The 53,580-nt window shown below is 66.3% G+C and carries 60 protein-coding genes, 1 tRNA gene and 1 other RNA gene (2 of these 62 running past the window's edge); 36 read left to right on the top strand and 26 right to left on the bottom strand.

Annotated elements, in window-relative coordinates; genetic code table 11:
• A protein-coding gene (gene lgt, locus HWY37_RS27290) for a prolipoprotein diacylglyceryl transferase (RefSeq protein WP_175209968.1) crosses the window boundary here: on the top strand, positions 1-292 show its end. 497 nt of this gene lie to the left of the window's left edge; 292 of the gene's 789 nt are visible here — the last part of the coding sequence; its start codon lies off the left edge, out of view; it ends in the stop codon at positions 290-292.
• Here lgt and HWY37_RS27285 read toward each other — a convergent pair.
• From HWY37_RS27285 to HWY37_RS27270, 4 genes are all read right to left on the bottom strand, one after another.
• The gene (locus tag HWY37_RS27285; RefSeq protein WP_175209970.1) at positions 267-1,025 is read right to left on the bottom strand and encodes an SIMPL domain-containing protein; all 759 of its coding nucleotides are present in this window, start codon (positions 1,023-1,025) and stop codon (positions 267-269) included. The genes lgt and HWY37_RS27285 overlap by 26 nt on opposite strands.
• 81 nt (positions 1,026-1,106) lie before the next feature.
• Positions 1,107-1,291: non-coding RNA, 6S RNA (gene ssrS, locus HWY37_RS27280), on the bottom strand.
• 33 nt (positions 1,292-1,324) lie between these two features.
• Positions 1,325-1,636, bottom strand: a complete 312-nt coding sequence (locus HWY37_RS27275) for a cell division protein ZapA (RefSeq protein WP_175209972.1) — start codon at positions 1,634-1,636, stop codon at positions 1,325-1,327.
• Positions 1,636-2,082: a hypothetical protein gene (locus tag HWY37_RS27270; RefSeq protein ID WP_175209974.1), complete on the bottom strand. Its 447-nt coding sequence runs from the start codon at positions 2,080-2,082 to the stop codon at positions 1,636-1,638. Before HWY37_RS27270 ends, HWY37_RS27275 begins: the two co-directional genes overlap by 1 nt.
• A gap of 486 nt (positions 2,083-2,568) precedes the next feature.
• Between HWY37_RS27270 and HWY37_RS27265 the strand changes: the two genes are divergently transcribed.
• The 4 genes from HWY37_RS27265 (at position 2,569) to HWY37_RS27250 (ending at position 7,324) form a co-directional block, all read left to right on the top strand.
• Positions 2,569-3,033 (top strand): tripartite tricarboxylate transporter TctB family protein, encoded by a 465-nt coding sequence (locus HWY37_RS27265; protein WP_175209976.1) that lies wholly within the window; start codon positions 2,569-2,571, stop codon positions 3,031-3,033.
• A 13-nt stretch (positions 3,034-3,046) separates the two neighbouring features.
• Positions 3,047-4,552, top strand: a complete 1,506-nt coding sequence (locus HWY37_RS27260) for a tripartite tricarboxylate transporter permease (protein WP_175209978.1) — start codon at positions 3,047-3,049, stop codon at positions 4,550-4,552.
• A gap of 184 nt (positions 4,553-4,736) precedes the next feature.
• Positions 4,737-6,341, top strand: coding sequence for a gamma-glutamyltransferase family protein (locus HWY37_RS27255; RefSeq protein ID WP_175209980.1), 1,605 nt, complete (start codon positions 4,737-4,739; stop codon positions 6,339-6,341).
• Positions 6,342-6,418: 77 nt separating this feature from the next.
• Positions 6,419-7,324, top strand: a complete 906-nt coding sequence (locus HWY37_RS27250; protein ID WP_175209982.1) for an NAD(P)-dependent oxidoreductase — start codon at positions 6,419-6,421, stop codon at positions 7,322-7,324.
• A gap of 66 nt (positions 7,325-7,390) precedes the next feature.
• On the opposite strand, the gene HWY37_RS27245 is transcribed toward HWY37_RS27250, so the two are convergent.
• Positions 7,391-8,020, bottom strand: a complete 630-nt coding sequence (locus HWY37_RS27245; RefSeq protein ID WP_176090273.1) for an FMN-dependent NADH-azoreductase — start codon at positions 8,018-8,020, stop codon at positions 7,391-7,393.
• A gap of 151 nt (positions 8,021-8,171) precedes the next feature.
• Here HWY37_RS27245 and HWY37_RS27240 point away from each other — a divergent pair, with 151 nt between their 5' ends.
• On the top strand, positions 8,172-9,104 hold the full coding sequence (locus tag HWY37_RS27240) for a LysR family transcriptional regulator (protein ID WP_175209986.1): 933 nt from the start codon (positions 8,172-8,174) through the stop codon (positions 9,102-9,104).
• A 9-nt stretch (positions 9,105-9,113) separates the two neighbouring features.
• Here HWY37_RS27240 and HWY37_RS27235 read toward each other — a convergent pair whose 3' ends face one another.
• The 6 genes from HWY37_RS27235 to HWY37_RS27210 form a co-directional block, all read right to left on the bottom strand.
• Positions 9,114-10,043: a 2-hydroxyacid dehydrogenase gene (locus tag HWY37_RS27235; RefSeq protein ID WP_176090272.1), complete on the bottom strand. Its 930-nt coding sequence runs from the start codon at positions 10,041-10,043 to the stop codon at positions 9,114-9,116.
• A 108-nt stretch (positions 10,044-10,151) separates the two neighbouring features.
• Positions 10,152-11,675 carry a tripartite tricarboxylate transporter permease gene (locus tag HWY37_RS27230; protein WP_175209989.1) on the bottom strand — a complete coding sequence of 508 codons (1,524 nt, stop codon included), beginning with the start codon at positions 11,673-11,675 and terminating at the stop codon, positions 10,152-10,154.
• A gap of 6 nt (positions 11,676-11,681) precedes the next feature.
• Positions 11,682-12,110: a tripartite tricarboxylate transporter TctB family protein gene (locus tag HWY37_RS27225; RefSeq protein ID WP_175210012.1), complete on the bottom strand. Its 429-nt coding sequence runs from the start codon at positions 12,108-12,110 to the stop codon at positions 11,682-11,684.
• A gap of 260 nt (positions 12,111-12,370) precedes the next feature.
• A complete protein-coding gene (locus HWY37_RS27220; protein ID WP_175210014.1) occupies positions 12,371-13,873 on the bottom strand; it encodes a sensor histidine kinase in 1,503 nt (500 codons plus the stop codon).
• A gap of 30 nt (positions 13,874-13,903) precedes the next feature.
• On the bottom strand, positions 13,904-14,590 hold the full coding sequence (locus tag HWY37_RS27215; RefSeq protein ID WP_056327910.1) for a response regulator: 687 nt from the start codon (positions 14,588-14,590) through the stop codon (positions 13,904-13,906).
• Complete coding sequence (locus HWY37_RS27210; RefSeq protein WP_042796390.1) at positions 14,571-15,143, bottom strand: RNA pyrophosphohydrolase; 573 nt, start codon at positions 15,141-15,143, stop codon at positions 14,571-14,573. Before HWY37_RS27210 ends, HWY37_RS27215 begins: the two co-directional genes overlap by 20 nt.
• 65 nt (positions 15,144-15,208) lie before the next feature.
• Here HWY37_RS27210 and HWY37_RS27205 point away from each other — a divergent pair, with 65 nt between their 5' ends.
• From HWY37_RS27205 to HWY37_RS27160, 10 genes are all read left to right on the top strand, one after another.
• Entirely contained in the window at positions 15,209-16,936 is a 1,728-nt protein-coding gene (locus HWY37_RS27205) for a proline--tRNA ligase (protein WP_176090271.1), read from the top strand.
• A gap of 55 nt (positions 16,937-16,991) precedes the next feature.
• Entirely contained in the window at positions 16,992-17,414 is a 423-nt protein-coding gene (gene ybgC, locus HWY37_RS27200; protein ID WP_175209993.1) for a tol-pal system-associated acyl-CoA thioesterase, read from the top strand.
• 2 nt (positions 17,415-17,416) lie between these two features.
• Positions 17,417-18,097 carry a protein TolQ gene (tolQ, locus tag HWY37_RS27195; protein ID WP_042796387.1) on the top strand — a complete coding sequence of 227 codons (681 nt, stop codon included), beginning with the start codon at positions 17,417-17,419 and terminating at the stop codon, positions 18,095-18,097.
• Positions 18,097-18,558: an ExbD/TolR family protein gene (locus HWY37_RS27190; RefSeq protein ID WP_042796386.1), complete on the top strand. Its 462-nt coding sequence runs from the start codon at positions 18,097-18,099 to the stop codon at positions 18,556-18,558. The genes tolQ and HWY37_RS27190 overlap by 1 nt, the downstream gene beginning before the upstream one ends.
• 39 nt (positions 18,559-18,597) lie before the next feature.
• Complete coding sequence (gene tolA, locus HWY37_RS27185) at positions 18,598-19,743, top strand: cell envelope integrity protein TolA (protein ID WP_175209995.1); 1,146 nt, start codon at positions 18,598-18,600, stop codon at positions 19,741-19,743.
• Positions 19,744-19,759: 16 nt separating this feature from the next.
• The gene (gene tolB / locus HWY37_RS27180; protein WP_175210015.1) at positions 19,760-21,082 is read left to right on the top strand and encodes a Tol-Pal system beta propeller repeat protein TolB; all 1,323 of its coding nucleotides are present in this window, start codon (positions 19,760-19,762) and stop codon (positions 21,080-21,082) included.
• 31 nt (positions 21,083-21,113) lie between these two features.
• On the top strand, positions 21,114-21,614 hold the full coding sequence (gene pal / locus HWY37_RS27175; RefSeq protein WP_175209997.1) for a peptidoglycan-associated lipoprotein Pal: 501 nt from the start codon (positions 21,114-21,116) through the stop codon (positions 21,612-21,614).
• Positions 21,615-21,699: 85 nt separating this feature from the next.
• Positions 21,700-22,389, top strand: coding sequence for a tol-pal system protein YbgF (gene ybgF, locus HWY37_RS27170; protein WP_175209999.1), 690 nt, complete (start codon positions 21,700-21,702; stop codon positions 22,387-22,389).
• Positions 22,389-23,432 (top strand): FecCD family ABC transporter permease, encoded by a 1,044-nt coding sequence (locus HWY37_RS27165; RefSeq protein ID WP_176090270.1) that lies wholly within the window; start codon positions 22,389-22,391, stop codon positions 23,430-23,432. Before ybgF ends, HWY37_RS27165 begins: the two co-directional genes overlap by 1 nt.
• Complete coding sequence (locus tag HWY37_RS27160; protein ID WP_176090269.1) at positions 23,429-24,241, top strand: ABC transporter ATP-binding protein; 813 nt, start codon at positions 23,429-23,431, stop codon at positions 24,239-24,241. The genes HWY37_RS27165 and HWY37_RS27160 overlap by 4 nt, the downstream gene beginning before the upstream one ends.
• 22 nt (positions 24,242-24,263) lie before the next feature.
• Here the strand turns inward: HWY37_RS27160 and HWY37_RS27155 are convergent, their stop codons facing one another.
• On the bottom strand, positions 24,264-24,761 hold the full coding sequence (locus tag HWY37_RS27155; RefSeq protein WP_042797546.1) for a YbaK/EbsC family protein: 498 nt from the start codon (positions 24,759-24,761) through the stop codon (positions 24,264-24,266).
• Positions 24,762-24,891: 130 nt separating this feature from the next.
• Between HWY37_RS27155 and HWY37_RS27150 the strand changes: the two genes are divergently transcribed.
• Positions 24,892-25,701 carry an alpha/beta fold hydrolase gene (locus HWY37_RS27150; RefSeq protein ID WP_176090268.1) on the top strand — a complete coding sequence of 270 codons (810 nt, stop codon included), beginning with the start codon at positions 24,892-24,894 and terminating at the stop codon, positions 25,699-25,701.
• Between the two features lie 160 nt (positions 25,702-25,861).
• Here the strand turns inward: HWY37_RS27150 and HWY37_RS27145 are convergent, their stop codons facing one another.
• Complete coding sequence (locus HWY37_RS27145) at positions 25,862-26,332, bottom strand: Lrp/AsnC family transcriptional regulator (RefSeq protein ID WP_175210005.1); 471 nt, start codon at positions 26,330-26,332, stop codon at positions 25,862-25,864.
• A 243-nt stretch (positions 26,333-26,575) separates the two neighbouring features.
• Here HWY37_RS27145 and HWY37_RS27140 point away from each other — a divergent pair, with 243 nt between their 5' ends.
• Positions 26,576-27,532 carry a DMT family transporter gene (locus HWY37_RS27140; protein WP_246302411.1) on the top strand — a complete coding sequence of 319 codons (957 nt, stop codon included), beginning with the start codon at positions 26,576-26,578 and terminating at the stop codon, positions 27,530-27,532.
• A gap of 16 nt (positions 27,533-27,548) precedes the next feature.
• On the opposite strand, the gene fusA is transcribed toward HWY37_RS27140, so the two are convergent.
• The 4 genes from fusA to HWY37_RS27120 form a co-directional block, all read right to left on the bottom strand.
• Positions 27,549-29,660, bottom strand: coding sequence for an elongation factor G (gene fusA, locus HWY37_RS27135; RefSeq protein ID WP_176090267.1), 2,112 nt, complete (start codon positions 29,658-29,660; stop codon positions 27,549-27,551).
• Between the two features lie 272 nt (positions 29,661-29,932).
• Positions 29,933-30,397: a universal stress protein gene (locus HWY37_RS27130; protein ID WP_175210008.1), complete on the bottom strand. Its 465-nt coding sequence runs from the start codon at positions 30,395-30,397 to the stop codon at positions 29,933-29,935.
• Between the two features lie 103 nt (positions 30,398-30,500).
• Complete coding sequence (locus HWY37_RS27125; RefSeq protein ID WP_042796377.1) at positions 30,501-30,845, bottom strand: protein tyrosine phosphatase family protein; 345 nt, start codon at positions 30,843-30,845, stop codon at positions 30,501-30,503.
• A gap of 41 nt (positions 30,846-30,886) precedes the next feature.
• Positions 30,887-32,299 (bottom strand): aminotransferase-like domain-containing protein, encoded by a 1,413-nt coding sequence (locus HWY37_RS27120; protein WP_176090279.1) that lies wholly within the window; start codon positions 32,297-32,299, stop codon positions 30,887-30,889.
• 188 nt (positions 32,300-32,487) lie between these two features.
• Here HWY37_RS27120 and HWY37_RS27115 point away from each other — a divergent pair, with 188 nt between their 5' ends.
• Entirely contained in the window at positions 32,488-33,132 is a 645-nt protein-coding gene (locus HWY37_RS27115; RefSeq protein WP_175210634.1) for a LysE family translocator, read from the top strand.
• Positions 33,133-33,140: 8 nt separating this feature from the next.
• Here HWY37_RS27115 and HWY37_RS27110 read toward each other — a convergent pair whose 3' ends face one another.
• Both HWY37_RS27110 and HWY37_RS27105 read right to left on the bottom strand, forming a co-directional pair.
• Positions 33,141-33,833: an LrgB family protein gene (locus HWY37_RS27110; RefSeq protein WP_176090266.1), complete on the bottom strand. Its 693-nt coding sequence runs from the start codon at positions 33,831-33,833 to the stop codon at positions 33,141-33,143.
• Complete coding sequence (locus tag HWY37_RS27105; protein ID WP_175210638.1) at positions 33,823-34,227, bottom strand: CidA/LrgA family protein; 405 nt, start codon at positions 34,225-34,227, stop codon at positions 33,823-33,825. The genes HWY37_RS27110 and HWY37_RS27105 overlap by 11 nt, the downstream gene beginning before the upstream one ends.
• A 97-nt stretch (positions 34,228-34,324) precedes the next feature.
• Here HWY37_RS27105 and HWY37_RS27100 point away from each other — a divergent pair, with 97 nt between their 5' ends.
• From HWY37_RS27100 to HWY37_RS27060, 9 genes are all read left to right on the top strand, one after another.
• A complete protein-coding gene (locus tag HWY37_RS27100; RefSeq protein ID WP_176090265.1) occupies positions 34,325-35,212 on the top strand; it encodes a LysR family transcriptional regulator in 888 nt (295 codons plus the stop codon).
• Between the two features lie 38 nt (positions 35,213-35,250).
• Positions 35,251-36,150, top strand: coding sequence for an alpha/beta hydrolase (locus HWY37_RS27095; protein WP_176090264.1), 900 nt, complete (start codon positions 35,251-35,253; stop codon positions 36,148-36,150).
• A gap of 292 nt (positions 36,151-36,442) precedes the next feature.
• Positions 36,443-37,354, top strand: coding sequence for a dihydrodipicolinate synthase family protein (locus HWY37_RS27090; RefSeq protein ID WP_175161276.1), 912 nt, complete (start codon positions 36,443-36,445; stop codon positions 37,352-37,354).
• A gap of 89 nt (positions 37,355-37,443) precedes the next feature.
• Positions 37,444-38,199 carry an ABC transporter ATP-binding protein gene (locus HWY37_RS27085; protein WP_373418249.1) on the top strand — a complete coding sequence of 252 codons (756 nt, stop codon included), beginning with the start codon at positions 37,444-37,446 and terminating at the stop codon, positions 38,197-38,199.
• Positions 38,192-38,908, top strand: a complete 717-nt coding sequence (locus tag HWY37_RS27080; protein ID WP_175210645.1) for an ABC transporter ATP-binding protein — start codon at positions 38,192-38,194, stop codon at positions 38,906-38,908. The genes HWY37_RS27085 and HWY37_RS27080 overlap by 8 nt, the downstream gene beginning before the upstream one ends.
• 58 nt (positions 38,909-38,966) lie before the next feature.
• Positions 38,967-40,172, top strand: coding sequence for an ABC transporter substrate-binding protein (locus HWY37_RS27075; RefSeq protein WP_176090263.1), 1,206 nt, complete (start codon positions 38,967-38,969; stop codon positions 40,170-40,172).
• Positions 40,173-40,281: 109 nt separating this feature from the next.
• Positions 40,282-41,184 (top strand): branched-chain amino acid ABC transporter permease, encoded by a 903-nt coding sequence (locus tag HWY37_RS27070; protein ID WP_176090262.1) that lies wholly within the window; start codon positions 40,282-40,284, stop codon positions 41,182-41,184.
• Between the two features lies 1 nt (position 41,185).
• Positions 41,186-42,151, top strand: a complete 966-nt coding sequence (locus HWY37_RS27065; protein WP_176090261.1) for a branched-chain amino acid ABC transporter permease — start codon at positions 41,186-41,188, stop codon at positions 42,149-42,151.
• Positions 42,151-42,801 carry a GntR family transcriptional regulator gene (locus HWY37_RS27060; RefSeq protein ID WP_176090260.1) on the top strand — a complete coding sequence of 217 codons (651 nt, stop codon included), beginning with the start codon at positions 42,151-42,153 and terminating at the stop codon, positions 42,799-42,801. The genes HWY37_RS27065 and HWY37_RS27060 overlap by 1 nt, the downstream gene beginning before the upstream one ends.
• On the opposite strand, the gene HWY37_RS27055 is transcribed toward HWY37_RS27060, so the two are convergent.
• Positions 42,776-43,258: a multidrug/biocide efflux PACE transporter gene (locus HWY37_RS27055; protein ID WP_175210655.1), complete on the bottom strand. Its 483-nt coding sequence runs from the start codon at positions 43,256-43,258 to the stop codon at positions 42,776-42,778. The two genes, HWY37_RS27060 and HWY37_RS27055, sit on opposite strands and share 26 nt — an antisense overlap.
• A 112-nt stretch (positions 43,259-43,370) precedes the next feature.
• Here HWY37_RS27055 and HWY37_RS27050 point away from each other — a divergent pair, with 112 nt between their 5' ends.
• On the top strand, positions 43,371-44,234 hold the full coding sequence (locus HWY37_RS27050; RefSeq protein ID WP_175210657.1) for a LysR family transcriptional regulator: 864 nt from the start codon (positions 43,371-43,373) through the stop codon (positions 44,232-44,234).
• A 38-nt stretch (positions 44,235-44,272) separates the two neighbouring features.
• Here HWY37_RS27050 and HWY37_RS27045 read toward each other — a convergent pair whose 3' ends face one another.
• A complete protein-coding gene (locus HWY37_RS27045) occupies positions 44,273-45,127 on the bottom strand; it encodes a ChbG/HpnK family deacetylase (RefSeq protein WP_176090259.1) in 855 nt (284 codons plus the stop codon).
• A gap of 39 nt (positions 45,128-45,166) precedes the next feature.
• Between HWY37_RS27045 and HWY37_RS27040 the strand changes: the two genes are divergently transcribed.
• Positions 45,167-45,562: a GtrA family protein gene (locus HWY37_RS27040; RefSeq protein WP_176090258.1), complete on the top strand. Its 396-nt coding sequence runs from the start codon at positions 45,167-45,169 to the stop codon at positions 45,560-45,562.
• Here HWY37_RS27040 and HWY37_RS27035 read toward each other — a convergent pair.
• Complete coding sequence (locus HWY37_RS27035) at positions 45,522-47,102, bottom strand: ArnT family glycosyltransferase (protein WP_176090257.1); 1,581 nt, start codon at positions 47,100-47,102, stop codon at positions 45,522-45,524. The genes HWY37_RS27040 and HWY37_RS27035 overlap by 41 nt on opposite strands.
• Before the next feature lies 1 nt (position 47,103).
• Positions 47,104-48,156 (bottom strand): glycosyltransferase family 2 protein, encoded by a 1,053-nt coding sequence (locus HWY37_RS27030; protein WP_176090256.1) that lies wholly within the window; start codon positions 48,154-48,156, stop codon positions 47,104-47,106.
• Between the two features lie 261 nt (positions 48,157-48,417).
• On the opposite strand from HWY37_RS27030, the gene HWY37_RS27025 reads away from it, so the two are divergent.
• The 5 genes from HWY37_RS27025 (at position 48,418) to HWY37_RS27005 (ending at position 52,584) form a co-directional block, all read left to right on the top strand.
• Complete coding sequence (locus HWY37_RS27025; protein WP_175210691.1) at positions 48,418-48,924, top strand: GNAT family N-acetyltransferase; 507 nt, start codon at positions 48,418-48,420, stop codon at positions 48,922-48,924.
• Positions 48,925-49,107: 183 nt separating this feature from the next.
• Complete coding sequence (gene gltS / locus HWY37_RS27020) at positions 49,108-50,316, top strand: sodium/glutamate symporter (RefSeq protein ID WP_175210668.1); 1,209 nt, start codon at positions 49,108-49,110, stop codon at positions 50,314-50,316.
• The gene (locus HWY37_RS27015) at positions 50,313-51,815 is read left to right on the top strand and encodes a TAXI family TRAP transporter solute-binding subunit (protein WP_176090255.1); all 1,503 of its coding nucleotides are present in this window, start codon (positions 50,313-50,315) and stop codon (positions 51,813-51,815) included. The genes gltS and HWY37_RS27015 overlap by 4 nt, the downstream gene beginning before the upstream one ends.
• Before the next feature lie 42 nt (positions 51,816-51,857).
• Positions 51,858-52,124, top strand: a complete 267-nt coding sequence (locus HWY37_RS27010; RefSeq protein ID WP_175210672.1) for a hypothetical protein — start codon at positions 51,858-51,860, stop codon at positions 52,122-52,124.
• Between the two features lie 4 nt (positions 52,125-52,128).
• On the top strand, positions 52,129-52,584 hold the full coding sequence (locus HWY37_RS27005) for a YaiI/YqxD family protein (RefSeq protein ID WP_176090254.1): 456 nt from the start codon (positions 52,129-52,131) through the stop codon (positions 52,582-52,584).
• Between the two features lie 24 nt (positions 52,585-52,608).
• On the opposite strand, the gene HWY37_RS27000 is transcribed toward HWY37_RS27005, so the two are convergent.
• Complete coding sequence (locus HWY37_RS27000) at positions 52,609-52,776, bottom strand: hypothetical protein (protein ID WP_175210676.1); 168 nt, start codon at positions 52,774-52,776, stop codon at positions 52,609-52,611.
• Positions 52,777-52,968: 192 nt separating this feature from the next.
• On the opposite strand from HWY37_RS27000, the gene HWY37_RS26995 reads away from it, so the two are divergent.
• Complete coding sequence (locus HWY37_RS26995; protein ID WP_175210678.1) at positions 52,969-53,127, top strand: hypothetical protein; 159 nt, start codon at positions 52,969-52,971, stop codon at positions 53,125-53,127.
• Here the strand turns inward: HWY37_RS26995 and HWY37_RS26990 are convergent.
• A tRNA-Val gene (locus HWY37_RS26990) sits at positions 53,098-53,172 on the bottom strand. The two genes, HWY37_RS26995 and HWY37_RS26990, sit on opposite strands and share 30 nt — an antisense overlap.
• Before the next feature lie 60 nt (positions 53,173-53,232).
• On the bottom strand, positions 53,233-53,580 hold the 3' end of the coding sequence (gene dnaQ / locus HWY37_RS26985; RefSeq protein WP_175210680.1) for a DNA polymerase III subunit epsilon. The gene runs 375 nt beyond the window's last position; the window shows 348 of its 723 coding nt (coding positions 376-723); its start codon lies off the right edge, out of view; its stop codon occupies positions 53,233-53,235.

Below are 53,580 nucleotides of genomic sequence, written 5' to 3'. Positions count from 1 at the left end.
CGATGGCTTGCCGCGCCACCCGTCGCAGCTCTACGAGCTGGGCCTGGAAGGCATCGTGCTGTTCGCGCTGCTATGGTGGTTTTCCAGCAAGCCGCGCCCGCTGGGCCAGGTGAGCGGGCTGTTCCTGATGGGTTACGGCGCCTTCCGCTTCCTGGTGGAGTTCACCCGCGAGCCGGACAATTTCCTGGGACTGCTCGCGGGCGGGCTGAGCATGGGACAGTGGCTGTCCCTGCCGATGGTCGCGCTGGGCGCCATCATCTTCAGCCTTACTGCAAGACGATCGTCCCGTTGACCGCGATGCTGACCGTGACGTTGCCCGCTTCGAGCGGAACGTCCGGGCTGTAGCCGCCGGAAGCATCCTTGGCCATGGCCGCCGCGCCCATCATGCGCGGCATCGGCACCGGGCCGCCGGAGCCGCCCAGTTCAAGCTTGGACAGGCGGTAGCCCGAAAAACCGAAGGCGTTGGCCGCAGCCAGCGCGCGGTCCTTGAAGGCTTGGGCGGCTTCCTTGAGCAACTTGCGCTCTTCGGCCTCGCGCGCTTCGCGCGACAGCAGGAAACTGATGTTGGAGATGGCGGTCTTGTCGGACAGCTTGGACGCCAGCGCCGCGGCCGCCTCGAAGTCCTTGGACTCCAGAATCACTTCGCCCTGGCCGCGCCAGGAGCCGATCTTGCCCTTGCTGGACGTGTTGGGCCAGACGTTATAGCCGCCCGTGCGCACTTCCACGCCCTTGACGTCGCGGGCGCGCTTGACCACGTCGTCCAGCATGGCCGTCAGCTTCTTGCCCGCGGCGGGCTGGTCCGGCGCTTCGACCTCGGCGGACAAGGAGATGCGGACCGTGTCCTGCTTGACCTCGGACGACGCCATGGCCTGCAAGGTCAGTTCCGGCGCGCGGCTCGCGGACGTTTCCGTGGCGGCGGCGGGCGCCAGGGCCTGCGCATGGGCGAGCGGCGCAGCGCTCAGGGCGGCCACGGTTGCGCACGCCGCGCCGAGTTTGGTCAGCGAGAAAACAGGGTGTTTGAACATGGACTGGTCCTAGAAGGAGGACTGGAGGGGAGAGGTGAGGCGCCCGATGCGGACCTGCTCTCATGGCAGGCCCGCAGGGATAGATGCCCCGCCTGTGCCGTCAAGGCCGGCATCTCGAACCCTGAGGTTCAAGGTGGTCGCGTTCCGAAGAGCGTCGGGTTCGTCTACAGGAGACGATCACTCCAGCTCTGCACTCCCGCAACCAATATGCCAAAAGACATAGGTTCAGAGAATGTATGGCCTAGTCACGAACACGGCAGGGACAAACTGAAAATACTTGAATACAGCTTTATGAACGGTCAGAGCAGTTTTTCCTGACCCGACAAGGCGTCATCGAGTACTGCGTTCATGTCCTCGATTCTACGCTTGAAGTCGCCGACCGCCAAACCGCCCAGAGGACCATCGGGCGCTTTCATGGCGAGCAGCTCGCCGGCGACCTGCAAGGCGGCCATCACGGCAATGCGTTCGTTGCTGGAGACCTTGCCCGTGCCCTGGATGCGCAGCATCAGCTGGTCCACGTGGCGCACTGCGGCCAACAACGTCGGCTTCTCTTCAGTGGAACACGCCAGGGAATAGTCGCGCCCCAGTATGGTGACATCTACGCGTTCCATCAGTGTTGCTCTCCAGACGGTGCGCCCGGCAGGCGGGCCAGCACGGCGTCAATGCGCTCGCGGGCCGATGCGGCGGCCACGCGCAAGCGCTGTAATTCGGTATCGCGGGTTTGCAGGTTGCCCTGCAATTCGGTTTCACGCGCAGAGAAACGCGATTCGAGCGATTGGCGTTCGGAGGTTTCGCGAGCCAGTTGCTCGCGCAGCGAGGCTTCGGCCTGCTGGGCCTGCTCGAGCATCGCGGTGACCGCGCCGTCATGATCCTGAAGCTTGCTTTGCAGCGTGACGATATCGGCCTCGCGCTCGGCGGCGCGCTGCTTGAGCACGCGCTGCTCAGCTTCGGTTTCGTTAAGGCGTTGGCGCAACGCGTCACGCTCAGCGTGGAGTTGGCGGGTGCGTTGCACCAGTTGCCCTATGCGGGCGGCGAGTTGGTCTAGATCTTGCAGCATGGGCGCTATCGTAAACCATCCTGGGTTGAACGGGGCCTCTTCACGCAAGGTGAGAAACCCGGCAATATTCAGTAGGATTTACCGCGCGGCCTGCGGCACGGCACCCTCCGCCGACTCACGCCGATCTTCATCCGGCGCACAGCCCCTCCTCATTCAAAAGCCACGCATCCGGCCGATGCGGCTTTCGGCTTTCTTTCTATAAACTTTCACTTAGCTTTCAAACAACCCTCAAACCTGCAGGCCCGTTACAACTCGGGGTCGGGAGTTCCCGCATTTTAGGGAAAACCCCAGCCTTTCACCGACCTTACAGGGTTTGCAGCGTGCCGGGCGTCCATTACCATTCGCCCTTTCAAGAAACCACGCCTTTCCTTTCATAAGAACAAATGGCACCCCGAAGTGCCTTTTTTGTGCCTGTCACTCGCCTGTCGGCGAGTTCGGCCACAGACCCTTTTCTATCTACATGCTGTAAACAGGAGCCAACCAATCATGCAGCTACGCAATCGACAGGACTTCTGGTCGGGGGTGATGTTCATCGCCCTTGGACTGGGATTCGCCTGGCAGGCCAGCAGCTACCAAATGGGTACTGCCGCCCGAATGGGCCCAGGGTATTTTCCTTTCTGGCTAGGCATAGTTCTGGCATTGCTGGGCGCCATCGTGCTGCTTGGCTCGCTGTCCAAGAAGGCCCACGAGACGCACGTCGACAAGTTCGACTGGCGCATCGTGTTCCTGGTGGTTGGATCCGTCGTGCTGTACGGCCTGATCCTCAAACTGCTGGGCATCTACATTTCGGTGTTCATCCTGGTTGTCGTCAGCAGCCTGGCCAGCCATGAGTTCAACCTGAAGGTCGCCGTCGCCAACGGCATCTTCCTGGTGGTGTTCTCGTATCTGGCATTCGTCAAGGGGCTGGGGCTGATTTTCCCGCTGTGGCCGTCCTTTCTGGGCATGAACTAAGGAGCAAGCGGTCATGGAATTGTTTGACAACCTCATGTTGGGTTTCTCGGTGGCGTTCACGCCCGAGAACCTGCTTTACGCGCTGCTGGGCTGCATCCTGGGCACGCTGATCGGCGTGCTGCCCGGCATCGGCCCCGTCCCGACCATCGCAATGCTGCTGCCGATCACGTACGTGCTGCCCCCGGTGGCCGGCCTGATCATGCTGGCAGGCATCTACTACGGCGCCCAGTACGGCGGCTCCACGACGGCAATTCTTGTGGCTCTGCCAGGGGAAACGTCCGCGGTGGTGACCGTGCTGGACGGCCACCAGATGGCCCGCAACGGCCGCGCTGGCGCCGCCCTCGCAATCGCCGCGCTGGGTTCGTTCTTCGCAGGTTGCGTGGCCACGCTGCTGCTGGCCGCCTTCGCGCCCCCGCTGGCTGAAGTCGCGTTCAAGTTCGGCCCCGCCGAGTACTTCTCGCTGATGTGCCTGGGCCTGGTCGGCGCCGTGGTGCTGGCTTCGGGTTCGCTGCCCAAGGCTATCGCGATGATCATCCTGGGCCTGCTGCTGGGCATGGTCGGCACCGACGTGAACTCGGGTGTTGCCCGTTTCGACTTCGGCGTGCCGGAACTGCAAGACGGCATCGACTTCGCCATCGTGGCCATGGGCGTGTTCGGCTTTGCCGAAATCATGACCAACCTCGAGCAGAAGGAAAACCGCGTCGACATCACCGACAAGATCGGCTCGCTGTACCCCAACAAGACTGAATTCAAGGAATCGTATCCGGCGGTGCTCCGCGGCACGGCCCTGGGTTCGGCCCTGGGCATCCTGCCGGGCGGCGGCGCCGTGCTGTCGTCGTTCGCGTCCTACACGCTGGAAAAGAAGATCTCGAGGAACCCGGAACGCTTCGGCAAGGGTCACCCCGCCGGCCTCGCCGGTCCGGAATCGGCCAACAACGCCGCGGCCCAGACTTCGTTCATCCCGCTGCTGACGCTGGGCATCCCGGGCAACGCCGTGATGGCGTTGATGGTCGGCGCCATGACCATCCACAACATCCAGCCCGGCCCGCAAGTCATGACGAGCCACCCGGAGCTGTTCTGGGGCCTGATCGCCTCGATGTGGATCGGCAACCTGATGCTGGTGGTTCTGAACCTGCCGCTGATCGGCCTGTGGGTCAAGCTGCTGAAGGTGCCCTACCGCATCCTGTTCCCGGCGATTCTGGTGTTCTGCACCATCGGCGTGTACTCGTTGAACTACAACACGTTCGACATCTTCACCACCGCCATGTTCGGCATCGTCGGCTACGTGTGGTCGAAGCTGAAGTGCGAAGGCGCCCCGCTGCTGCTGGGCCTGGTGCTGGGCCCCATGATGGAAGAAAACTTCCGTCGCGCCCTGCTGCTGTCGCGCGGCGACTTCACCACCTTCGTGACTCGTCCGCTGTCGGCTTCGCTGCTGGCCGTCGCCGTCTTCCTGGTGATCCTGGTGGCCCTGCCCGCGATCCGCAAGAAGCGCGAAGAGACCTTCGTCGAAGAAGACTAAAGCGCAGCCCGCCGCCCCGCGGCGGCTTCGCCCTGAAAACCCCCGGCTTGCCGGGGGTTTTTCTTTGGGCACGCGGAATGGCGCTCGCGGCAAACAATACCAATGGCTACATTTCAATACTGGTCATGTTCAAACGCCGTTCTCGTACGTTAAGCTAGGGGTTTACCCCACGCGATGATTCGAGATGAATTTCGACTGGAACAACCCCTATCCCAGCACGCGGCGCCCGGTATTCGCACGCAACGTTGTCGCTACCTCGCAGCCGCTGGCCGCCCAGGCCGGGTTGCGGATCCTGGCGCAAGGCGGCAATGCCGTCGACGCGGCAATCGCCGCGGCAGCCACGCTGGCTCTCACCGAGCCAGTCAGCAACGGGCTGGGATCGGACTGTTTCGCGATCATCTGGGACGGCTCCAGGCTGCACGGCCTGAACGCCTCGGGCACCGCCCCCGGCGCGTGGAACCTGGATTACTTCCGGCGCAAGCATCAGGGCGCGATTCCCGTCCGCGGCTGGGACAGCGTGACCGTGCCGGGTTGCGTGGCCGGCTGGGCCGCGCTGCATGAAAAACTGGGCAAGCTGGCCTTCGCCGACGTGCTGGCGCCCGCCATCGAGTACGCGGAGCGCGGCTTCGCGGTGTCGCCCATCGTGCAGGAAAAATGGGCGGCGCAAGCCGACATCCTGCAGCCGCAGCCGGGCTTTGCCGAACATTTCCTGCCGCGCGGCCGCGCGCCGCAGGTGGGCGAACACTTCATCCTGCGCGGCGCGGCCGCCACGCTCAAGCGCATCGCCGCCAGCGGCGGCAGGGATTTCTACGAAGGCGAGACCGCGCACAAGCTGGTGGCGCATGCCCAGGCGCACGACGCCGCGCTGACGCTCGCCGATCTGCGCGACTATGCGCCGCAGTGGGTCGCGCCTATCAGCCAGTCCTACCGCGGCCACACGCTGCACCAGATCCCGCCCAACGGCCAAGGCATAGCGGCCCTGATTGCCCTGGGCATCCTGCAGAATTTCGACGTCGCCGCACGCCCGGTCGACCATCCCGAAACACAGCACCTGCTGATCGAGGCAATGAAGCTGGCCTTCGCCGACGTGTATGCGCACGTGGCCGACGCACGCCACATGCGCGTCACGCCCGAGCAGATGCTGTCGGCCGCCTACCTGGCCGAACGCGCGCGCCTGATCGATCCCAACACGGCGCAGGCCTACGCCAGCGGCCATGCGCCGCGCGGCGGCACGGTCTACCTGACTGCCGCCGACAAGTGCGGCATGATGGTGAGCTTCATCCAGTCGAACTACATGGGCTTCGGCTCCGGCGTGGTGGTGCCAGGCACTGGCGTCAGCTTGCAGAACCGCGGACACTGCTTCAGCACCGAGCCGGACCACCCGAATGTGGTGGCGGGCGGCAAGCGCCCCTTCCACACCATCATCCCTGCCTTCCTGATGCGCGACGGCGCCCCCGTCATGAGTTTCGGCGTCATGGGCGGCAATATGCAGCCCCAGGGACAGGTGCAAACGCTGGTGCGCATGCTGGACTACGGCCAGCAGCCGCAGGCCGCTTGCGACGCGCCCCGCTGGAAATGGAACCAAGGGCTGTCGCTGGACGCGGAGGCCGGCCTGGCCCCTGCGGTCGCCGAGGGCCTGCGCGCCCGGGGCCACGTGCTGGAAAGCATGGCGGACTCCTACATGGACTTCGGTTCGGGACAGTTCATCTGGCGGCTGGGCGACCCGGCCGTGGACGGCTATGTCAGCGCCAGCGACAGCCGGCGGGATGGACTCGCCGCGGGCTTTTGATTGCGTTAAGGTTAGGGCCTGTTTACAGGCGCCTGCGGCCCTGACGACCCTACCTTCATAAAAGCGGAGTTCCCTGCATGGCAACGATCGGTACCAAGAGCTACGACGCTGTCGTACCCCAGAAAGTCACTTTCCTCGGATTGGGCGTGATGGGCCTGCCCATGGCCGGCCATCTGGCGCGCGCGGGACATGACGTCACGGTCTACAACCGCACGCCCGCCAAGGCCCAGGCCTGGGCCGCCGAATTCGGCGGCAAGAGCGCGGCCACGCCGCGCGAAGCGGTCGCAGGCGCACAGATCGTTTTCGCCTGCGTAGGCAACGACGATGACCTGCGCAGCGTCGTGCTGGGACCGGACGGCGCATTCGCCGGCATGACGCCGGGCGCGGTCTTCGTCGACCACACCACGGCGTCGGCCGACGTGGCCCGCGAACTCTACGCGCAAGCCAAGGACCTGGGCCTGAATTTCATCGACGCCCCGGTGTCGGGCGGACAGGCCGGCGCGGTCAACGGCGTGCTGACCATCATGTGCGGCGGCGAGCAAGCCGTGTTCGACGCGATCAAACCCGTGGCGCAGAGCTTCGGCCGCGCAGTCACCCTGGTGGGCCCTTCCGGGGCCGGCCAACTGGCCAAGATGGTCAACCAGATCTGCATCGCCGGCGTGGTCCAGGGCCTGTCCGAAGCCATCGCTTTCGGCCAGGCGGCGGATCTGGACATGAAGCTGGTGCTGGACGTGATCAGCAAGGGCGCGGCGCAGAGCTGGCAGATGGAGAACCGCGGCGGCACCATGGTCGACGACAAGTTCGAGTTCGGCTTCGCGGTGGACTGGATGCGCAAGGACCTGGGACTGGTGCTGTCCGAGGCCCGCCACAACGGCGCGCGCCTGCCCCTGACCGCGCTGGTGGACCAGTTCTACGGCGACGTCCAGAAGATGGGCGGCGGCCGCTGGGACACTTCCAGCCTGATCAAGCGCCTGCGCGACTGATCCCGGCCCGCAGGGCATGAAAAAGGCGAGCCCCAGGGCTCGCCTTTTCCTTGTCCGACCGAGCGCTTACGCGGCCAGGCTGGTTTGCTGCGCGACCGGCAGCAGCGCGTCGATGCGCTGTTTGGCCTGGGCCAGGCCTTCCAGCGCGGCCACTTCACCCATGGCCATGCCTTCGGCGGCGACGAAGGTAACGTCGTTCATGCCCAGGAAGGAAAGCATCTGGCGCAGGTACGGCGTCAGCGTATCGGACGGCGTGCCTTCGGCCTTGCCGCCGCGGGCGGTCAGCACGAACACCTGCTTGCCCTTGACCAGGCCTTCCGGCACGCCTTCGGCGGTGTAGCGGAACGTGACACCAGCGCGGGCAACGTGGTCCAGATAGCTCTTGAACTGCGCCGGCAGGTTGAAGTTGTAGACCGGAACGGCGAAGACGATGCGATCGGCTTCCATCAATTCGGCGACCAGCGTGTCGCTCATTTCAACCAGGCGCTGCTGCTCCACGCTGCGCGCGTCGGCCGGGGTGAACAGCGCGCCGGCGGTGTTGCCGTCGAAGTACGGGATGGGCTGGGCGCCAATGTCGCGGACCTTGATGGCCGCGGCCGGGTTGGACGCCTTGACGCGCGCAATCAGGTGATCGGCCAATTGCTTGCTGTTGGAACGATCGCCGAGAATAGAGGAAAGGATTACCAGGGTCTTCATTGCAAATTTCTCCAGTGATGGCCCGCGCCGGGCGGGCGGTCAGGATCCGTAAGCTGTGTCAGATCCCGAATGCATGACGTCACTGTAGACGGGTTAATTATTCACATAAACCCGGTTATGATGAACTATTCGTTCCAGGCATAGAACAATCATGCAAGATCTCAACGACCTCTATTACTTCTCCCAAGTCGTCGAACAGGGAGGCTTCAGCGCCGCGGCCCGGGTGCTGGACATCCCGAAATCCCGGCTGTCGCGCCGGATCTCGCACCTGGAAGAAAGCCTGGGCGTACGCCTGCTGCAACGCACGACGCGCCGCCTGCGCCTGACCTCGGCCGGCGAACGCTATCTGCACTATTGCCGGGAAATGGCCGCGTCGGCCCGCGCCGCGGACGACGCGATGCGGCAGTTGCAGGCGGAGCCCACCGGGCCCGTGATCGTGAGCTGCCCGGTGTCCATTGCGCAGGACGTGCTTGCGCCCTTGCTGCCCGAATTCCTGGACGCCTGGCCTGCGGTGTCGGTGCAACTGCTGGTGACCAACCGCCGCGTCGACCTGATCCGCGAAGGCGTGGATCTGGCGCTGAGGGTGCGCACCAAGCTGGATACGGACGCCGAACTGGTCGTGCGCCACTTCGGCACGGCGCGCGGCACGCTGGTCGCCAGCCCCAGCTATCTGCAACGCCACGGCACGCCCGACACGCCGCAGGACCTGGCCACCCACACCACCCTGAGCTTCAGCGACCCGCAAAACGAAGTGCGCTGGCCGTTGCGCAACGACAAGGGCGAAGAGGTGCATGTGGAGCTGAAGCCGCAGCTGTCCTGCAATGACTTCATCGTGCTGACCGAAGCGGCCGTGCGCGGCCGGGGCATCGCCCTGCTGCCGTCGATCGCAACACATGAGCAACTGCGGCGCGGTCAGCTGGTGCCGGTCCTGCCGCAGTGGCAATCGCCCGAAGGCATCGTGCATTGCATCTATCCGTCGCGGCGGGGCATGATGCCCGCCGTGCGCGCCCTGCTCGATTTCCTGTCGGAACGCCTGCCCACCATGTACCAGCGGCTGGAAAAAGCCCCGCCGCCGGCCCAATAGCCCAATCGTTCAGTAGCCGCGCGAACGATCCACCACGCCGGTGATCGCCTCGCCGCGCTCCAATTGCGCGACCTTGCCCGCGATCTGCCGGATGCTTTCATCGCGCAGCGTGCGCGCGGCGATGTGCGGCGTGACGTGCACGCGCGCGTCGCGCCAGAACGGGTGATCCTTGGGCAGCGGCTCGGTGTGGAACACGTCCAGCGTGGCGCCGTCGATCTCGCCTTCTTCGAGCATCTGCACCAGGTCGTCCTCGACCAGATGCTCGCCACGGCCCACGTTGACCAGGTGGGCATGCGGCAGCAGCTGCGACAGCGTCTCGCGATTGAGGATGCCGACGGTGTCCGGCGTGAGCGGCAGCACGTTCACCAGGAAGCGCGTGCGGGCCAGGAAAGCCGGCAGGGCCGCCTCGCCCGCAAAGGATTCGACGCCCGGGATCTCGCGCGGGGACCGCGACCAGCCCGCCACGGGATAGCCGAACTCGGCCAGAGTCTGCGCCACGCGCGCGCCCACCTGCCCCAGCCCCAGCACTCCCACAGGCCAGTCCGCCTGGCGCGAGCCTTCGCGGTTGTCCCAGTGCTGGCGCGCCTGCGAATGGCCGAAGGCTTCAAAATCGCGCGCCACGCGCAGCAGCGCATACAGCGCGTATTCGGCCATCTGCACCGACATGCCCGCGTCTTCCAGGCGGACGATGCGCACTTGCGGCGGAATCTCGGGCATCTTCAGCAAGGCATCGACGCCCGCGCCCAGGTTGAACAGCGTCTTCAAGTTGGTTTCGTGCTTGAACAGCGCGGCCGGCGGACGCCAGACCAGAGCCGCCTCCGCGCCCGAGGGCGGGCCATCAGGGTTCCACACCGAAATGCGGCATCCTGGCATCGCGGCTTCCAGTAGCGGGACCCAGGCGGCGGGATCGTGATGGGGGCAGGCAAAGAGTATGTGCATGGTGGCTCTGTGTGCAGTCCGGGGAAGCCTCAAGCATGAGGGATGGCGTCCCACAAATCAAACGGCCCGGCATGAGCCGGGCCGCTTGCGGACAGGGACAGGCAGCAATCAGGCCGTTTGCGGCACTTCAGGCTTGCCCTTGTTCTTGTTGCGGCGCAGGAAGGCCCACACCTGCAGGAAGATCAGCAAGGCGCTCGCGCCGATGAACCAGGCGCTGATCGGACGTTCCACGAACACCGCCAGGTCGCCGCGCGACAGCAGCAGCGCGCGGCGGAAGTTCTCTTCGACCATGGGGCCGAGCACGAAGCCGAGCAGGATGGGCGCGACGGAGAACTCCAGCGTCATGAGGATGGCGCCGATCACGCCGAAGGCCAGCACTTCCCAGATCTGAAAGAGGCTGTTCTGCGTGCTGAACACGCCCACCGCGATGAAGAACAGCGCGGACGGGAACAGGTAGCGGTACGGCACCTGCAGCAGTTTCACCCACACGCCGATCAGCGGCACGTTCAGCACCATGAGCAGCACGTTGCCGACCCAGAAGCTGGCGATCAGGCCCCAGAAGATGTCCGGATGCTCGGTGATCAGCTGCGGGCCGGGCTGGATGCCCTGGATCAGCAGCGCGCCCAGGATCAGCGCCATCACGGCGTCGCCAGGGATGCCCAGGCTCATCGTCGGGATGAAGTCGACCTGCGTCTTGGAGTGCGACGAGGCTTCGGGCGAAGCCACGCCCGCGATCATGCCGGTGCCGAACTTCTCGGGCGTCTTGGAGATCTTGCGTTCCAGCGCGTAGGCCACGAAGGTGGTGATCGTGGGGCCGGTGCCGGGCATTGCGCCGAACAGGGTGCCCACGGCCGTGCCGCGCACCATGGGCCAGAACGCGGTCTTGAGCTCCTGCTTGCTGGGACGCATGTCGCGCAGGCGCAGCTTGGCGCCGCTACCGATGATGGTCATGCGGTTGACGCTCATCAGAAAGTCGGCCACGCCGAACAAGCCCATCGAGATCGCCACCAGCTCAAGACCGTCGGACAGGTCCAGCAGGCCGAACGAGAAGCGGATGGTGCCGGTGTTCACGTCGGTGCCGACCACGCCGCACATCAGGCCGAACAGCGTCATCGCCACGCCCTTCAGCGGCGAGCCACGGGACATCGTGGCGCCGGCCAGGAGGCCCAGCAGCATGATCGAGAAGATTTCGGTGGGACCGAACTTGAACGCGACTTCGACCAGCAGCGGCGAGGCGAAGATCATGACGATGATCCCCACCGAGGCGGCGAAGAACGAACAGATCATCGTGATGCCCAGCGCTGTGCCGCCCTTGCCTTGCTTGGTCAGCGGATAGCCGTCCAGGCAGGTCACCGCGTGCGGCGGATGCGAAGGCAGGTTGAGCAGGATCGCGCCGATGGCGCCGCCGTACTGCGAGCCGTAGAAAATGCCGGCCAGCATCAGGATGGCGGGCACCGGATGCATCACGTAGGTCAGCGGCAGCAGAATGGAAATGGCCGACAGCGCGCCCATGCCGGGCAGCACGCCGATGAGGTTGCCCACCAGCACGCCGAAGAACGACCACATCAGGTTGTGCCACTGGAAGGCGACGCCGAAGCCGTACCAGAGGTCCATCAAAGATTGAGAAATCATGGCGCTTCAACCCCAGCGAAACAGCGGAAGCTGCAGCTGCAACGCCCACCAGAAGACGACGACCGCGATGACGGTCATGGCGATCGACAGCAGCAGGGCTTGCTTGATCGTGTTGTTACGGTCGCCCAGCGCCGAGATGAATACGATGGCGAACGTGGCGGGCAGCAAGCCGCCGTAATGGCCCAGCAGCAGAAAGGCCAGGATGCCCAGCAGGATGCAGGCGCCGCCGCGGAAATCGGGCAGGCCATGGCCGTGGCCGTCGCCGGGCGGCGGCGCGGACGACTCTCCCGAGCGCGCCGAGATTGCGATCAGCAAGCCGGTCAGCGCGAGCAGGCCGCCGAGCGCTGCGGGGAAGAACCCCGGCCCCATGTGGCTCAGCGTGCCGATGTGGTAGTCGGTACCGCCGTAGATCGCCCCCAACCCGATCAGGACCATCAGGGCTCCGCCGTAATAGTCCTTTCTGTTGATTGTCTTTTGCACTTCTTCCTCCTTCGTGGTGCGAGGCCTATGCCTGCCCGGGATGGTTCGCTCGACGCGAGCGCCACCCGGTACCTGGCTACAGGCCCGAACGCAGATTACGGAGGGAAGCTGCTAATTCGCTTTCTATGCGCTGTCGCGACCCTGAATCCGGGGGTAATCCCTGACAGGAAATCGAAACACGGATGTAATCGGCGCAGCGGAGGAAGCGCGGAAGACTATTGATCGCCCTTGAGCTCGACATCGAGCGGGCGCGGATATTGCGAGACGGTCGATGCCAGCGGCAGCCACAGCACCGACGCCAGGCCCACGCCGCCCTGCGCATTGGGCTCGCCGTCGCGCAGTTCGATGTCGCCGTCGTTGCGGCGGGCATAGGCGCGCGCGATGGCCAGGCCCAGGCCGGAGCCCGAGGAGGCGACCGGCTTGTCGGTGCCGACCCTTTCAAAACGCGCGAAGGCGCGTTGGCGCAGTATCGGGTCCAGCCCGGGGCCGTTGTCGGACACGGCGACCTCGGCGCGGTCACCCTTGCAGCAGACCGACACGGTGATACGCGCGCCCACGGGCGCATAGTGAATGGCGTTGTGCACCAGGTTCGATAGCGCTTCGTGCAATTCAGCCTCGTTGCCGGACACGGGCGCGGGCGTTTCCAGGCCCTCTTCGGAGCCCGCCTGCACCCAGCCCAGGTCCTGCTGCTTTTCATGCGCCAGCGGCAGGTACTGCAGCACTACCTCGCGCGACACGGTGTTCATGTCCAGCAACTGCCGCGGCAACTGGTCGGCTTGGTTGGCGTGGGCCAGCGACAGCAGCTGTTCAGTCAGGCGGCGCGTGCGGCCCAGCTGGTCGACGATGCCGCGCAGGCCTTCCTGCGCGCGGGCGGGATCGCGTTCGCGCAGCGCGTACTGCGCCTGCGTCAGCATGATGGCCAGCGGCGTGCGCAACTGATGGGAGGCGTCGGCCAGGAACTGCGATTGCTCGTCCAGGACGCGGCGGTAACGGGCGATATGGTGGTTGACGGCGTCGACCAGCGGCGCCACTTCGCTGGGCACGCGCGAGGCGTCCAAGGGCGTCAGATCATCGGGGCGTCGGCCCCGGATGTCGTTGCGCAGCCGGCGCAACGGCTTGAGCGCCCACGACACGCCCCACCAGACCAGCAGCGCGACCAGCGCCAGCATGCGCGTGTCGCGCAGGATTTCCTGGCGCCGCGCGTTGTTCTCGGCTTCGATGCGCTTGCCTGTGCTTTCGGCGACGATGACCAGCACCTGGCGATGCTGTCCCTGGTAATACAGGTCCCGCACCACGGCGACGACGCGCACGGGATCGTTGCGATAGACGCTGTCGTAGAAAACCGGCTGGCTGTTGGAACGCGGCCAGGTGAGCGGACGCGGCATCTCGGGCATGCCCAGCAGGGTCTTGCCCGGCGCCGTGGGCACCTGGGCGTCATCCGGCTGGGGCGGGTCTATTTCTTCGATGCGGAAATACTTGCGCAGTCCCGCGCGGGACTCGAGCATCACCTGCGCGTAAAGCGGCGTGGCGACCTGCAGATTACCGTCAGGGGTGAATTCCAGGCTGCTTTCCAGCACCCTGGCGGGCTCCACCAGGGCGCTGTCGTAGGCTTCGTTGGTGATCTCCGACAGGGTGCGGTAGTCGTTGACGCTGTCCACGACCAGCAGCACGATCACGCCCGGCAACAGCAGGATGATCAAGAGCGCGCGGATGCCCACGCGCGGAAACCTGGATAGCCGCAGGCCCACTCAGGGTTCCGCGGACTCGCTGGCGACGCTTTCCAGCATGTACCCCAGCCCGCGCACGGTGACGATGCGCACGTCGCTGCCGGCCAGTTTCTTGCGCAGCCGGTGCAGCACGACCTCGATCGCGTCCGGGTTGGCTTCGCTGTCATGCGTGAAGACCTTGCCGAACAATTGCGACTTGTCCACGGGATAGCCGCTGCGGGTCAGCAGCGCCGCCAGGGCGGCGTGCTCGCGCGGGGTCAGGAACAGCAGCGAGCCGTCCAGGGTGAAAGCGCGGCTTTCGCTATCGTAGGACAGCGAACCGCATTGCAGGCGCGGATGCTGGCGGCCGCGGCTGCGGCGCACCAGCGCCGTCAGGCGGGCTTCCAGTTCTTCGAGCGCGAAAGGCTTGGTCAGGAAGTCGTCGGCGCCCAGGTTCAGGCCCCGCACGCGGTCCTGCAAGGCGCCTTGGGCGGTCAGCAGCAGCACGGGGGTGCGGTCGTCGCGGTTGCGCATTTCGCGCAGCACGACCAGCCCGTGCTTGTCGGGCAGGCGCAGGTCCATGACGATGGCGTCGTACTCCGTGCCCGCCATGAAGGCTTCGGCGGTGCGGGCGTCGGCCGCGTGGTCCGGCACGAACCCGCTCTGGGCGAGCGCACGCATCAACCAGGACGCCATGTCCCGTTCGTCTTCAACCAACAATATGCGCATGACCGTCCGTTCCTTCGGGCAAATTCTCTGCCGCCCGTTGTCCATGCACGCGCTGGCGCAAGTAGCGGGTTTCGTGGTGGCGCCGGAACAAAATTGCGGACAACTCGTTCAGCGCCTGGGTGTAGACATCGCGCTTGAACTCGATCACGGCATCCAGGGGCACCCAATACTGGCTCCAGCGCCAGGCATCGAATTCCGGATGCTGCGTCGCGCGCAAGCAAACATCACTGTCACGTCCTACCAGGCGCAACAAGAACCAAATCTGTTTTTGTCCTTTATAGTGGCCGCGCCACTCACGCCGGACGAAGTGATCGGGCACGTTATAACGTAACCAATCGCGTGTACGCCCCAAAATACGGACATGCTCGGGCTTCAGGCCCACCTCTTCATGGAGTTCGCGATACATGGCTTGCACCGGGCTTTCGCCGTACTTGATGCCGCCCTGCGGGAACTGCCAGGCATGTTCCCTGATACGCTTGCCCCAAAAGACCTCGTTTCTACCGTTGACGAGAATGATGCCGACATTGGGGCGGTAGCCTTCGCGGTCAAGCATGGGCCACCCCCACCGAATTCAATACAATTACGGTCGATTATACGTATCTGCTGCCACCTTTAAACATGCGCGCATCCAACTACCACATCAACACCCTCAAAGAAGCCCCTTCCGAAGCCGAAGTCGCCAGCCACCAGCTGATGACCCGGGCAGGGATGATCCGCAAGCTCGCGGGCGGCATCTACACCTATATGCCCCTGGGGCTGAAAGTCATCCGTAAGGTTGAAGCCATCGTCCGCGACGAAATGAACGCGGCGGGTGCAATCGAGCTGCTGATGCCGGTGGTCCAGCCGGCCGAGCTCTGGCAGGAATCGGGCCGCTGGGAGCAGTACGGCGCCGAACTGCTGCGCATCAAGGACCGGCACCAGCGCGATTTCGTGCTGCAGCCCACATCCGAGGAAGTCATCACGGACATCGCGCGCAACGAAATCCACAGCTATCGCCAGCTGCCGGTGAACTTCTATCACATCCAAACCAAGTTCCGGGACGAGCGCCGCCCCCGCTTCGGCCTGATGCGCGGCCGCGAATTCACCATGAAGGACGCCTATTCCTTCGACCGCGACGAAGCCGGCGCGCAGGCCAGCTACGACAACATGTTCAACGCCTACATGCGCATTTTCGGCCGTCTGGGCCTGGAATTCCGCGCGGTGGCCGCTGACACCGGCTCGATCGGCGGCACCCGCAGCCACGAATTCCAGGTGATCGCCGACACCGGCGAGGACCTGCTGGTCTACAACGCCGACTCGGACTACGCCGCCAACATCGAGCTGGCCGAAGCCCCCTCCCTGTACGCCAGCCGCGCCGAACCGTCCCAGGCCATGGCCGACGTGGCCACGCCGGGCGCCGCCAAGTGCGAGGACGTGGCCAAGCTGCTGGGCCTGCCGCTGGAGCGCACGATCAAGTCGATCGTGCTGGCCACCGACGGCGAAAAGGGCGCCGACATCTGGCTGCTGCTGCTGCGCGGCGACCACGAACTCAATGAAATCAAGGCCGGTAAGCTGCCCGGCCTGGCCGGCTTCCGCTTCGCCACCGAAGCCGAGATCGTCGACGCCTTCGGCTGCAAGCCCGGCTACCTGGGCCCGGTCAAGACGGCCCGTCCGGTCCACGTCATCGCCGACCGCACCGTGGCCAACATGGCTGATTTCGTCTGCGGCGCGAACAAGGAAGACTTCCACATCCAGGGCGTGAACTGGGGCCGCGACCTGCCCGAGCCCGAACTGGTGGCCGATCTGCGCAACGTGGTCGCCGGCGACCCCTCTCCGGACGGCAAGGGCACCCTGTCGATCCAGCGCGGCATCGAAGTGGGCCACGTCTTCTACCTGGGCAAGAAGTACTCGGAAGCCCTCAAGGCCACCTTCCTGGACGAAACCGGCAAGCCGGCCGTCCTGGAAATGGGCTGCTACGGCATCGGCGTGACCCGCATCGTGGGCGCGGCCATCGAGCAGAACCACGACGCCCGCGGCATCATCTGGCCGCGGGCGATCGCCCCCTTCGAAGTGGTAATCTGCCCGGTCGGCTGGGGCAAAAGTGAAACCGTGCGTGACACCGCGCTGAAACTGTACGAATCGCTGCTGGCGCGCGGCGTGGACGTCATCCTGGACGACCGCGATGCCCGCCCGGGCGTGATGTTTGCTGAATGGGAGCTGATCGGCGCCCCGCTGCGTGTAACAGTTGGAGAACGCGGCCTGAACGATGGTGTGGTGGAATTGCAGGCCCGTCGCGAAACCGAAGCGGCCAAGATTCCGGTAGAGTCCGCGCTTGACGCCGTGTTGACGAAGCTGGACACGCTGTAACCTTATAGTAACTACGGACTTCTCGCGTCCCGACCTGCCCTCTCATATCCGTATCGTGACCGACCCGAAGTCCGCCGAATCCGTCCTGCAAGTCCGCGTCTACTACGAAGACACGGATGCAGGCGGAGTGGTTTTCTACGCTAACTACTTGAAATTCCTGGAACGCGCACGCACCGAGTGGCTGCGCAACCTGGGAGTCAACCAGTCCAACCTGGCTGCCAGCGAGCAACGGCTATTCGTTGTCCGCTCCCTGGACATGTCCTACCGGAAACCGGCCAGGCTGGACGATTTACTTACCATACGCAGCCGGGTCACACGACTGGGCCGCGCTTCGATACACTTCGCGCAGCGCGCGGAACGCGACGGGGAACTGCTTGCCGAAGGCAACATCCAAGTCTGCTGCGTCGATGCAATTCACATGCGGCCGGCGGAGTTGCCGGCTGACGTTCGCGCCAAACTGGAATTCATTCAGGAATAACCATGCAAGTCACCAACGACATGTCGTTGCTTTCGCTGATTTCGCACGCCAGCGTGCCGGTCCAGCTGATCATGCTGATGCTGTTGGGCATTTCGATCATGTCCTGGACCTACATCTTCGCCAAGCGCCTGGCGATCAAGCGTGCCCACGCCCAGACCCGCCGTTTCGAAGACGACTTCTGGTCGGGCGGCGACCTGTCCATGCTGCAGCAGGCCGTGGCCTCGCGCCGCGATGAACAGGGCGCGCTGGCCCGCATCTTCGATGCCGGCATGACCGAATTCCTGAAGGCCCGCCGCGGCAATTCGTCCGGCGACGCCACCGCCCTGCTGGACGGCCCGCGCCGCGCCATGCGCGCCGCCTACCAGCGCGAAATGGATTCGCTGGAGTCGCACCTGAACTTCCTGGCCTCGGCCGGCTCCGTCTCTCCGTATATCGGCCTGCTGGGCACGGTCTGGGGGATCATGCACGCCTTCATCGGCCTGTCGAACATGCAGCAGGCCACCCTGGCCTCGGTGGCTCCCGGCATCGCCGAAGCCCTGATCGCCACCGCCATCGGCCTGTTCGCGGCAATTCCCGCGGTGGTCGCCTACAACCGCTTCACGAACGACATCGACCGCATCTCGATCCGTTTCGACAGCTTCGTCGATGAATTCCTGAACATTCTGCAACGGCAGGTGCGCTAATGCCCTCGGTAAGCTCACGCGGCAGGTCCGGCCGCCGCATGAAGGCCGACATCAACGTGGTGCCGTACATCGACGTGATGCTGGTGCTGCTGGTCATCTTCATGGTGACGGCCCCCCTCATCACGCCCGGCCTGATCCAGTTGCCCTCGGTCGGCGCGGCCTCGGACGTGCCGGTCAAGCCTCTGGAAGTACAGATTTCGGAAGACGGCAAGATCGCCCTGCGCGTGCGCGAACCCGGCGCCACCATGCAGGACATCGCGCGCCCCGAACTGGTGGCGCAAGTGCGTTCGCGCATTACCGCGGAAACGCCGGTGGTCATCGCCGCCGACGGCAAGGTGCCGTATGAAACGGTCGTGAAGGTCATGGATGAGCTTCGCACCAACGGCATCACCCGCCTGGGCCTGTTGGTGGATCAGTCCGCCGGCGGCGCTTCCCAGCCCGCACCCGCGAAAAAACGCTAACGCGACGCCTTCCGCCGGCGCTGCCGGCATGCAACGCTCATGACGCCACCCATTATTCGACACCGCAGCGGCCCGCCAGCCACCCCGCCCAACCACGACAACCGGAAGGCATTGATTCTGGCCGTGGCGGTGCACGTGCTGCTGCTGATCGTCTTGATCTTTGGCGTGAACTGGCGCTCGGAGAACCCCGGCCCCGTGCAGGTGCAACTCTGGGCAGACGGCAACTCGCCCGACTCCCCGCCGCCCACGCCCCAACCCGAACCCCAGAAGCAACAGCCCAAGCCGGAGCCGAAGCCCGAGCCCAAGCCGGAACCGGAGCCTGAAAAGGCGCCCGAGCCGCCGCCCCCGCCTCCTCCGCCCAAGCCTGAACCCCAGGTTCAGCCCAAGACCGAGGAAGTCGATCCCGAAATCGCGCTGCAGGAAGCCAAGAAGAAGCGCGAACAAGAGGAAAAGGCACGCCAGGCCGCCGAGGCCGCCAAGGAAAAGGCGCGCCTCGACGAAGAGCGCAAGCAGGCCGAGCTGAAGGAAAAGAAGCGCCTCGAACAGGAACGCCAGGCCGCCGAGAAGGCTGCGGCGGACAAGGCCGCTGCTGATAAGGCCGCCGCCGACAAGGCTGCCGCGGAAAAGAAAGCCAAGGACGACGCCGCCAAGAAGGCCGCGGCGGAGAAGGCTGCCGCCGACAAGGCTGCTGCCGAGAAAGCCGCCCAGGAAAAAGCGGCCGCCGAAAAGGCCGCCGCCGAGAAGAAAGCCGCGGCCGACAAGGCTGCCGCCGAAAAGAAGGCCAAGGAAGAGGCCGCCAAGAAGGCCGCCGCCGACAAGGCGCTGAAGGATGCCTTCCGCAACGACGCCCTGGGCGCCGCCGGCATCCCTGGCGGCACGGCCGACCGCAACCAGGCGGGCGGCGGACGCGACAGCGGCTATGGAGCCAAGGTCCGCGCCTGCGTGCAACCCGGGGTGGCGTATCCGCCCCCGCCCCGCAGCGGATCGGAAAATCCCACGGCACAATACCGGGTACAGTTAGGTTCTGACGGGAAGGTCAATGGCGTTACCTTGACCAGTTCTTCCGGCAACTCCGGCTTTGACCGCGCGGTCGAAACCGGTATCCGCCGTTGCAACCCCTTCCCGAAGCCCTCGACGGGCCGCTACGAACCCATTATTGACGTTGTGTACAGAATGTATGATTGACAGGAGATTGATGAATATGACTCCCGCTTATAGCCGACGAGTACCCCCCCTCGCTCTCTGGCGATCGTATGGACTCGGGCTGCTGATGCTGGCGTTGGCCTGCCTGATGGCCATGAAGCCCGCCCACGCGCAGCTGCGCGTCGATATCTCCGGCACCGGAGCCACCCAGTATCCCGTGGCCATCGCCGATTTCGCCGTCGATGACACCCACGGCCGCGCCCTGGCCGAAGTCATCCGCGCCGACCTGACCCGCACGGGCCAGTTCCGCCTGATCAACGCCGCCGGCTCCGGCCTGAACGTGGACTCCCCCATCGCGCATGATGACTGGCGCGGCAAGGGCGCCGACTTCATCGCCTACGGCAGCATCGTCCGCGGCGCCGACGGTCGCTACGACGTCCGCTACCGCCTGGCCGACACGGTCAAGAAGAGCCAGCTGGACGGCGTGGCGTTCTCGGGCACCGAGCAGGAACTGCGTCGCGTGGCCCACCAGATCGCCGACCGCATTTACGAAAAGATCACCGGCGTTAAAGGCGTCTTCTCGACCCGTATCGCGTACGTGCTGAAGAAGGGCGCCACCTACGAACTGCAGGTGGCGGACGCCGACGGGCAGAACCCGCAAGTCGCCCTGCGTTCGCGCGAGCCCATCATTTCGCCGTCCTGGTCGCCCGATGGCACCAAGCTCGCCTATGTGAGCTTCGAATCCGGCAAACCTGTCGTCTACGTGCACAATCTGGCAACCAGCGCCCGCGCGCCTGTCGCCAACTTCAAAGGCAACAACAGTGCACCTGGCTGGTCGCCCGATGGCAGCAAGCTGGCGGTGGCTTTGACCCGCGATGGTTTGTCGCAAATTTACATCGTTGGCGCGACTGACGGCTCGAATCCGACGCGAGTTACGCGTTCTCCCGGGATTGACACCGAACCGAGCTTTACGCCAGACGGGGCTTCCATTATCTTTACGAGTGACCGCAGCGGCGGGCCGCAAATCTATCAGACCGGCTCGAGTGGTGGCGAAGCTCGCCGCCTCACGTTTAATGGTGGTTACAACATATCACCCCGAATTTCCCCCGATGGATCGACGCTACTGTACGTTGCAAGACGCGACGGCGCGTTTCGTATCGCATCGTTGAACCTGTCCTCAGGCTCCGAGACTTTGCTGACTGATGGTCGTGACGATCAGTCCCCGAGTTTTGCGCCAAATGGAATGCAAGTCCTTTACGCCGCCATCCAAAATGGCCGTAGCGTGCTTGCAGGTGTCTCGAGCGATGGCCGCGTACGGCAGACGCTTTCGGTACTGAACGGGGAAATACGTGAACCGACTTGGGGCCCATTTACCCGATAACACGTGTGACTCTCTTTGCAAAGGAACTATCATGAAGTCGCGCATTGCCAAAAGCCTAACCATCGCCGCTCTGGCCGCCACCCTGGCAGCTTGCAGCTCCGTCCCTCTCGACGATAAAGCGGGTCAGGGCGGAGGCGCTGGCCAAGGATCCTCGGCCTCCGGCCAGATCCTTGATCCCTTTAACCCCCAAAGCATCCTGGCGCAACAGCGCTCGGTGTACTTTGACTTCGACAGCTACACGGTGTCGGACCAGTACCGCAGCTTGGTCGAGACCCACGCCAAGTACCTGGCCTCGCATCAGCAGCAGACCATCAAGATCGAAGGCAACACCGACGAACGCGGCGGCGCTGAATACAACCTGGCCCTGGGCCAGCGCCGTGCCGACGCCGTGCGCCGCATGATGACCCTGCTGGGCGTCAGCGACAACCAGATCGAAACCATCAGCTTCGGTAAAGAAAAGCCGAAGGCGACTGGCACGTCGGAAGCCGACTTTGCGGAAAACCGCCGCGCCGATATCGTCTATCGCCGCTAAGCTTTTCGTATAGTCTAGAGCCCTACCACGCGTCGGGACGGTCAACCGGCCGTCCCGACGTTTGCTTTTATATCCGGGAATTTTCATGCGCGATAACGTTCTGTCCCTGCGTCCTCTGATTGCGGCCACCGGCCTGGTGTTTGCGGCCCTGGCGGCGCCCGCCCACGCCTTCTCCGACGATGAAGCCCGCCGGGCCATCCTGGATTTGCGCCAACAGGTGCAGCAGCAGAACGAGCAAAGCCAGCGCGCCAAGCTGCAGCTGGCCGATCAGATCCAGGCCCTGCAACAGGAAGTCGCCCAGTTGCGCGACCAGCTGGAACTGGTGTCGCGCCAGCAGCCGTCCGCCAAGCCGGGCGGCGCCGCGGGCAGCGCGAATCCCCCGGGAGCCTCCGCGGGCGACGCCCAGGAGCAGGCCGCCTATGACGGCGCGATCGACCTGTTCCGCAAGGGCCAGTACAAGGAAGCGTCCGAATCGCTGGCCGCGTTCACCGCCCTGTATCCCGCCAGCCAGCTGGCGCCCAGCGCCCAGTTCTACCTGGGCAGCAGCCGCTATGCGCTGAAGGACTTCAAGGGTGCCATCGAGCAGTTGAACGCCATGGTCCAGAAGGCCCCGGACAATGCGCGCGCGCCCGACGCCCTGCTGGTCATCGCGGGCAGCCAGATCGAAATGAACAACCGCGCCGGCGCCAAGACGACGCTGCAGCGCATTGTTCGCGACTACCCGACCACGCCGGCCGCCAGCACGGCCAAGAGCCGCCTGCAGCTGCTGCAGTAATGCCTCCAGCCGCAAGCGCGGTTGCCGCTTACCGGCACATCCTGCGCCGCCGGGCAGGGCTTATCGCTCTGCTACTGGCGGCGCTTTTCATTGCGCTGCTGATCGACTTCACCGTGGGCCCCTCCGGCCTGCCCTGGCGCGAACTATGGCAGACGCTCACCGCCCCGTCCGCGGCCGATCCGACCACCCGGGTGATCGTGTGGGACATCCGCCTGCCGTCCGCGCTGATGGCCGCGCTAGTCGGCATGGCGCTAGGCATGGCCGGCGCCGAAATGCAGACCATCCTGAACAACCCGCTGGCCAGCCCGTTCACGCTGGGCGTGTCGTCGGCCGCCGCCTTCGGCGCCTCGCTGGCCATCGTGCTGCAACTGGGCCTGCCCGGCGTGCCCGTCGGCTGGCTGGTGGCGGGCAACGCCTTCCTGTTCGCGCTGTTGGCGGCGCTGATGCTGGATGCCGTGACCCGTTGGGGCGGCATGAACACCTCCGGCGTGGTGCTGTTCGGCATCGCCATGCTGTTCACCTTCAATGCCCTGGTGTCGCTGGTGCAGTTCATGGCCAGCGCCGAGGCGCTGCAGAATCTGGTGTTCTGGACCATGGGCAGCCTGTCGCGCTCCAGCTGGACCACCGTGGCCGTGCTGGCGGCAGCCTTCGCGCTGGCGCTGCCATTGGCCATGCGCCAATCGTGGAAGCTGACCGCGCTGCGGCTGGGCGAAGACCGGGCCGCGAGCTTCGGCGTGGACGTGCGCCGCGTGCGCGTCGCCGCGCTGGCGCGGGTCAGCCTGCTGTCGGCGCTGGCCGTGGCCTTTGTCGGAACCATAGGCTTCATCGGACTGGTCGCGCCGCACATCGCGCGGCGGCTGTTCGGCGAGGACCACCGGTTCTTCCTGCCGGGCAGCGCGCTGGTGGGCGCGGTGATCCTGTCGCTGGCCTCGATCGCCTCCAAGAACCTGGTGCCGGGCGTGATCGTGCCGGTGGGCATCGTGACCGCGCTGGTCGGCATCCCCTTCTTTGCGTCGGTGGTGCTGCGCCGGCAAATGCCATGAGCGCGACGTCCAACGCCCCGCTTCCTTCCGCGCTGGCCGTGCAAGGCCTGACGGCCGGCTATGGGCGGGCGGACGTGCTGCACGAACTGTCGATCCCCGACCTGCCCGCGGGTCAGGTGACCGCCCTGCTCGGCCCCAACGGCAGCGGCAAATCCACCCTGCTCAAGGCGCTGGCGGGCCTGGTCCGCGCGCGCGCCGGCGCAGTGGCGCTGGATGGCCGCGACCTGCTGCGCCAGAGCTTCGGCGAACGCGCCCGCCACGTGGTCTATCTGCCCCAGGGCCTGCCCGCCGCCGTGCATCTGCGCGTGTTCGAGTCGGTGCTGGTGGCGGCCAAGGCCGGCGACGGCCTGGCCACGCCGGTGGACATGCAGGCCATAGACCGGATGCTGGAGCGGCTGGGCATCGCCCATCTGGCCTTGCAGTACCTGGATTCACTATCCGGCGGCCAGAAACAGCTGGTGGGACTGGCGCAGGCGCTGATCCGGCACCCGCGCGTGCTGCTGCTGGACGAACCGCTGTCGGCGCTGGACCTGAATTACCAGTTCCACGTCATGCGGCTGCTGCGGCAGGAGACTCAGGAACACGGCCTCATCAGCATCATCGTGCTGCACGACCTGAACGTGGCGCTGCAGCACGCCGACCGGGCCGTCATGATCCATGGCGGCCGGCTGCATGCCGCGGGCTTGCCGGCGGACGTGATCACACCGGCCTCGCTGGCGGCGGTGTACGGGGTGGAGGGGCGAGTGGAAACCTGCTCGCGCGGCCTGCGGCAGGTGCTGATCGACGGGCTGGAAGCGCACCCGCGCTGATTGCGGGCGCCGCTACCAGGCCTCAGGCGCGCAGCGCCACGTCCACGACCGGCGCTCCGGTCATGTCCGCCAGTTGCCGCGGAGTCAGGTTGAACACCGCATGCGGATGTCCAGCAGCCGCCCACAGGCTGTCGTAGTTGAACAGGTCCGCGTCCAGCAGCATCACCGGCTTGACCGCGTGGCCGATGGGGCAGACGCCGCCGATCGCGTAGCCGGTCATGTCGCGCACGAACTTCGCGTCCGCCTTGGCCAGTTCGCCCACCTGCGAGGCCACCTTGGCCTCGTCCACCCGGTTCGCGCCGCTGGCGATTACCAGCACCGGCGCGTCGTCGGCGGCGCGGCGGAAGATGATGGACTTGGCGATCTGCGCCACTTCGCAGCCTAGCCCCGCCGCCGCTTCCGCCGAAGTCTTGCCGGTCTGCGGCAGGACGACCACGGGTTTGTCATGCCCCAGTTCCAGCAGCAGGCGGGCGACGCGCTGGGCGGATTCGGGCAAGGCGGCAAGAGACTCAGGGGACATCGGGGCAACTCCGTTGAATTGGGGAATCGGCGCGGGCAGCGCGCCGGCACATCCGGAAAACGAGTTTATCAGCGCCGGGACGCGACGCCTGCGGGCTAGAATGCGGACCTGGCTTTCCCATACGACACCCATGCGTTCCGAACCCGTACTGCCCCTGCAAACCGCGCTGATCGGCGGCTACGCCATGTCCTACACCGAGTACGGTAGCGGCGCGCCCCTGGTGCTGGTGCACGGCTCCCTGTCCGACTGCCGCTACTGGAAGTCGCAGATGGCGCCGCTGGGCAAGTCGTTCCGCGTGCTGGCGGTGTGCCTGCGCCGCTACTGGCCCGAGACCTGGGACGGCGAGGGCGACGGCTTCTCGATCGAGCAGCACGCCAGCGACGTGCTGGAATTCATCGATACCGTGGCTGGCGGTCCGGCCCATCTGGTGGGCCATTCGCGCGGCGGCCGCGTGGCGCTGCAAGCCGCGCTGCAACAGCCCGGCGCGCTGCGCAGCCTGACGCTGGCGGACCCGGGCCTGCCCCTGCCCGGCGACGACGACCTGCGCGGAGGCTTTCGCCAGCGCGCGCTGGCGCTCATCCGCGACGGCGAGGTGGAAGCGGGCCTGGCGCTGTTCGTCGACACCGTGACGGGCCCCGACACCTGGCAGCGCATGGTGCCCTGGTTCAAGGACATGGTGCGCGACAACGTCGGCACGCTGTTCGGCCAGGCCGAGGAAAAGCCCGAAGCGCTGACGCCCGCGCAGATCGGCACGCTGAAGCTGCCGACGCTGCTGATCGGCGGCGCCCTGAGCCCCTCGCCCTACCCGGCCGTGCTGGACGCGCTATCGCAATGGTTGCCGCAGGCGCAGCGCGTCACCATCACCGGATCGTCGCACGGCATGAACCTGGGCAATCCGCGCGCGTTCAACGGCGCGATCGAAACGTTCATCGGCGGCTGACGCCGCCCCACGCCGCGCGTCAGCGCCCGCCAGCTAGCCCTTCGCCTGCAAACGGCCGGACAGGGGCGCCCAAGAGGCGCCCCTGAAAAGTGCCCCTGAAAAGTGCCCCTGAGAAGTGCCTCTGAGAAGTGCCCCGAGAAGCGCCCCTGAGAGGCGCCCCTCAGGGCTCGACCGACGGCGTGTGCTTCAGCCGCCGCAACACGAAAGTGGAGCGGCTGTGGCGCACCCCGCGCAGCTTGTACAGCCGCTTGCGCAAGAATTCCTCGTAGCCCTCGGTGCCCGCGACCGCCACCTTGATCAGGTAGTCGTATTCGCCCGTCACGAGAAAGGCCTCGACTACTTCCGGCAGCCGCGTGATTTCCTCGCCGAAGCGCGCCAGCGTATCGTCGTCGTGGTGCTCCAGCGTCACCTCGATCATGACGGTGTCCGGCAGGCCCAGCGCCTTCTGGTTCAGCAGGGCCGCGTAGCCCTCGATCACGCCCGCCTCTTCCAGCGCCTTGACCCGGTTCCAGCAAGGCGTCGGCGACAGCCCCACCTGTTCAGCCAGCTTCAGATTGGTGAGGCGACCGTCCGCGCGCAGGGCGCGCAGGATCTTGCGGTCGGTTTCGTCGATTTTGGGCGGAGAGGACATGGCGGGCGTAGATGCTGGAGAATATCTCTTAGAAATCGAATTTTACAAGATAGATATTTTCCACATTCCGTAAATATGGCGTGAATCAGGAAACCTATTTTGCCTTCCTGCCCGTAGACTCTCCTGCAAGACGCCGCCTATCCCGGCCGTCCGATTTCGGCGTCCACGCTGCGGCACAACCCAGCGCAGACGCCGGCAGTTTCAACGCAGCACGCCGCGCGCCGATCCGCGCGGCAGGAAACCATGTCACTCGCAGCAGCAGCACCCGCAAGAACCGGCCTGGGCCTGTCCGGCACGGCCATGCTTTTCACCGCTCCGGCGCTATTCGCCTCCAATATGGTGGCGGCCCGCTGGGCCCACGACGCCAACCTTCCCCCCGTCTTCCTGGCCTTCGGCCGCTGGCTGATCGCCCTGCTGATCCTGCTGCCGCTGGCCGCGCCCGCCTTGCGCGCGCACCGCCGGACGCTGTGGCGCGCCCTGCCCTCGCTGGCGCCGCTGGCGGTGCTGGGCATGGGGGTCGCGGTGGCGCCGCAATACATCGGTGCCCAGAGCACCAGCGCCACCAATATCGCCCTGATCTTCTCGTGCAGCCCGATCCTGGTGGCGCTGCTGGAAGCCCTGATCTGGCGCAAGCCGCTGTCGGCCCTGCGCGGCGCGGGCCTGGCGCTGGCCCTGGGCGGCGTGCTGGTGGTGCTGACGCGCGGCGACGCGCAAGTCCTGGCGCGGCTGGCCTTCGGCCAGGGCGACCTGTGGGTGCTGCTGGCCGCCACCGGCTGGGCCTTCTACACCGTGCTGCAAAAGCGCCTGAGCCTGCCGGCGGTGCCCGACAGCGCCCGGCTGGCGACCATGATGCTGGGCGGAGTGCTGGCCCTGGCGCCCTTTGCCGCCATCGAAACCGCGGCCGGCGCGATGCCGCCCTGGGGCGATCCGCGCCTGGCAGCGGTGCTGCTGTTCCTGGCGGTGGTGCCCAGCCTGGGCGCGTACTACGTGTACGGCCGGCTGATCAGCCAGGCCGGCCCGGCCACGGCGGGGCTGTCGATGTTCCTGGTACCGGTCTATGCCGCGCTGCTGGCCTGGCCGCTGCTGGGTGAAGCCCCGCAGCTGTTCCATGCCTACGGCTTCGTGATGATCCTGCTGGGCGTGAAGCTGGCCTCGTCGCGCATGCGCGCGGCGGGGAACGCAGCAGCCGCCCCCGCCTGACGCGCACGGCGCAGGCTCAGCGGCCCGTGCCCTGGGCCGCCATCACTTCCTGCGCCACCTGGCGCGGCGCCTCGGCATAGTGCTTGAACTCCATGCTGTAGGTCGCGCGCCCCTGGGTCAGCGACCGCAGGCTGGTGGAATAGCCGAACATTTCGGCCAGCGGCACTTCGGCGCGCACCAGCTTGCCGCCGCCCCCGGCGATGTCCTCCATGCCCTGGACCATGCCGCGCCGCGAGGACAGGTCGCCCATGACGTTGCCGGTGAAGTCCTCGGGCGTTTCCACCTCGACCTGCATCATGGGCTCCAGCAGCACCGGATCCGCGCGCCGCATGCCTTCCTTGAAGGCCATCGAGCCCGCCATCTTGAAGGCGTTTTCGTTCGAGTCCACGTCGTGGTACGAACCGAAGAACAACGTCGCCTTCACGTCCACCACTGGATAGCCCGCCAGCACGCCCGCGTTCAGCGCCTCGCGTATACCCTTGTCGACGGCCGGGATGAACTCGCGCGGCACCACGCCGCCCTTGATGGCGTCGACGAATTCGTAGCCTTTGCCGGGTTCCTGCGGTTCCAGCTTGAGCACCACGTGGCCATACTGGCCGCGGCCGCCGGACTGCTTGACGAACTTGCCTTCCACTTCGTTGCAGGTCTTGCGTATGGTCTCGCGGTACGCGACCTGGGGCTTGCCCACCGTGGCCTCGACGCCGAACTCGCGCTTCATGCGGTCCACCAGGATTTCCAGGTGCAGCTCGCCCATGCCGGAGATGATGGTCTGGCCGGATTCTTCGTCGGTGCGCACGCGGAAGGACGGATCCTCTTGCGCCAGGCGGCCCAGCGCGATGCCCATTTTTTCCTGGTCGGCCTTGGTCTTGGGTTCCACCGCCTGCGAAATGACGGGCTCGGGGAAGACCATGCGTTCCAGGATGATCACGTGGGCCGGATCGGTCAGCGTGTCGCCGGTGGTGACGTCCTTGATGCCCACGGCCGCGGCGATGTCGCCCGCATAGACCTCGGTAATCTCGCGCCGCTCGTTGGCATGCATCTGCAGGATGCGGCCCAGCCGTTCGCGTTTTTCCTTGATGGGGTTGAAGACCGAATCGCCCGACTTCACCACGCCGGAATAGACACGGAAGAACACCAGCTGGCCGACGAAGGGGTCGGTCATGATCTTGAAGGCCAGCGCCGAGAACGGCTCGCTATCGGTCGGATGGCGTTCGATTTCATGGTCGCGCTGGTCATGCCCCTTGATGGCGGGCACGTCCACCGGCGAAGGCATGTAATCGATGACCGCGTCCAGCATGGCTTGCACGCCCTTGTTCTTGAAGGCGCTGCCACAGAGCATGGGCACGATTTCGTTGGCGATCGTGCGCGCACGCAAGCCCTGCTTGATTTCGTCCTCGGTCAGCGGTTCGCCCGAGAGGTATTTTTCCAGCAGGGTTTCATTGGCCTCGGCGGCCTTCTCCACCATCTTGTCGTGCCATTCCTGCGCCTGCTCCTGCATGGCGGCGGGAATGTCGCGGTACTCGAAGCGCACGCCCTGGCTGGCCTCGTCCCAGATGATGGCCTTCATCTTGACCAGGTCGATTACGCCTTCGAAATGGTCTTCGGCGCCCACCGGCAGCTGGATGGGCGCGGCGTCGCCCTTCAGGCGCTCGGCGATCTGGCGCTGCACGCGCAGGAAGTCCGCGCCGACCCGGTCCATCTTGTTGACGAAGGCCAGGCGCGGCACCTTGTACTTGTTGGCCTGGCGCCAGACGGTTTCGGACTGCGGCTGCACGCCGCCCACGGCGTCATAGACCATGACCGCGCCGTCCAGCACGCGCATGGAACGTTCGACCTCGATGGTGAAGTCGACGTGGCCCGGGGTATCGATGATGTTGATGCGGTGTTCGGGGTAATTGCCCGCCATGCCCTTCCAGAAGGCGGTGGTGGCGGCGGACGTGATGGTGATGCCGCGCTCCTGTTCCTGCTCCATCCAGTCCATCACGGCGGCGCCGTCGTGCACCTCGCCGATCTTGTGGGTAATGCCGGTATAGAAGAGGATGCGCTCGGTGGTCGTCGTTTTGCCCGCGTCGATGTGGGCACTGATGCCGATGTTGCGGTATAGCTCGATACGCGTCTTGCGAGTCATGGCCTCTTCCCTTGCAGTGAACTACCGGGTGTGGGCGGCAAGCCCGACCGGGCCTTGCCGCGGCGGGCGCCATGCCGCGTAGTGTGCTTGAGAGTGGCGAAAGCGCGCCCGCACTGATCCACAAATATTACGCGCGGCGCGATAAGAAACAAGCCTAGTCCCTGCAAGGGCCAAGGATAAAAAAAAAGCCCCTCCAGCAGGAGGGGCTCGGTAGCCATGCACCGGCCTGGGGCAGCTCCGTGGAGCTTGCCGCGGCGGCCGATGCGGGCAGGCTACTTCTTTTCTTCCTTGACGCGGTACACCAGCACAGCGGTGCTGGCCAGCGACAGCACCTTGGCCGTGACGCTGCCCAGCAGCAGGCGCGACAGGCCGCTGCGGCCGTGGCTGCCGATGAAGATCAGGTCGCAGCCGGCGTCGGCGGCGGCTTGCACGATGCCGTCGGCGACGTTGAAGTTCGACACGGCGCGCGACTCGCACTTCACGCCGGCGGTGTCGGCGCGGTCGGTGATCTGCTTGAGGTACTTGTCGGCCTGCTCGGCGGAGGCCTTTTCGTAGTCTTCGTCGGTGATGGCGTAGGCAGCGGCCATGCCGTCGAAGCCGATGGTGGCGGCGAAGGGCTGCGTCACGTAGAGCGCGACGACTTCAGCACCCACGGAACGCGCGAAGCAAATACCGGCGTTGGCGGCTTGTGCGGACAGCGGCGAACCGTCGGTGGGAATCAGGATCTTCTTGAACATCTTGCCTGCTCCTGTCTGTAAGGGGGTATCTCCATGCTACCGGAAACGCGCCAGGTTCACATCAACCAAGCCCGGCGCGCCTTGACCGGCGTCAAGGATACCTTCAGCCCAGCTGCTGGGCGGCGGCGAACAGATTGGTGCAGCGGGTGCCGGTGCGGCAGTACGCCAGCACGGGGCCCGGCAGGGTACGCAGCAGTTCGGCGAAGCGCACCACGTCGGCAGCGGTCATGGCGCTGCCCACCACGGGCTGGTACTCGATCTGCAGGCCGGCGGCCAGCGCGGCCTTGGACACGTCCGCGGCGGTGGGCTGGTCCGGGCCGCCCTCGAAATCGGGACGGTTGATGATGACGCTCTTGTAGCCGGCGGCGGCGACGTCCGCCATGTCGTCCGGGCCGAGCTGCGGCGCGACGGCGAAATTCTGGGTCAGGGGCTTGATGGGTGCGGACATGGCGATTCCTTCAATGGCTTCAACGATATAGCTCTCTATTATTAATTGCTGGAGGCGTTTTGCGCGAAGATTTTTTCCAGATCGGCCCAGACGCCCCGGTGATCGGCAATGGTGACCGAGAAGCGCAGCATGGTCGACGGCGCCTGCGACGGCGAAAACAGCGTGCCGGGCGCGAGCAGCATGCCATGGTCGGCCGCCAGCCGCGCCAGCGCCTCGGTATCGCGGCCATAGTCGGCCCAGACGAACATGCCCGCGTGCGGCTCGTGATGCACCTTCAGCCCCAGCTTCTGCAGGCCCTTCAGGCAGCGTTGGCGCGCGTCGTCCACCCGCAGGCGCACGCGCTCGATATGCCTGCGGTACTGCCCTTCCATCAGCACGCGGTGGATGACCCGCTCGCCCAGCTCGGGCGAGGTCAGGCCGGCCAGCATTTTCAAGTCGCCCAGTTTCTGCAGGATTTCGGGATTGGCCGCCAGATAGCCCACGCGCAGGCTGGCCGCCAGCATCTTGGAATAGCCGCCCACCAGGATCACGCGCTTCAGGCGGTCCAGCGCGGCCAGCTTCATGGCGCCGCCGGGATGCAGCTCGCCGTAGGTGTCGTCCTCGACCACCAGGAAATCGTGCCTCTCGGCGATCCGCAGGATGTCGTAGGCCGCGCCCGCCGACAGCGTGTGGCCGGTGGGGTTGTGCACCGCGCTGTTGACGATGAAGAGCTTGGGCTTGTGCTCGGCCGCCAGTTGCTCCAGCAGCGCCGTATCGGGGCCGTCCGGCCCGCGCGGCACGCCGATCAGGCGCGCGCCGAAGGCGGCCAGCCGGCCGAAGATGACGAACCAGGCCGGATCTTCGACCAGCACGGTGTCGCCCGACTTGACCAGGTGCCGCGCAATCAGGTCCAGCGCGTGCGTGACGCCGTTGGTCGTGAGCAGGTTGCGCTCCGGATGCGCCGGCACGCCGTCGTTCTGCAGGAAGGCGGCAATCTGCTGGCGCAGCGGCGCGAAGCCCTGGGGATGGCCGTAGCTGACAAGCTGCCCGCGCACGGAACGCCCCACGGCGCGCACCGCCCCCGCCACCATTTCGGGATCCAGCCAGTCGGGCGGCAGCAGCCCCGCGCCGCCGGGCATACCCAGCGCATTGCTCTCGCGGAACATGCTGCGCAGCAGCCAGGCCACGTCGATCCGGGCCGGCGCTGCGGGGGCCGCGGGCGCCGCGCTGGCGGCGGGCGCCAACTGGCCGCTGCGCGCCCGCACGAAGAATCCCGCGCCGCGGCGCGATTGCACCAGGCCGCGCGCCACCAGCCTGTCATAGGCCTCCACCACCGTGAAACGGCTGACGCCCGACTGTTCCGCCATTTTCCGGATCGACGGCAGCCGCGTGCCGGGCCGCAGGCCCTGCTCGTCGATGCGACGCGCCAGCCCGTCGGCCAGCTGCGCCACCAGGGTGGCGTCGGCCTGGCGCACGGGTTGCCAGGGCATGGAGGGGGAGTGGGCGGAAGCAACTGTCATGGGGATTTCACCAGGCCAGTGGTTAAGGTGATATGCAAAAGTGTACCGGTACTGTACCGATAACTATGCGTAGAGTGACAGCATTACCCGAAACCCGCAACAGTGGGTGGGCGACTAGCCCCTGCCATGGTCAGGACCCGAATATGAATCTGCTTCCCTCCAACTGGGCCGACGTGCCCCTGATGTCCCTGTCCCTGCTGGGTCCGCTGGCGATGTTCGCGCTGGTCAGTTCGATCACCCCCGGGCCGAACAACGTGATGCTGGCTTCGTCGGGCCTGAATTTCGGATTCAAGCGCAGCATGCCGCACCTGCTGGGCGTGAACCTGGGCTTCACCTTCATGATCTTCCTGGTGGGCGTCGGGCTGGGTTCGGTATTCCAGCAGGTGCCGCAGCTGTACACCGTGCTGAAGTACGCCGGCGCCGCCTATCTGCTGTACCTGGCCTGGAAGATCGCGAATTCAGGCGGCATGGACGAAGGCGAAGCGCGCGGCAAGCCCTTCACCTTCCTGCAGGCCGCAGCCTTCCAGTGGGTCAACCCCAAGGCCTGGGTGATGGCCGTGGGCGTGGTCGCGACCTACACGCCGCAGAACAGCTTCTTCGCCAACCTGGTCATCGCCACGATCGTCTGCGGCGTCGTCAACCTGCCCAGCATCGGCGTCTGGGTGACCTTTGGCACCGCGCTGCGCCGCGTGCTGCACAAGCCCTGGGCGATCCGCGCCTTCAATGTGGGCATGGCGCTGCTGCTGGTGGCCTCGCTATACCCGGTGGCGCTGGACATGCTGCACTGACGCGCGCCTCAGGCCAGCAGCCCTACCACCACCGCGGGCGTGACCAGCACGTTGAACAGGCCCGCCATCACCATCACCAGGCCCGCGACGGCGCCCTCGTCGGCCGCCAGCTCGCGGGCCTTGGCCGTTCCTGCGCCATGCGCGCCCATGCCGAACAGCGCGCCGCGCGCCAGCGACGAGCGCAGCGGCAGCCAGCGCCGCATCAATTGGCCGATGGCCGCGCCGAACACCCCGGTGACGATCACGAACACCGCAGTCAGGTCGGGCACGCCGCCCACGTGTGACGACACCGCCACGGCGAACGGCGTGGCCACGGAACGCGGCAGCAGGCTCAGGCGCAGGTCGGACGGCAAGCCCAGCAGGCTGCCCAGCATCCAGGCGCTGACGCCCGCGATGAGACTGCCCACCGCCACGCCCGCCACCAGCACGGGCCAGTAACGGCGGATCAAGGCGCGCTGCTCGTACAGCGGCAGCGCGAACGCCACAATGACCGGCCCCAGCATCGCCATCAGCCAGTGCGAACCCGCCATGTAGTCCCGGTAGCCGGTGTGCAACGCGATGGCCAGCGCCAGCAGCAGCGCCGGCGCCACCACCAGCGTCGAGGTGCACCAATAGGCGTAGCGCCGGTACAGCAGGCGCGCGCAGATGTAGGCCAGCACGGTCGCGGCGGGCCAGAACAGCAGGTTGAAATCAGCCCGCATGGCGGTTCATCCAGCGGTAGCAAAGATCGATGGTAAGAGCCGTGCCGGTCATCACCAGGGCCGTGCCCAGCAGGATGACGGCCAGCAGCTTCAGCCCCAGCACGCCCAGGAATTCGCGGTGATCCAGCAGCGACATGACGGCGGGGACGAAGAACAGCAGCATTTCGCCCAGCAGCCAACTGGCGCCGCGGTGCACGTTGCGCACGCGCAGGCGACGGGTGGCCAGCAGAAGCAGCACCAGCGCCATGCCGATGACGCCGCCCGGCACGGGCAGGCCCAGCAATTGGGCCAGCGCCTGGCCCAGCAAGGAAAAAAGAACGATGAGGCAGATCTGCAGCACGCGGCTGCGGCGCAGCGCGCTGCGTAGGACCAGGGTGAGGCGTGGGGGAAGCATTGAAAGGATTTCCTGCGGCAAGTGGATGTTTTACGCCCGCGCGCCCCATAGATAAAATGAATTCGATGAATTCAACCTATTCCGAATAGGCATACCCATGGAACTGCGCCCCCTGCGCGCCCTGGTCGAGGTGGTCCGCCAGGGCGGTTTTTCCCAGGCAGCCAAGGCCGTCTTCGCCACCCAGCCCACCGTGAGCAAGGCCGTGCGCCAGCTGGAGGACGAGCTGGGCATGCCGTTGCTGGACCGCCACGCCCAGCCCATGCGGCTGACGGCCGCGGGCGAGATCGTCTACCGCCGCGCCGTGGCCATGCTGGCGCAGCGCGACGACCTCTACGCCGAGCTGGACGAGCTGAAGGGACTCAAGCGCGGCGTGCTGCGACTAGGCTTGCCGCCGCTGGGCAGCAGTACCTTGTTCGCGCCGATGTTCGCGCGCTTCCGCTGCCGCTACCCGCAGGTCGAGATCAGCCTGGTGGAGCACGGCAGCCGGCGCCTGGAGGAAATGGTGATGGCCGGCGAGATCGAGCTGGCCGCGTCGCTCAAGCCGGTGCCCGACATCTTCGAGTGGCAGCCGGTGGCGCGCGAGCCACTAGTGGCGCTGATGCCCGCCGACCACCCCAAGGCGCGCGCCGAGAGCGTGGGGCTGCTGGAGTTGCGGGACTCGCCCTTCATCCTGTTCGAGACGGGTTTTGCTCTGAACCGCATCCTGCACGACGCCTGCCAGCGCGCCGGCTTCGCCCCTGCCATCGCCGCGCGCAGCGGCCAGATCGACTTCATCGTGGCGCTGGTGGCGGCTGGCCTGGGCGTGGCCTTCCTGCCGCGCCTGAAGGCCCGCGAGGAACTGCACGCGGGCGTGGCGCGCGTGCCGTTGCGCGATGCCGGCACGGACTGGGAAATGGTGCAGGTGTGGCGCCGCGGCGGCTATCTGTCGCACGCCGCCCAGGCCTGGCTGGCCCTGACCCGCGAAGTCCATCCCGAAGTAAGCTGATGCCGGAACCCAGCCGCCCTGCCTGGGTCAGATATCCCATGCCCGCCCTTTCCCGCCTATCCCCCCGCCTCTCGCCCCGCCGCCTGTTCGCCGTCGCCCTGCTGGCCGGCGCCAGCGTCGTGGGCTGCACCCAGCTCGATTCCTGGCAGCGCCAGACCATCTTCTCGCCCCAGTCCGAACCGCAGACCTGGTGGCGCGAACCGGCGGCCGGCACCCAGGTCTACGACCTGACGCTGGCAGGCGGCGACAAGGTGCGCGCCTGGTACTGGCAAAGCCCGCAGGCGGGCGCGCCCACCGTGCTGTACCTGCACGGCGCGCGCTGGAACCTGAACGGCAGCGCCTTCCGCATCGACGGCTGGACCCGCATGGGCTATTCCGTGCTGGCCATCGACTACCGTGGTTTCGGCGCTTCCACGCCGCGCCTGCCGTCCGAGGAAAGCGCGCTGGAGGACGCCACGGCCGGGCTGAAGGAACTGGCCCGGATCCAGCCCGATCCGTCGCGCCGCTTCGTCTATGGTCACAGCCTGGGCGGGGCGATCGCCATCGACCTGGCCGCACGCTCCGACCAGCCGGCATTCGCCGGCCTGATCGTGGAATCCAGCTTCACCAGCATCGGCGCGATGCTGGCCACGATGCGCTGGGGCAAGGTGCCGGGCGCCAGCCTGCTGGTCACCCAGCCCTTCGCCTCGGTCGACAAGCTGGCCCGCATGCGCACGCCCATGCTGTTCATGCACGGCACCGCCGACCGCGTGGTGCCGCACACCATGAGCGACGAGCTCTACGCCGCCGCCAACAACGTCGCGCCCGAGCTCAAGCGGCTGGTCAAGATCGAAGGCGCCTCGCATTCGGGCGCCTTCCGCAGCGGCGCGCAATACGAAACCGCCGTGAAGACCTTCATGCGCGACGCCAGCCGCGCCTACCCGCGCAAGGCGGGCTAGCCTCCGCAGTCCGTCAGCCCGTCAGCCCGGCCGGGGCTGCCTCTTTCCCTCGGTTCCATCCGACCTCTCTACGGCTGCCGGCAAGCACGACGCCTGCCCTGCCCGTGCGCGCAAGGCGCACGCTGCCCGCTCCTCCCCTGAAATCGCCCATCGGCTTGTCCCCGCCTCCGGGTTGACCCGCCTCGGGAAACCCCCAAATCAAAATATCTTCTAAATATATTTACAGGATATTAGACTTTGCACCTGCTCGCCGCTCCGCCATTGAAGCGACGGCATCTTGAGGAGAAGCCAGTTGAGTAACGTGCATTGGCAGGGCGTCTTTCCTGCCGTAACCAGTAAGTTCCATGCCGACGAGACCCTCGACTTCGAGGCCATGCGCAAGCACTTCGGCTTCCTGATCGACAACGGCGTACATGGCCTGGTCACCTGCGGCTCGCTGGGCGAAGCCAGCACCCTGACCCTGGAAGAAAAGCTGGAAGTGACGCGCTGCGCGGTGGAAGTCAGCGCCGGCCGCATCCCCGTCCTGGCCAACGTGTCCGAGACCAGCACCCGCGAAGCGCTGCGCTTCATCAAGGCCGCCGTGGAACTGGGCGTGGACGGCTTCATGCTGATGCCTTCGCTGATCTACGTGGCGGATTCGCGCGAAGCGATGCAGAGCATCCGCACCATGGCCGAAGCGGCGCAGAAGCCCTGCATGATCTACAACAACCCCGTCGCCTACCGCGTGGACCTGAAGCCCGAGCACATGGCCGAGCTGGCCGACTGCAAGTGGCTGGTGGCCATCAAGGAAAGCAGCGACGACGTGCGCCGCCTGACCGACCTGCGCAACGCGCTGGGCACCCGCTACCAGCTGTTCATCGGCGTGGACGATCTGTCGTTCGAGGCGCTGGCGCTGGGCGCGGATGGCCTGCTGGCCGGGTTGGTCACCGCCTTCCCGCGTGAAACCGTGGCCCTGTACGACCTGATGAAGGCCGGCAAGTGGCAGGAAGCGCTGGCGCTGTACCAATGGTTCACGCCGCTCCTGCACCTGGATGTCTCGACCAAGCTGGTGCAGAACATCAAGCTGGCCGAAACCCTGGCCGGCGTGGGCAACGAGCACGTGCGCCGCCCCCGCCTGCCGCTGGCCGGCGCCGAACGCGAACGCTGCGCCGCCATCATCCAGGCCTCGCTGGCCAAGCGCCCCGCGCAGTACCAGTCGAAGTAAGGCCGGGCTCCGGAAGAAGCACGAACCCTCTGGCGCGTGGCGGGGCCGCGACGCGCCAGGGCCTGTCCCCTGCAAGCCCAACGGACATCATGCAAAGCGACATCATTCTTCAGACCCGGGGCCTGACCAAGGAATTCCGCGGCTTCGTGGCGGTCAACAACGTCGACATGAGCGTGCGCCGCGGCGCGATCCACGCGCTCATCGGCCCCAACGGCGCGGGCAAGACCACCTTCTTCAACCTGCTGACCAAGTTCCACATCCCGACGCGCGGCGAGATCCTGTACGACGGCGTCGACATCACGCAGGAACGCCCCGCGCAGACCGCGCGCCGCGGCATCGTGCGCTCGTTCCAGATCTCGGCCGTGTTTCCGCAGTTGTCGGTGCGCGAGAACGTGCGCGTGGCCCTGCAACGCAAGCTGGGCGTGGACTATTGCTTCTGGCGTTCGGAGCGCACGCTGGAAAGCCTGCATCACCGCGTCGAGGAACTGCTGGACCAGGTCGGCCTGCGCACGCACCTGGACGTGGCCGCGGGCGACCTGCCCTATGGCCGCAAGCGCACGCTGGAAATCGCCACCACGCTGGCGCTCGAACCCGAACTGCTGCTGCTGGACGAACCCACCCAGGGCATGGGCCACGAGGACGTGGACCGGGTCAAGCACCTGATCAAGCAGGTGTCCGCCGGCCGCACCATCCTCATGGTCGAACACAACATGAAAGTGGTGGCGGACATCTCCGACACCATCACCGTTCTGCAACGGGGCGAAATCCTGGCCGAAGGCCCCTACGCCACCGTCTCTGAAAACCCGGCGGTGCGCGAAGCCTACATGGGAGCCGAAGATGAATGAAGCCGCCTCCGGCAACATGCTGGAGATCCGCAACCTGCACGCCTGGTACGGCGAATCGCACATCCTGCACGGCATCGACCTGGACGTGAAGCCGGGCGAATGCGTAACCCTGCTGGGCAGGAACGGCGCGGGCCGCAGCTCGACGCTGAAGTCCATCCTGGGCCTGGTGGGCCGGCGCAGCGGCTCGATCAAGATCCAGGGGCAGGAAACCGTCAGCCTGCCGCCCCACAAGATCGCGCGCCGCGGCATCGGCTATTGCCCCGAAGAGCGCGGCATCTACGCGTCGCTGAGCGCCGAGGAAAACCTCATGCTGCTGCCCTCGGTAGGGCCGGACGGCATGTCGGTGGCGGAGATCTACGACATGTTCCCCAACCTGAAAGAGCGCGCCCACAGCCCCGGCACGCGCCTGTCGGGCGGCGAACAGCAGATGCTGGCGATGGCGCGCATCTTGCGCACCGGCGCCCGCCTGCTGCTGCTGGACGAAATCACCGAAGGCCTGGCCCCGGTCATCGTGCAGTCGCTGGGCCGCGTGATCCGGCAACTGAAAGAACGCGGCTACACCACCGTGCTGGTCGAGCAGAACTTCCGCTTCGCCCAGCACCTGGCCGACCGCCATTACGTCATCGAGCACGGCCAGGTCGTGGCGGTGATAGACCGCGCCGAGGTCCAGCAATCGCAGGACAGGCTAAACGCCCTGCTCGGCATTTGAGTTTTGCAGCCACATTCCTTCCGACCGCAGTCCCCCTTCCTACACGGAGCGTAGTCAGATGAAATTGAATCGAATCTCAGCGGCGCTGTTCGCCCTCGGCATGATCGGCGCCGCCCAGGCCCAGACCAAGATCAGCGACGACGTCGTCAAGATCGGCGTGCTGACCGACCTGTCCGGCGTGTATTCCGACCTGGCCGGCAACGGCTCCGTGATCGCGGCCCGCATGGCCGCCGAAGAGATGGGCAACAAGGTCCTGGGCAAGCCGGTGGAAGTGGTCTCGGCCGACCACCAGAACAAGCCCGACGTGGCCGCCAACCTGGCGCGCGAATGGTTCGACCAGGGCAAGGTCGACATGATCACCGACTTCCCCACCGCGTCGACCGCACTGGCCGTGATGGAAATCGCCAAGCAGAAGAACCGCGTGACCATGCCGTCGGCCGGCCTGTCCACCGCGATCCTGGGCGAGAAATGCTCGCCCTTGAATGCCCAGTGGACCACCAACACCTACGCGCTGGCCGCCGGCACGGCGCGCGCGCTGGTCAAGGAAGGCAAGAAGACCTGGTACTTCATCACCGCCGACTACACCTTCGGCCATTCGCTGGAAAAGGACGCGACCGAGGTCATCCAGGAAAACGGCGGCAGCGTGGTGGGCGTGTCGCGCCATCCCTTCCCCGGCAACGACTTTTCCTCGTTCCTGCTGAAAGCGCAGACGTCGAAGGCGGACGTCATCGCGCTGGCCAACGCCGGCAACGACACGGTCAACGCCGTCAAGCAGGCCAACGAGTTCGGCATCAACAAGAAGCAGATCGTGGCGCCGCTGCTGACCTATATCTCGGACGTGCACAGCATGGGCCTGGCCAAGGCGCAGGGCATGTACCTGACCGAAGCCTTCTACTGGGACTACGACGACGCCTCGCGCGCCTGGGCCAAGAAGTTCTTTGAAAAGGCCAAGAAGATGCCGACCGCTTCGCAGGCCGGGGTGTATTCGGCCACGCTGTCCTATCTGAAGGCGATCGAAGCCGCCGGCACCGACGACGCGCCGGCGGTGATGGCCAAGCTGCGCGAGATGACCATCAACGACGCCGTGATCCGCAACGGCAAGCTGCGCGCCGATGGCGCGCTGGTGCATGACATGCTGCTGCTGCAGGTGAAGGCGCCCAACGAGTCCAAGGCGCCCTGGGACTACTACCACGTGAAGTCCGTGCTCAAGGGCGAGGACGTGTTCCCGAAACCGCAGGCCGCGTGCCCGTTGAACAAGTCCTGAGGCCGCGACGCGCCGGACGCCCCGCGTCCGGCGCCGGCTGCCCTGCCCGCCGCGCGCCGCCGCGGGCTTCCTGGAAACCGACGCGACCTTTGTCCGCCCGCCGCCTACTATGTTCGACATCTCGCTTTCCGCCTTGCTCGCCCAACTGCTGGTCGGGCTGATCAACGGCTGCTTCTACGCCATCCTGAGCATGGGGCTGGCCATCATCTTCGGCCTGCTCAACATCGTCAATTTCACGCACGGCGCCCAGTTCATGATGGCGGCGTTCCTGGCCTGGATCGGCTTCACGCAGCTGCCGCAGCTGCTGGGGCCAGGCGTGCAGGTCAATTTCTGGGCCGCGCTGATTCTGGCGCCGCTGCTGGTGGGGCTGGTGGGCGTGGTGATCGAGAAGACGCTGCTCAAGCGGCTCTATCACCTGGACCACCTGTACGGCCTGCTATTGACCTTCGGCATCGCGCTGATGATGGAAGGCGGCTTCCGCTACTTCTATGGCATTTCCGGCGTGGGCTATGAGCCGCCCGAGATCCTGCAGGGCGGCTACGACCTGGGCTTCATGTTCCTGCCGGCCTACCGCGCCTTCGTGGTGGTGGCGTCCCTGACGCTGTGCTTCGCGACCTGGTATCTGTTCGAGCGCACCCGGCTGGGCGCCATGCTGCGCGCCGGCACCGAGAATCCCAAGCTGTTGCAGGCCTTCGGCGTCAACGTGCCGGTGATGATCACCCTGACCTACGGCTTCGGCGTGGCGCTGGCCGGCGTGGCTGGGGTGCTGGCCGCGCCCGTCATGCAGATCAATCCGCTGATGGGCTCGAACCTGCTGAATATCGTCTTCGCCGTGGTCGTGATCGGCGGCCTGGGCTCCATCATGGGCGCCATCGTCACGGGGCTGGCGCTGGGCCTGTTGGAAGGCCTGACCAAAGTGTTCTATCCCGAAGCCTCGACGGTGGTGGTGTTCATCGTCATGGCCATCGTTCTGCTGACGCGCCCCGCCGGCCTGTTCGGCAAGGAGAAATAAGGTGCAGCGCATACCCACCTCGATCCGCATCCTGGCGCTGCTGCTGGTGCCGGCCCTGCTGGTGCCGCTCTTCCCGCAGATCGTCTACCCCGTGTTCGTCATGAAGGTGCTGTGCTTCGCGCTGTTCGCGCTGGCCTTCAACCTGCTGACCGGCTTTACCGGCCTGGTGTCGTTCGGCCATGCCGCCTTCTTCGGCTGGGCCGGCTACGCGGCCGGCGAAATGATGATCCTGTTCGGCGCGCGCGGCCTGCCGCCGGAGATCGCGATGGCCTGCGGCGTGGCCATGGCCGCGGCCATCGGCTACGCGATAGGCTGGCTGGCGATCCGGCGCACCGGCATCTACTTCGCGATGATCACGCTGGCGCTGTCGCAAGTGGCGTACTTCATGGCAGTGCAGGTGGGCTGGACCCGCGGCGAGGACGGCATGCAGGGCATCCCGCGCGGCAAGTTCCTGGGGCTGGTGGACCTGAGCGTCGATACCAACATGTATTACTTCGCGCTGGCGGTCTTCGTGCTGGGTTTCCTGTTCGTCTACCGGGTGATCCATTCGCCCTTCGGCCAGGTGCTCAAGACCATCCGGGACAACGCGCCGCGCGCCATATCGCTAGGTTACGATACAGACCGGTGCAAGCTGCTGGCCTTCGTGCTGTCGGCCGCGGTGGCCGGCCTGGCCGGTTCGCTGAAGGCCCTGGTGCTCCAGCTGGTTGCATTGAACGACGTTTCGCTCGCCACCTCCACCGAGGTGCTGCTGATGACGCTCCTGGGCGGCATCGGCACGGTATGGGGGCCGGTGGTGGGCGCAACGCTGGTCGTCAGCTTGCAGAATTACCTCGCCACCCTGGGCGACGTCGTCACCATCGTCATCGGACTGATTTTCGTATTGTGCGTGTCGTTCTTCCGGCGCGGTTTCGTCGGCGAATGGCTGGCCTACGCGCAGTGGCGCAAAACGAAGGAAAACAATAGTTGATGGCAGCAGCAGAATCCAAACGGCGCGCCGCCGATGTCGCCTACGACCAGATCGAGAGCATGATCGCCACGCTGCAATTGCAGCCCGGCAGCGCGGTCGTCGAAGCGGATCTGGTGGAAAAGACCGGCCTGGGCCGCACGCCGCTGCGCGAGGCGCTGCTGCGCATGGTGGCGGCCGGGCTGATACGCCAGGAGCCGCGACGCGGCCTGCGCGTGTCCATGATCCAGCTGACGGACCACATGGACCTGATCCAGACCCGCCGGGCGCTGGAGCAGCTGATCGCCGCCAGCGCCGCGCGCCGCGCCACGCCGGCGCAGCGCACCCAGATCGTGGATTGCGCGGCCCAGATGATCCGGGCCGCGGAGGGCGGCAATCTCGATGACTACATGCATGCCGACCAGCTGCTGGATCATGTCTGCCACCAGGCCTGTCGCAACGCATCGGCCGTGAACGCGGTGGCACCGCTGATCATCCAGTGCCGGCGTTTCTGGTACGCCTACCAGCACGAGGGCGACATCGCCGAAGGCGCGCGCCGCCACATGCTGATGGCCCAGGGCATCGCCACCGGCAACGAGTCCGCGGCCATCAAGGGCGCGGACTCGCTGATGGACTACCTGGAGATGTTCACGCGCAAGGTGATTGACGCGTGACGGCCGGCTCGGCCTGCGCCTTGCCGCGGGCCAGCCACTGCAACACCCTCGGGCGCGAGCGGTCGTAGGCCAGGTTGTACAGGAAGGCGTAGGGCAGATAGAACAGCACCAGCGCGATATCCAGCACGAAGGCCTGCCACAGGCTGATGTCGAGCCACCAGGCGGCCAGCGGAATCACGATCAGGATCAGGCCCAACTCGAAGCCGAAGGCGTGCACCACGCGCAGCCGCAGCGTGCGGGTCCAGCCCATGCGGTTCTCGATGCGGTCAAAGCCTGCGTTGTAGATCATGTTCCAGACCAGCGCGATCCAGGCGATCACCGCGGTCAGCACGCCCATTTCGAACAGGGACTTGCCCATGGCCCAGGCGGCCGCCGGGGCGCACAGGCCGATGGCGATGATTTCGAACAGAAAGGCGTGAAGGAAACGTTCCTTGAGGGTTTTTTTGGCTTGAGTCATGACCCACCTGCGGTCGGTTGCTACAAAGTGGAAGCGATTTTCGACGATATTTCCGTTACCATAAAGATGGTTTTGATCGGAAAAACCGATACATATCGAGATCCGCCCCCCTATGCGCCACTCCCTGGAATCCCTGGCGGCGTTCGCCCAGGTCGCCTCCGAAGGCACGTTTTCAGCTGCCGCCCGCAAGCTGGGCAAAAGCCAGTCCACCGTCAGCGAAACCATCGCCAACCTGGAGGTGGACCTGAACGTCGTGCTGTTCGACCGCAGCCAGCGGCAGCCCGCGCTGACCGAGGCGGGCCAGGTACTGCTGGGCCAGGCCCTGCAGGTACTGGCCGCCAACGACAGGCTGAACCGCAGCGCCAGCCAGCTGGCCGAAGGCCTGGAGCCGCGGCTGACGGTGGTGCTGTCCGATACTTTCCAGTCGGAGACCTTCGACACCATGCTCAGCCAGATCGACCAGCGCTACCCGGCGTTGCGCTTCGAATGCCTGATCGCGGAATACGAGGACGTGGTGGCGCTGGTGCAGCAGGGGCGCGCCCATCTGGGCCTGATGGCCGCCCAGGACAGCTATCCGCCCGACGTGGCGCACGCGACGCTGGCCGAGCTGTCGGAGATCGTGCTGTGCGTGGGACGCGGCCATCCGCTGGCGCAGCTGCCCCAGGTCACGGAAGACCAGTTGAAATCCGAGCGCGCCCTGCGCCTGAGCACCTATGAACTGGGCGACAAGGACACCGAGCCGGCCTATGCGACCTGGTCGGCGCCCGGCTATCTGATGCTGCTGGAAATGGCCAGCCGGGGGTTTGGCTGGACCGAATTGCCGCGCTGGATGATCCAGCGCTTCGGCCAGGATCAGCTGGTGGAGCTGAAGGCGCCGGGCTGGCCGCGCCATATCCGGGTCGACGCCGTGTGGTCCAGGCGCCGCGCGCTGGGACCGGCGGGCGCCTGGCTGCTGCAAAGCCTGACGGCGAGCTAGGGGCGCAGGCCTAGGAGCGCAAACCTAGGGGCGCAGGCCTAGGGCCGCAAACCCGCCAGCCTGGGCGCGTCCGCCATTGCATGCGTGCCGGCCGGCAGGCGCGTGATGTGCACGCCGTTGACGTTGAGCCAGTCGCCCAGCTTGGGGCTGGCCAGCACGTCGAATTCGGCGCGGCGCTGGCGCGACATGGGGCTGCCATCCTTGCAGTCCATGGCGGGATGGCACATCAGCAGATCGCCGTCGCGCGCGTTGAACAGCCAGTTCTGCAGCAGGTCCGCGTAGCGGCGCTTGCCGCCTTCGAACCCGTACACGCCCAACATGCGGCGATTGGTGCGCATGCCGTCGCGGCCGGCCTCGCGCGCCAGCGCGGCCGAGCCCAGCGCGCCGATGACGTGCGCCTTGAAGGCTTCCTTCAGCGGAATGCCGCTCAGCATGCCCGGCGCCGTCTGGCGCAGCCACGGCATGCAGCTGCCGTAGCGGCGCTTGAGCAACAGCAACAGGCGCGCGCGGATGCCGGGCAGCTGATGCACATGCTGATGGCCGTCGACATAGTCCGGCGCGCGGCCGAACGCGGCTTCGAAGGCGTCGAACTGGCGCTCCAGCTGCGCATCGATCCAGGCCGCGTCCAGCCTGCCCGCATAGGCGCTCAGGATCAGCCGGTTCAACGCCGGCATGGCTTCGGCGCCGGGCGTAAGCGCTTCGGTGAAGTTCACGTGCAGGCCGATGTCCACGTTCAGCAGCCCCAGACGTCCCGCGTTCGCCGCGAAAGTGGGACCCAGCGTCAGGCAGCTGACCGCGCTCAGGCGGCCCATGCCGGCCAGCGCGAGCATGCCTTCATCGATGTCGCCATTCATGCCAAAATCGTCCCCGCAGACGATTATTCGTTTGCTCATCGCAATACCTTTGATTTCATTATTTTCGTCACGGCTTTCATGCGCGCCCTGCTGCAACAAGTTAGCACTTTTATCGCCGTCGGATGCGCCGCCGCAGCCACCCATTGGGCCGTCGCCGTGGGGTGCGTCGAGACCTTCGGGATTCCGCCGCTGGCCGCCAACCTGATCGGCTGGCTGGTCGCTTTCGCCGTGTCCTTCACTGGCCACTACCGGCTTACCTTCCGTCATTCCAAAACTCCCTGGACGGTAGCAGCGCGCCGTTTCTTTCTCGTGTCAGCAGCCGGCTTCATCATCAACGAAGCCGCCTACGCCTGGCTACTGCACAGCACTACCGTCCGTTACGACATCTTGCTGGCGCTGATCCTGCTGGGACTCGCCGTGGCGACCTTCATCGCTAGCCGGCTCTGGGCGTTCCGCCACAAACCCGCTGCCTGAGACCCGCGTTCACGTCGACGCGCCACATTACATATTTCACGCTGCTGACCACGGGCGCCAGGCCCTGCAGCGGCAAATAGGCCGGATTGTCCGCGGCCGTGCCCCAAACCCAGTAGCGGGCGCCTTCCGGCGCCTTGCACAACCGCGCGTTGAACTCCTCGGGACTGACCAGCACCTGCTCGCCCGTCGCCGGGTCGAACCTGGCTGCGTCGTACAGCTCCTTGCGCCAGTTGTCGCGTACCGGCACCTCGGGGTTGAGCCAGTCGTCCACCACCCAGGCCGGGTGCGGCGCCCGGGCGTAGAGCGCCAGATCGAAGGGGTAGGTGTGCAGCGACACGAAGATGTCGTCCGGCCGCGCCTGCTCCCGCACCACCTTGGCCAACGGACCGGCGCTGCCGCGCGCGTTGTTGGCGGCGATGCCGACCGCGATGACGCAGATTCCCGCCGCCACCGCCGCGCTCAGGCGCACCAGGCGCGCGGCCGACTCGGCGTCGGCGCGCCGGGCGCCCTGGATCACCTCGGCCAGCAGCAACGCCAACGGCGCCAGCGCCGGCAGCACATAGCCCACCAGCTTGGAATGCGGCAGCGAAAAAAACACGATCACGACGGCGAACCACACCACCGCCAGGCGCCGCAAGCTACGCGCCGGGCCCGCCTCCCAGAATGCCTTGCGCAGGATGCCACCGCCCCACAGCGACCAGGGCAGGCTCAGGCCGACGACCACCGGCAGGTAGAACCAGAACGGCTGGGCATTGTTGAAGCCGCTGGCCGCGAAGCGCTGGAAATGCTGGTAGACGAAGAAATAGTCGTAAAAACCGGGATAACGCAGCTGCATCAGCACGAACCACGGCGCCGCCACGGCGATGAACACCAGCAGCGCGGGCGGCCAGAGCAGCGCGGCCAGGCCGCGCCAGCGCCGCTCCCACACGATCCAGATCAACAGGATCGCGCCCGGCAGCACCAGGCCGATCAAACCCTTGGCCAGCACCGCCACGGCGGCCAGCGCGCCAGCGGTTACCGACATCCAGCGATAGGCTTCCCCGCGCTCGACGCGCAGCACCGTATCCACCGCGGCCAGCACGCACAGCGTGATCATGCCGGCCACCAGCATGTCCAGGTTCGCGAACTGCGCGCCGCCGTAGAAAAACGGCATGGTGGCAAGCACCAGCACCGTCAGCGCGGCGGCCGAGGCGTCGCGATAGCGCCGCACGAAGCAGTACAGGGCCGCCGCCGCGCCCCACGCGGCCAGCCACGAAGGCACGCGCGCCGCCCAGGGATGCACGCCAAACACCGAAAACGACAGTTCAGTCAGCCAGTAGTACAGCGGCGGCTTGTGGAAATACGGCATGCCGTCCAGTAGCGGCACCGCATGCGAGCCGCTGCGCAGCATGTCCCAGGCCACGCCGGCATAGCGCCCTTCATCGGGCAGGGTCAGCGGCCTGATCCAGGCCAGAAAGGCGAGCCACGCGCCTATCGCGAGCAGGAAGCGTCCCGCCGGCGGGGTCCAATCGGAACGCCCCCCGAAAGTGGTGGCGGACATGTCAGTTCTGGCCTTGCCCCGGCTGGGAGGCCTTGCCCTGGCGGCGGCGCACGACAAACAAGGGACGGCCCTTCACTTCATCGAAGATCCGCGACACGTATTCGCCCACCACGCCCAGGGAAATCAGGTTCACGCCGGCGAAGAACAGCACTGCGGTGACGATGGTCGTCCAGCCCGAGACCTCGTTGCCGAAGAACAGGTATTCGCCGACCAGGTAGGCCGCATACGCCAGCGCCAGCATGGCGAAAGCCACGCCGACCAGGCTGACCAGCCGCAGCGGCCAGGTCGTGAACGCGGTCAGCCCGTCCAGCGCCAGCCGGAACAGGCGCATGCTGCTGAAGCGGCTGTCGCCGTGCATGCGTTCGTCGGGGGTATAGGTCAGGGGCTCGCTCTTGAAGCCGACCCAAGCGTACAGGCCTTTCATGAAGCGGGTGCGTTCGGGCAGGGCGATCAGCGCGTCCACCACGCTGCGGTCCATCAGCCGGAAATCGCCGGCGTGGGCAGGCACGTCCACGCCGCGCGCGCCGCTGAGCAATTTGTAGAACCAGCGCGCGCCAGCGCGCTTGGCCCAGGATTCGTCGGCGCGGGTCGCGCGCACGGCATAGACCATTTCGGCGCCGGCGGCCCAGCGCGCCAGCATCTGCTCGATCAGCGCGGGCGGATGCTGCAGATCGGCGTCCAGGCAGATCACCGCGTTGCCGGTCGAAGCTTCCAGGCCGGCGCTGATCGCGGCTTCCTTGCCGAAGTTGCGCGACAGCTGCACATAGCGAAAGCCGGCGTGCTCGGTCCATTCGGCCATCAGCGCTTCGGTGCCGTCCGTGCTGCCGTCGTCGGCCACAATGATTTCCCAGCTGCTGCACAACGCTTCCAGGCGGTTGCGCAGCAAAGGCAGCAGCACCCGCAGGTTCTCGCATTCATTCAGGCAGGGAATGACACAAGTCACGCGGGTGTCGTACGGCACGCTGGCCTCGGCCGCCGGCCAGACCGCTTCGACGGGAAGCGACTTGGTCAGCAATTGCGTGGCGCCAGGATCGGACCGGAACTGGATGTGCATGGGGTTCTAGACTCGGATTGCAGGACTATGCCGAGCAGTATGCGTAGGGGCTCGTTGAAATTTCGTGAAATACGCCATTGCCGTGGAAGCTGGGGAAATCCAGGGAAATTCTAGGAGCCGGCACAGTCGAAAAAAATAAAGTCGCGTGAAGCTGTGTCCCCAGTTTGTGAATCCCTGTAAAGCAGGGGCCGTCCCCGGCATCGTTAAAATGCGGCCAAGTTTTTGTTTTCGCGGGTTGTCATGCAATATCAAGTCCGGCCCATGCAGGCCAGCGACGTGGACGCCATCCTGGTCCTCCAGACCCTGGCCTACCCCGGTTTCCTGCTGGAAAGCGCCGGTTTCTTCCAGAACCGCCTGGCGCTGGCCCCCTCTCACTGCTGGGTGGCGCAAGCGGCGCCGCCGGCAGGCCCCGACGGCGGACTGCTGGGCTATCTGATTTCCTATCCCTGGGATGCCGGGCTGCCCCCTGCCCTGGACGTCACGCTGGCGGCGCTGCCCGCCGGCGCCGACCACTGGTTCCTGCACGACTGCGCCGTGGCGCCGTCGGCGCAGGGGCTGGGAGTAGGCCAGGCCCTGCTCCAGGCCGGCGCGCACGGCGCCCAGGCCGGCGGCTTGCGCCGGGCCAGCCTGGTTTCCCTGGAATCCGCCGTGGGCTATTGGCAACGCCACGGCTACGTCCCGGTCAGCGCAGACAGCGCCGGCCTGGCCGAAAAACTGGCCGGCTACGGCCCCCGCGCGCAATACATGTCGCGCGCGTTTCCGCTCTAGCCGCCGCGGCCGCGGCTGCCCGGTCAGCCACGGTCCCCGCCGGCCCGGCCCAACGCCGGGCCCCGCCCGCCCCCATGTACACCGCCTTCGCGGCGGACGTAACATAAGCCGCAGTCCGTGTGAGGCGGCAGGGTCCCCATAGCCAGAAAGTTCACCGTGCCCTGACAGGGCGCAAAGGTACCTATGATCTCGCTTACGCCCGTTCAATCGCTGCTGGCATGCTGCCTCGTCCTGGTCATCGGCCGCGTGCTGACAACCCGGATCGGCGTCCTGGCCCGCTACAGCATTCCCGACCCCATCGTGGGCGGCCTGCTGTTCGCGGTGCTGGCCTATCTGCTGTCGACCTGGGGCAACGTCTCTGTCTCACTGGAAACCAGCATCAAGCCCACGCTCCTGCTGCTGTTCTTCGGCAGCATCGGCCTGACCGCCAACCTGAAACTGCTGGCCAAGGGCGGCCCGCGGCTGATCGCCTTCCTGCTGGCCCTGATTCCCTTCCTGGTGCTGCAGAACGCGGTGGGCCTGGGCATGGCCTGGCTGCTGGACCTGCATCCGCTGATGGGCCTGCTGGGCGGCACCATCACCCTGGTGGGCGGGCACGGCACGGGCGCGGCCTACGCCACGCGCTTCGCCGACTTCAACAATATCCAGGACGTCATGGCGCTGGCGATGACGTCCGCCACCCTGGGCCTGGTGCTGGGCGGCGTGGTGGGTGGCCCGGTGGCCGAATGGATCATGCGGCGCCACAAGCTGGCGGGCAGCCTGGATCACGCGCCGGGCGACGGCCACGAGGCCCCGGACCTGAACGAAGCCGCGCCGCCGCCGACCGCGGGCTCGTTCATCGTGTCCATGACCGCGGCCTTCGTCTGCCTGGTGGCGGGCGGCTTCCTGGCCTCCCTGGTGGAAGACGCGCCGGTCAGCCTGCCCAACTTCCTGTGGTGCCTGGCCACGGGCGTGCTGATCCGCAACGCCGGCGCGCGCCTGGGCCTGAAGCTGGACGACCGCGCCACCGAAATCATCGGCACGATCTCGCTGTCGCTGTTCCTGGGCATGACGATGATGACGCTGGACCTCTCCAGCGTGGCGCGCCTGGCCGGCCCGCTGGCGCTGATGCTGGCGGTGCAGACCCTGTTCTGCGCGCTGTACGCGGCCTGGGTCGTGTTCCGCATGCTCAAGCGCGACTACGAAGCGGCCATCATGTCGGCCGCGTTCTGCGGCTTCGCGCTGGGCGCGACCGCCACCGCCATCGCCAACATGCAGGCGCTGACGCGCCGCCACGGCCCGGCGCCGGAAGCCTTCATCGTGGTGCCGGTCACCGGCGCCTTCCTGGTCGACATCCTGAACGTGATCGTGCTGACCTCGCTGATCTCCTTGCCGTTCGTGGGAGGGATGTGACCATGTTCAAACGCCTCATCATCCTCTCGCTCTGCCTGCTGCTGGCGGCCTGCGGCCGCGCGCCCGACACCGACGCGCTGCGCGCCGACGTCGAACGCAGCCTGACCACCGCCTATGGCGCGGACCTGTTCCGCGTGGCGGAGCTCAAACGCATGGGCTCGGCCTCCGACAGCAGCGCCCCGGCCGGCGAAACCCGCCGCGTGGTCTATTACGACGTGGCGCTGGACCTGGGCCGCAATGTCACCCTGGGCGCCTGGGACCAGCCCGGCGCCGCCGCGCTGGTCACGCTGCTGGGCGCCGGCCCGCGCAGCATCAGCGGCGTGAAATCCGGCGGCAACCAGGCCGGCGACCGCATCGTCGCGCACGCCAGCGCGATTTACCGCAAGGACGGCGACGCCTGGAAGCTGGTGACCCCGGCCGGCTTCAAGGCCGCCGAAGCCCCCAACCTGGATACCGGTGCGCCGCCGCCCGTCACTCGCCAGCTGCTGGACACGCTGGACCAGATCACCCATTCCGTCTCGTATAGCGCCTCCAGCACCGCGCAGCACGTGGTGCAGCAGGAGCTGGAACGCTCGGTGGCGCGCATCAATGGCCGGCTGGCCCGCCTGCAACAGGGCTATCCGCTGGCCGGCGGCCCGGACCGCGGCGAATACGTGGCGTTCGCGCGCGCGCTGGGCGACGTGGCGCGCAAACAGCAGATCCGGGTGACGCCGCTCATCACCGGCGGCGGGGCCGAGAACATCGCGCTGCTGCGCAGCGGCGACGCGGTGGTCGCGCTGGCCCAGGCCGACACGGCGCGCCTGGCCTACGACGGCAAGGGGCCGTTCGCGGCTCAAGGGCCGTTCACCGGCCTGCGCGCCCTGGGCAGTCTCTATCCGGAACTGGTCCACATCGTGGTGCGCGACGATGCCGCCATGCGCGGCGTGCGCGACCTGAAGGGCAAGACCATCGCCCTGGGACCGGAAGGCTCGGCCGTGCGCGCCACGCTGGAAACGGTGCTGGCCGCCCACGGCCTGCAGGCCGGCCGCGACTACACCGTGGCCGACACCCCGTTCGGCGCCTCCTTGCCCGCGCTGAACTCGGGCGCGATCGACGCCGCCGCCCAGGTGATCGGCGTGCCCGCGACGCCGCTGCGCGACGCGCTGACCCAGGCGCGCCTGAAGCTGCTGCCGCTGGATCCCGCCGCCATCAAGACCCTGACCGCGGCGGACAACGCCCTGATGCCGCTGGACATCCCGGCCGGCACCTACCCCAACCAGGCCGAGCCCATCGCCACGGTGGGCATGGCGGCGCTGCTGCTGACCACCGCCGACCTGACCCGGGACGAAGCCCTGGTGATCGTGCGCGCCGTGTACCTGACCGGGCAGGACCTGCTGGCCGCCGGCTCGGCCCAGGGCGCCCAGGTGGGGCTGGCCACCGCCCGCCGCGGCCTGACCGTGCCGCTGCACGACGGCGCGCAGGAAGGCCTGGCCAAGCTCGAACAGGCCAGGCCGCAATAAAGCCGGTTGCGCTTATGATTGCGCTCCTTACCAGGAATCTCCATGAACAAATTCGATCTGCAGAAAAACCAGGCCCTGAAGCTGGCCGGCCAGCTCAAGCAAGCCGCCACGCCGGACCGCTTCGGTACCGCCTCGCAAATGCCTGACCGCCGCGAACAACGCAAGCTGGACCAGGCCGCCGGCCTGGTGCCCTTCCCTCTGAAGCTGTCGCAGGCCCACGCCGACAAGCTGCGCGCCATGGCAGCCGAACGCGGCGTGTCCACCAACGACATCGTGGCCGAAGTGCTGCAGAACGCGCTGGGCAAGTAAGCGCATGCACATCTGGGTCGATGCGGACGCCTGCCCCGCCGTCATCAAGGACATCCTGTTCCGCGCCACCCAGCGCTGGCAGTTGCCGCTGACGCTGGTGGCCAACCAGATGCTCCACACGCCGCCCTCGCCGCTGATCCGCGCGGTGCAGGTGCCGCGCGGCTTCGACGTGGCCGATGCCCACATCGCCGAACGCGCGGCGCCGGGCGACCTGGTGATCACCGGCGACATTCCGCTGGCGGCACAGGTCCTGGAAAAAGGCGCAATGGCCTTGAATCCGCGCGGCGAGCGCTATTCGCCGGAAACCATCCGGGAACGGCTGGCGCTGCGGGACATGATGGAAGAATTGCGGGCCAGCGGCGTGGACACGGGCGGTCCGGCCTCGTTCAGCCAAGCCGACCGCAAGGCCTTCGCCAATCAGCTGGATACCTTGCTGGCGCGCGCGGCGCGCAAGGGCTGAGATCCGTCCGGCCCGGACTGGCCGTCAATAGAAGGTGATGTAGGCCTTGTAGATGATCGTGCCGAGCGCGGTGATCAGGCCTATCCCCATCAGCCCCATGCCGATGTTGCGGTCGCGCAGCCCGAAGCCGATCAGCATGAGCGCCACGCCCGTGACGATGATGATCAACATGGTATTGGTGTGCTCGGACATGGCCTTCTCCTGTTCGTCTATGCCTGGCCCACGGGCCAACGGCCGACTTTTGTTATCCGTTATTCATGATAGACAGGCTCGCACGCGACGCGGCGCAATCAACGCAGGTCCGCTTGCGTCAAATCAAGAGAAGCGTAATGAAAGGGACGGTCCGGCGCAATGGCCGCGACGTGGGCATGCATGGATGCGCCCATGACCTTTGATTTCAGCGCGCAAAACAAAAAAGCCAACCGCGAGGTTGGCTTTCTTTGCTTGGCGTTTTTTTATCCTTGGCCGCCGACAACGTTGGGCCTGGGGCCTGCGTTGTCTTCCAAGGGTCTTTGGTGGGTAGTACTGGGTTCGAACCAGTGACCCCTGCCGTGTGAAGGCAGTGCTCTACCACTGAGCTAACCACCCCGAAAGAGGCGAAATATTAGCACGTTTTTTTGGACGTGTGCAAGTCGCCCCGAAAAAACTTTATGCGGCCGTCGCCGGCGCATCCATTTTGCGCCAGACGCACTCGCCGCCCACGGACTTGTCCAGGGCCGCGAGGTAGGTTTCGTGCTCGGCCAGCTCGGCCTCGCTGGCCTTCAGCACGGGCAGGCCCGACGCGTCGAAGCGGGCCAGCACGACGCCATTGCCGCCGGCGCTGCCGCCGTCGTCCACGTCGATCAGCAGCGCGTCCTGGCCGCGGGTCATGGCCAGCCAGACTTCCGCCAGCAGCTGCGAGTCCAGCAATGCGCCGTGCAGCGTGCGGTGGGCGTTGGAGATGCCGAAGCGGTCGCACAGCGCGTCCAGCGAATTGCGCTTGCCGGGGAACAGCGA

The sequence above is a fragment of the Achromobacter anxifer genome (assembly GCF_903652925.1).
Taxonomy (GTDB): Bacteria; Pseudomonadota; Gammaproteobacteria; order Burkholderiales; family Burkholderiaceae_B; genus Achromobacter; species Achromobacter anxifer.
This window is presented reverse-complemented; position numbering and strand designations above follow the sequence as displayed.

Bases quoted from the DNA above. Each gene is read 5' to 3' on its own strand.
- HWY37_RS27105 (WP_175210638.1), bottom strand. From the start codon at position 34,227: ATGCTTCCCCCACGCCTCACCCTGGTCCTACGCAGCGCGCTGCGCCGC.
- gltS (WP_175210668.1), top strand. From the start codon at position 49,108: ATGATCTCGCTTACGCCCGTTCAATCGCTGCTGGCATGCTGCCTCGTC.
- HWY37_RS27050 (WP_175210657.1), top strand. From the start codon at position 43,371: ATGCGCCACTCCCTGGAATCCCTGGCGGCGTTCGCCCAGGTCGCCTCC.
- HWY37_RS27285 (WP_175209970.1), bottom strand. From the start codon at position 1,025: ATGTTCAAACACCCTGTTTTCTCGCTGACCAAACTCGGCGCGGCGTGC.
- HWY37_RS27160 (WP_176090269.1), top strand. From the start codon at position 23,429: ATGAGCGCGACGTCCAACGCCCCGCTTCCTTCCGCGCTGGCCGTGCAA.
- HWY37_RS27150 (WP_176090268.1), top strand. From the start codon at position 24,892: ATGCGTTCCGAACCCGTACTGCCCCTGCAAACCGCGCTGATCGGCGGC.
- HWY37_RS27060 (WP_176090260.1), top strand. From the start codon at position 42,151: ATGGCAGCAGCAGAATCCAAACGGCGCGCCGCCGATGTCGCCTACGAC.
- HWY37_RS27225 (WP_175210012.1), bottom strand. From the start codon at position 12,110: ATGGTCCTGATCGGGTTGGGGGCGATCTACGGCGGTACCGACTACCAC.
- HWY37_RS27005 (WP_176090254.1), top strand. From the start codon at position 52,129: ATGCACATCTGGGTCGATGCGGACGCCTGCCCCGCCGTCATCAAGGAC.
- HWY37_RS27030 (WP_176090256.1), bottom strand. From the start codon at position 48,156: ATGCACATCCAGTTCCGGTCCGATCCTGGCGCCACGCAATTGCTGACC.
- tolA (WP_175209995.1), top strand. From the start codon at position 18,598: ATGACGCCACCCATTATTCGACACCGCAGCGGCCCGCCAGCCACCCCG.
- HWY37_RS27230 (WP_175209989.1), bottom strand. From the start codon at position 11,675: ATGATTTCTCAATCTTTGATGGACCTCTGGTACGGCTTCGGCGTCGCC.
- HWY37_RS27125 (WP_042796377.1), bottom strand. From the start codon at position 30,845: ATGTCCGCACCCATCAAGCCCCTGACCCAGAATTTCGCCGTCGCGCCG.
- HWY37_RS27000 (WP_175210676.1), bottom strand. From the start codon at position 52,776: ATGTCCGAGCACACCAATACCATGTTGATCATCATCGTCACGGGCGTG.
- HWY37_RS27255 (WP_175209980.1), top strand. From the start codon at position 4,737: ATGAATTTCGACTGGAACAACCCCTATCCCAGCACGCGGCGCCCGGTA.
- HWY37_RS27215 (WP_056327910.1), bottom strand. From the start codon at position 14,590: ATGCGCATATTGTTGGTTGAAGACGAACGGGACATGGCGTCCTGGTTG.
- fusA (WP_176090267.1), bottom strand. From the start codon at position 29,660: ATGACTCGCAAGACGCGTATCGAGCTATACCGCAACATCGGCATCAGT.
- HWY37_RS27270 (WP_175209974.1), bottom strand. From the start codon at position 2,082: ATGCTGCAAGATCTAGACCAACTCGCCGCCCGCATAGGGCAACTGGTG.
- HWY37_RS27085 (WP_373418249.1), top strand. From the start codon at position 37,444: ATGCAAAGCGACATCATTCTTCAGACCCGGGGCCTGACCAAGGAATTC.
- HWY37_RS27095 (WP_176090264.1), top strand. From the start codon at position 35,251: ATGCCCGCCCTTTCCCGCCTATCCCCCCGCCTCTCGCCCCGCCGCCTG.
- HWY37_RS27100 (WP_176090265.1), top strand. From the start codon at position 34,325: ATGGAACTGCGCCCCCTGCGCGCCCTGGTCGAGGTGGTCCGCCAGGGC.
- HWY37_RS27245 (WP_176090273.1), bottom strand. From the start codon at position 8,020: ATGAAGACCCTGGTAATCCTTTCCTCTATTCTCGGCGATCGTTCCAAC.
- HWY37_RS27260 (WP_175209978.1), top strand. From the start codon at position 3,047: ATGGAATTGTTTGACAACCTCATGTTGGGTTTCTCGGTGGCGTTCACG.
- HWY37_RS27025 (WP_175210691.1), top strand. From the start codon at position 48,418: ATGCAGGCCAGCGACGTGGACGCCATCCTGGTCCTCCAGACCCTGGCC.
- HWY37_RS27145 (WP_175210005.1), bottom strand. From the start codon at position 26,332: ATGTCCTCTCCGCCCAAAATCGACGAAACCGACCGCAAGATCCTGCGC.
- HWY37_RS27115 (WP_175210634.1), top strand. From the start codon at position 32,488: ATGAATCTGCTTCCCTCCAACTGGGCCGACGTGCCCCTGATGTCCCTG.
- tolB (WP_175210015.1), top strand. From the start codon at position 19,760: ATGACTCCCGCTTATAGCCGACGAGTACCCCCCCTCGCTCTCTGGCGA.
- HWY37_RS27110 (WP_176090266.1), bottom strand. From the start codon at position 33,833: ATGCGGGCTGATTTCAACCTGCTGTTCTGGCCCGCCGCGACCGTGCTG.
- HWY37_RS27070 (WP_176090262.1), top strand. From the start codon at position 40,282: ATGTTCGACATCTCGCTTTCCGCCTTGCTCGCCCAACTGCTGGTCGGG.
- HWY37_RS27275 (WP_175209972.1), bottom strand. From the start codon at position 1,636: ATGGAACGCGTAGATGTCACCATACTGGGGCGCGACTATTCCCTGGCG.
- HWY37_RS27190 (WP_042796386.1), top strand. From the start codon at position 18,097: ATGCCCTCGGTAAGCTCACGCGGCAGGTCCGGCCGCCGCATGAAGGCC.
- HWY37_RS27130 (WP_175210008.1), bottom strand. From the start codon at position 30,397: ATGTTCAAGAAGATCCTGATTCCCACCGACGGTTCGCCGCTGTCCGCA.
- HWY37_RS27250 (WP_175209982.1), top strand. From the start codon at position 6,419: ATGGCAACGATCGGTACCAAGAGCTACGACGCTGTCGTACCCCAGAAA.
- HWY37_RS27080 (WP_175210645.1), top strand. From the start codon at position 38,192: ATGAATGAAGCCGCCTCCGGCAACATGCTGGAGATCCGCAACCTGCAC.
- HWY37_RS27265 (WP_175209976.1), top strand. From the start codon at position 2,569: ATGCAGCTACGCAATCGACAGGACTTCTGGTCGGGGGTGATGTTCATC.
- HWY37_RS26995 (WP_175210678.1), top strand. From the start codon at position 52,969: ATGACCTTTGATTTCAGCGCGCAAAACAAAAAAGCCAACCGCGAGGTT.
- HWY37_RS27235 (WP_176090272.1), bottom strand. From the start codon at position 10,043: ATGCACATACTCTTTGCCTGCCCCCATCACGATCCCGCCGCCTGGGTC.
- HWY37_RS27210 (WP_042796390.1), bottom strand. From the start codon at position 15,143: ATGCTTGACCGCGAAGGCTACCGCCCCAATGTCGGCATCATTCTCGTC.
- HWY37_RS27045 (WP_176090259.1), bottom strand. From the start codon at position 45,127: ATGAGCAAACGAATAATCGTCTGCGGGGACGATTTTGGCATGAATGGC.
- HWY37_RS27155 (WP_042797546.1), bottom strand. From the start codon at position 24,761: ATGTCCCCTGAGTCTCTTGCCGCCTTGCCCGAATCCGCCCAGCGCGTC.
- HWY37_RS27040 (WP_176090258.1), top strand. From the start codon at position 45,167: ATGCGCGCCCTGCTGCAACAAGTTAGCACTTTTATCGCCGTCGGATGC.
- HWY37_RS27140 (WP_246302411.1), top strand. From the start codon at position 26,576: ATGTCACTCGCAGCAGCAGCACCCGCAAGAACCGGCCTGGGCCTGTCC.
- HWY37_RS27035 (WP_176090257.1), bottom strand. From the start codon at position 47,102: ATGTCCGCCACCACTTTCGGGGGGCGTTCCGATTGGACCCCGCCGGCG.
- pal (WP_175209997.1), top strand. From the start codon at position 21,114: ATGAAGTCGCGCATTGCCAAAAGCCTAACCATCGCCGCTCTGGCCGCC.
- HWY37_RS27055 (WP_175210655.1), bottom strand. From the start codon at position 43,258: ATGACTCAAGCCAAAAAAACCCTCAAGGAACGTTTCCTTCACGCCTTT.
- HWY37_RS27075 (WP_176090263.1), top strand. From the start codon at position 38,967: ATGAAATTGAATCGAATCTCAGCGGCGCTGTTCGCCCTCGGCATGATC.
- HWY37_RS27165 (WP_176090270.1), top strand. From the start codon at position 22,389: ATGCCTCCAGCCGCAAGCGCGGTTGCCGCTTACCGGCACATCCTGCGC.
- tolQ (WP_042796387.1), top strand. From the start codon at position 17,417: ATGCAAGTCACCAACGACATGTCGTTGCTTTCGCTGATTTCGCACGCC.
- HWY37_RS27010 (WP_175210672.1), top strand. From the start codon at position 51,858: ATGAACAAATTCGATCTGCAGAAAAACCAGGCCCTGAAGCTGGCCGGC.
- HWY37_RS27205 (WP_176090271.1), top strand. From the start codon at position 15,209: ATGCGCGCATCCAACTACCACATCAACACCCTCAAAGAAGCCCCTTCC.
- ybgF (WP_175209999.1), top strand. From the start codon at position 21,700: ATGCGCGATAACGTTCTGTCCCTGCGTCCTCTGATTGCGGCCACCGGC.
- HWY37_RS27240 (WP_175209986.1), top strand. From the start codon at position 8,172: ATGCAAGATCTCAACGACCTCTATTACTTCTCCCAAGTCGTCGAACAG.